Raw genomic sequence first — 57,671 nt, forward strand, 5'->3', positions numbered from 1 at the left:
CAATCGGTAAATTCAATCCTGCTATTTTGCATTTTGCCAAAAGACTTTGATACTTTTCTAAACCCAAAATCGGACTTAAGTTTTGTTTGGTTTTGGTAAAACGAAATGGTCCTAAACCGATATAATTCACTTTGGCTTCATGCAAAAAAGCGAGGTCTTCAAAAGTATTAGAAGTCCCACCAATGATAAAATTTTCGCCTAAAATGGCTCTCGCTTCAATTGGGGAAGCATCAGTTTTACCCAAATGCACGCCATCAGCTTGAATCTCTTTGGCAATTTGTACATTGTCATTAATAATCAAAGTTGCTCCGAAAGTCTTACAAATTGCTTGTGTTTTCAAAGCTGTTTGTTTCCAAGTATCCAAATCTTGATTTTTTACTCGGAGTTGTACCCAGTCTGCACCACCTTCGCAAGCCAAACGGGCTTGTTCCCAATGCGGAATGTGGGCTAAATCTTGTGTGATATAATGTAATTTTGAAATCTTCATGATTGAAAATGGTAAGCCAATAAATTGGGATTACTCTTTAAAATTTGATTCATGTACTGCTTGGCATTCTCGCAAGCTTGATGAATAGAAAGAGATTTTGCCAGATTAGCCGTGATTGCCGAAGAAAGTACACAGCCCGAACCATGTTTTTCTCCATCTGGAATTCTCTCGGATTTGAAGTAAAATTTTTGATTTTCGACTAATAAAATGTCTTCACAGTACGCATTTTCTGAATGTCCGCCTTTTAAATAGACCTGACAAAATTCACTGAGTTTCAATGCTTTTTCCTCATCCGAAAATTCACCTTGTATTAATTGTCTTACCTCTGGCAAATTGGGCGTGATGAGGTAAATCTTTTTCAAGATTTTTTCTAATAAAACCACGTTGATTTCTGAATGAAAATCAAAACCTGCACTGGCTTTTAGAATCGGATCCCAAATGATTTTCAGCTTTGGATTCCAGCTTAAAAGTGTGTTGATGATTTCGTCTAAAGTTTGTAAAGATTGTATTAAACCAATTTTTACAAAATCAATGGAGTACTTATCAAAAAGTAATTTTGCTTGATGAATAATTTGCTCGTTATCGAGCCAATTTACTCCTTCAAAATAGCTTTCGTCTTGAAAAGTAATGGCAGAACAAACACCAAAACCGTAGGTTTCTTGTTGTTCAAAAGTTTTTATATCTGCTAAAATGCCTGCCCCAGCACTTGGGTCGAAGCCTGCAATACTTAATACAAAAGCTCTTTTATTCATGTTGTTTTTCTTCTTGAAAATACTTTTCCCAAACCGAACCCATCAACACATAGCCCTGAAAACCAATACTTTGCAATAAATCTTCATTTTCCTCACGAATGCCCCCTAATGCAAAAACAGGAATTTCACTTTTCCGAACTTGAAAGAAAAACCGCAATTCATCCATTGTAAAAGCTCCGATATAATCTGTTTTAGAGATACTTTTTAAAATAGGACTCAAAAAAACATAATCAGCTTTGAAAGCTAAATTCTCAATGGCATTCAAAGTATGTAAAGAAAAACTAACGCTAAGTCCTCTGTTTCTGAGTAGTTTCACCATGTTTTCCATCACAAATTCATCCATATTTTGTCGGATTTTTTCGGTTATATGAATGCCTCTGAGATTATACTTTTTTATCAATTCATGATGTGAATGCAGTACAATTTTTTTATAAAATTTTGGAGAAATACTTTTTAAAAAGCTCTCATACTCTTTCAAGGATTTATCAGGTTTTCTAAGGTGAAAAATCAAAGAATCTTCCATTAATAATTGTTCAATAATGGCAATTTCTCCTTCAAAATCAGTAGGGTTAGATAAAATTACTTTTTGCATATATACTTTATTTATTTAGTGATTGAGTTGTTAATTAGTGAGTTAGTGAATTGTGAATTAGTGATTTAATAACCGTTAGTTATAAGTTCAGTAAATTTAGTTAAAGAAAATAACTCACTAACTCACAATTCACTCATTCACAACTCACTCAATCACAATTAAACATACACCTCCGCACCGTTTTCAACGAATACTTTTGCTCTTTCAGCCATGCCTTTTGCCAATGCTTCTTGTTCTTCTACTCCCATGTTTTCGGCATAATCACGTACTTCTTGTGTGATTTTCATCGAACAGAAATTGGGGCCGCACATCGAACAAAAGTGAGCAATTTTTGCTCCTTCGGCTGGTAAAGTTTCATCGTGATACTCACGTGCGGTGTCTGGGTCGAGCGATAAATTGAATTGGTCTTCCCAACGAAATTCAAAGCGAGCTTTACTCAAAGCATTGTCTCGAATCTGAGCTCCGTAATGTCCTTTGGCAAGGTCGGCAGCGTGTGCCGCAATTTTATAAGTAATAACGCCCGTCTTTACATCTTCCTTGTTTGGCAAACCTAAATGTTCTTTTGGCGTAACATAACAAAGCATCGCACAACCAAACCAACCAATCATCGCCGCACCAATGCCAGAAGTAATATGGTCGTAAGCTGGTGCAATGTCAGTTGTCAATGGGCCAAGTGTGTAAAAAGGTGCTTCATGACATTCTTTCAATTGCTTGTCCATATTTTCCTTAATCAGGTGCATTGGCACGTGACCCGGCCCTTCAATAATGGTTTGTACATCATGTTTCCAAGCGATTTTGGTCAATTCGCCTAAAGTTTCCAACTCAGCAAATTGAGCAGCATCGTTGGCATCGGCAATACTTCCCGGACGGAGTCCATCGCCCAAAGAAAAAGCGACATCATAGGCTTTCATAATTTCGCAGATTTCTTCAAAATGCGTATAGAGAAAATTCTCTTTATGATGTGCCAAACACCATTTTGCCATGATACTGCCCCCACGAGACACAATGCCCGTTACTCTTTTTGCCGTCATCGGCACATATCTCAACAATACGCCAGCATGAATCGTGAAGTAATCAACACCTTGTTCGGCTTGCTCGATGAGTGTATCTCTAAAAATTTCCCAAGTTAAATCTTCGGCTTTCCCTCCTACTTTTTCTAAGGCTTGATAAATCGGTACTGTACCAATGGGTACGGGAGAATTTCGGATAATCCACTCACGGGTTTCGTGAATATTTTTGCCAGTTGATAAATCCATGATGGTATCAGCTCCCCAACGACAAGCCCAAACGGTTTTTTCTACTTCTTCTTCGATGTTCGACGAAACCGCTGAATTACCAATATTAGCATTTACTTTCACTAAAAAATTACGCCCAATAATCATCGGTTCACTTTCTGGATGATTGATATTACTGGGAATGACAGCCCTGCCCATCGCTACTTCTGAACGTACAAACTCGGGCGTTATTAAGCCTTTTGGTGTATTTGCTCCAAAACTATGTCCTTCGTGCTGATGTCCGATACTTTTCAAAGCATCAATTTTCTGGTTTTCACGAATGGCGATATACTCCATTTCTGGCGTAATGATGCCTTTTTTGGCATAATGTAATTGCGAAACATTTTGCCCTGCTTTGGCTCTCAAAGGCTTTTTCAGATGTTCAAAACGTAAATAATCCAAAGCTGGATTTGCCAAACGTTCACGACCGTAATTGGATGTAATTGAATCTAATTCTTCCACATCCCCACGATTTACAATCCACGACTGACGTAATCTGGGCAAGCCTTTTCTTACATCAATGTCAATGTTGGGGTCTGTAAAAGGCCCGCTGGTATCGTAAACCGTTACGGGTGCATTTTTAGACATTACTTTTCCATTCACCAAAGTATCCGACAAAGTGATTTCACGCATGGCTACCTTAATATCATGAATTTGTCCTTGTACATATACTTTTTTGGATGCAGGAAATGCTGCTCGACTGATGGTTTCAGTCTGAGGCGTTTTTTCAGTTTTCTTTGTGTTTTTCATTAGTTTTTTCTGAAACCTCAACCGCCTTGTGTAGCTCGAATCAACATTAATCTATCATTATTTTGAAGAACAGTTTCAGCCCAAAGTACACGAGGAATCACTTCTTCGTTGATGGCAACGGCAAGTCCACGCATATCGGTAATCTGCTGAATTTCAAATATTTTGATTAATGTAGGAGTATCTGAAAACTCCAAAATTTCGTCATTTACAAAGACAGTCATCGGTTTTATGTTAAGATTTAAAAACAAATGAACCTTAGAGAAGACCTAAAAAATGAAGTAATTTGATGAGGGAATGATTGGCTCTGAAAGCACAAAATAAAGCCCACGCTTAGTTGTACACCTAAACAGGAATCTATTTTTCGCAATAGTAAACAGCCCAAAATTGATGGACGTTTCCTTAAAAAGCACAATCAAGAAAAGCAGTGATTTTAAAAACGATATAAAATCGTATCTGAAATGAAATTTCTGCCTTACTTTTTCCTACGCAGCAATTACGCCGTTCAGGTTTTGAGGGTATAATCTCAGCCCGTTGTATTAAGGCACCCCTAAAGTTTGACACAAATGTAAATGATAAAATCAGTTAATTCCAAATGAACTGCCAATAACTTATTAGAAAATCTATGTTGACGTAAAACGTTCAACGTATTTTTTCTTCAAATGCTTTCTGCCAATTTCAATTTTCTAAAGCTAAAATGAATAAAATGTTAAACGCATTTCGATATAATACTATTCAGACTTGGAATATTTAAAGAAATCATAGACAAGTATTCATTTATCTTTAGTTCGTATATTTTTATTGTTTTTTCGAGATAAATTCTGTAATTTTTAGTACTTAACCAAGTAGTTGTGTAATACTATTATTACACATTTTTAATAATCCTTCAAAATCCAATTTTATAAAATGTCTAAAATTTATCGTGAAATCACTCCACTTACTGCCAATGATTGTTTCATGGTTTTTGCCAGAAATAAAAACAAATTTGATTTCCCACTACATTATCATGAAGAGTATGAACTAAACTTTATTGAAAATGCCGAAGGTGCTAAACGAGTAATAGGCGACAGCGTCGAGTTCATTGCCAATGAAGAATTGGTTTTGGTTGGTTCAAATATTCCTCACGGATGGTTTTCCAAAGAAACTGAAACCGACAGTATTCACGAAATTACGATTCAGTTTCATCGAGATTTATTTGATGAAAAATTTCTGAAAAGAAATCAAATGAACCGACTGAGAACGATGCTTGAACGTTCAGCCCGTGGATTGGTATTTTCGCAAGAAACCATCCAAAAAATAAAACCTCAACTTATTAAACTCACTCAAACAAATGATTTCAATTCTGTCATTGAATTATTATCCATTTTACACCATTTGTCTGTCTCAAAAGATAGCAAAATGCTCACTTCTCCGTCATTTACCAATGGTAATTCTCAATCTGATACCCGACGAATCGAAAAAGTATTGGAGTACATGAGAAAAAATTATCAGCAAGACCTTTCTCTCGAAGATATTTCAAAAGTATTAAGTATGACAGTAGTTAGTTTCAGCAGGTTTATCAAAAAAATGACTGGAAAAACTTTTGTAGATAGCTTGAATGAAATTCGTTTAGACCACGCCACTCGCCTATTGGTCGATTCTAATTTATCTATCGCTGATATTTCGTCTCGCTGTGGTTATAACAATCTTTCATACTTCAACAGGATTTTTAAAAAGAAGCATAATTGTACGCCCAAAGAGTATAGAGATAACTACTCAAGTATCAGAACTTTCGTCTAAGTATCAAGAAATGTCAATCGTTCTAAAAGATATTTTTTTCAAAAAAGCAGCATTTATTCATAAAAAATATTAATATTAAACAATTATTTCTCTAAATTGTATAATTTTGTAGCAATCACAAGAGAAAAATTAATACAATCAACCTAATTGTTAAATCATAAAAACAACATTCTTACTTTGAAAAAAATATTACCTTCATTAGTTAAAGCCCTCAAAAAACATCAAACTTCGGGCAAATCATTAAGAGCTATCATTGGATTTGATGGTTATGTCAATACGATTCAAAAAATCATTAAAAGTAAAAATAATGGTAAAATTAGCTTCTACAATTCTATCAGTGAAGTAGCCGAACAGCTTATGAATTTGGCTGGAGAAAATGCCAATATTGAGCTTCGTCACTTAGAAACAAAACTCGGAGGTATCGCTCCTACTTTAGCTAATTCATTAGCTGCTTTGAATATCAAAAGTGTTTGCGTAGGCACGATGGGCTATCCAGATTTGAACAGTGCTTTTGAAGAAATGCACCCAAACTGCGAATTAGTGACGATAGCCGCACCCGCCAAAACAAACACCTTAGAATTTGCGGATGGAAAATTGATTTTTTCAGAAGAAAGTACTTTTCAGCAACTTACTTGGTCGTACATTGCGGCATTAGCTGGCATTGATAATATTGGGAGATGGATTTATGAAAGCCATTTGGTAGCTTTTGCCAATTGGGCAAATATCATTCACAGTACTGATATTTGGAGAGGGATTCTCAACGACATCGTGATGAATCTTGCTCCTTCGAGCAACCATAAACCTGTGCATTATTTTACGGCTTCAAAAAGTAAAATTTCTGATGATGAAGATGAAGGTTTTGGCATGAGATACAAAAATTTCTTTTTCGATTTTGCTAACTTACTCAAACACAGCAACGAAGAAATTCTTGAAGCTTTAGAAGTCGTTAAAGAGTACACTCCTTATGGCAAAGTAAGTTTGAGTTTAACCGAAAAAGATGCCATTCACCTCTATGGACTTTTGGGCGGTGAATATGCAGACGAGCGTGAACTTACCGATATTGCTAAATGGATTTATGACAATACACACATTCATCAAATTGTAGTGAGTGGCAAACATAGTGCGGTGGTAGCTTTGAAAAATCGTGAGGTACTTTTGAAAGGAAGTAGTTCGATTCAAGAAAGAGTATCAACTGGTGGTTTTGAACACCTCAATGCAGGTTTTTGTTTGGGTTTACTCTTAGATTTGACCGTAGAACAAACAACGGCTTTGGCTTTAGCAAACTATGAATTGTATTTAATCAACGGTGCAAGTCCAGAATTTGAAGACCTCATTCAACATCTGATTGAATGGGAAAAAGAATTTCACTGATAAGTAGTGATTGGTATTTTATGTATCTGATAATCAAAATTTTACATAAATAAAAACGCCGTCAAAATGGTCTTCATTACTTATACAAATCAAAAAAAGCCAGAGAATTCTGGCTTTTTTTGATTTGTAAATACTTTACTTTAAGCATTTACTGAATTATTTCATGTTGTGATACACGTTCTGAACGTCGTCATCTTCTTCCAAACGGTCGATAAGTTTTTCAACATCAGCCATTTGTTCTTCGGTAAGTTCTTTGGTATCGTTTGGAATTCTTTCAAAGTCAGCTCCTAATAATTCAAAACCTTTTTCTTCTAAGAATTTTTGAATTGCACCAAAAGCAGTAAACTCACCGTAAATGTTGATTTGGTTTGTTTCTAAATCCAAGAAGATTTCGTCTGCACCATAATCAATCAATTCTAATTCTAATTCTTCAACATCAATATTGGCTGTTTTAGCGATTTTGAACACACATTTACGTTCAAAGATAAAATCCAACATGCCTGTTGTACCAACACTTCCACCACATTTAGTAAAGTGACTTCTGATATTGGCAATCGAGCGATTGGTATTATCGGTAGTACATTCCACTAAAATCGCTACTCCGTGTGCGGCATATCCTTCGTAAACAATTTCTTTATAGTCTTCTTGCTCTTTTGAAGACGCTTTTTTGATAGCACGTTCAACATTATCTTTTGGCATGTTTACTGCCTTGGCATTCTGGATAATGGCACGTAAGCGTGAATTTGAATGAGGGTCTGGACCGCCCGCTTTTACTGCTATGACAATATCTTTACCAATTTTGGTAAATGTTTTTGCCATTTGTCCCCATCGCTTAAACTTTCTTGCTTTACGAAATTCAAATGCTCTTCCCATTTCTATTGTTAATTGTTTGGCTAATTTCTTTTTGAGGTTGCAAAGTTAGGAATTATTGTGTTTTTAAGCAATGAAGTTTCATTTTGTCATTACACAAAAAAAGCTCATGGAATCCATGAGCTTTACTGAATGTTAAAGTATATTTTTTTCTACCAACCGTCGTCAGCTTTAGGTTTTACGTTAGCTGATGATTTTTTGACCGCTTTTGGTGCTGAAGTTGTAGGAGTACTTGCCACTGATGCCCCCGAACCTTTGAGTTGTCCGTTCAAATCTGTACGGCTGAATACTCTGCTAACGATTTTCCAGTCGTTACCAAATTTCAACATACTCAATAAATCAACGTATTTGAATTCACCAAAACGAAGTTCAACCGTTGCTAAAGCCGAAATACCGATATAAGAATACGAAATCAATTTTGTTGAACCTCCGTTACTCTGAATACCCCCAGCTGGCATAGTTGAGATAAATTTTGCCACTGGTATATCTTGCAAAGTACCAGTATTGGTATTTACACTTCTTAGCAGAGCCGTTGGATGAAAAGCAAGGTTCAAACGGGCTGCATCTCCATTCAAAACGCCATCAAGATAATTGTTGATACAAACTTTGATTGCTTCATCTTCTGTTTGAGCTTTTACCGAGAAAGTCAGACTAAGAATAAAACAAGATAAACTGAGAAGTATTCTTGAAATTTTCATGTGTTTAATTTATTTGTCTTAATAAAGTAAATGACTCAATTATTTGTGTTAAAATACTGAATAACTGCATTTTATATCCATCACCCAACACGCATCATTCGTCATTTTCAATTAGAAGGTTTTATCCTTCTAAAATTAGTTTTTTTTTATGATTTAACGATGAATTCTTTGTTTTTATTATCGAATTTAACACGCTTACTCAGTCTCAAGCTCTTCTGGCAAACCTTCGCCACTCATAAAATACCATGCTCTTTCTGGATATAAAATCGACTGTGCCACTTTTACTCTTGCCAAAGCATGATTTGATACATTTTGTAAAATAATTATCGACGAATTATCACGATTGTTGTGCATATAATAATTCTTGAAACCATGCCACCAACCTGTGTGAAATGTTAGCCATGAACCATCGTCTAATAGTTGTAATCGCCAACCATAGCCATAATTTTTGGTAATTAAATTTTTGAATGAGTGTGCTGGACGGAATGCCTCTTCGAGGGTTGACATTTTCACTAATTTTTCGTTATTCAAAGCCATATCCCATTTGTACAAATCTTCAACGGTTGAATAAATACCTTTATCACCCACAACACCATCAAGATGGTCGAAGGGTACTTGCCAAAAACCTCTACGACGTGGCGTGTAGCCAACAGCCGCCGAAGCAACTAATTCTGGTTTATTAGGGTCATACACAAAACTTCTTGACATTCCTGCTGGGGCAAAAAGGTGTTTTTGAGCATAATCTCTGAAAGACATTCCCGAAAGTTTTTCTACAATATAAGCCAGTAAAGCATAGTTTGAATTATTATAATTAAACCTGCTATTCGGATTATAATTGATGCCGGGTTTGTAGCGAGCAAACAAATCTACAATTTGCCCGTTGGTCATGGCTACTTTTTTATCAATAATTCTATCCAAGCAATATACATAATTCGGAATTCCAGACGAATGCGTAAGTAAACTTTTGATAGTGATACTTGGGTCGTAGGGGAAATTCGGAATGTATTTATACACTGGGTCGTCGTAGTTAATCAGACCTTTCTCATGCAATTGCATAATCGCAACAGCCGTAAACTGTTTTGATACCGAAGCCAACTGAAATTGTGTTTGTGTAGTATTGGTATCTTTCTTACTAAAGCTTGCAAAACCAAATGCTTTTTTGTAAATCACTTTGCCGTACTGCGATACCAGCACAGCACCATTAAAACCATTCAGTTTATGAAGTTTTTTAAAAAAAGTATCTAATTTAACCGCCTTTCTGCTGGCAACTTTAGGGTCAAAAAGTTTAGCAATGCTATCATTTCTTGAAGCCACTTTGGTCGATATTTCTTCTCCGAGTTTTTTGGGTTGGTGCGAACAAGCCAAAATCACAAAGCCTGAAAAGAAACAACTCAGTACAATTTGTTTTGTAAATTTCAAAAGTATCACGTTTTATAAAAGGATTATATAATAAAAAGAGTGGTCGATTCTGATGGCAATTTACTGCTTGAATTTGAAATTTGCCAATCTCATCTTTAAATTGGATTGTATTTTTAACATTTTTTCAATCAATTCGCTCAATGTCAAAAAAGTATAAAATTCAACATAAAAATTTAGGTACTTCGCCCGGTACACTGCAATACATTGGCAAAAATGTTTCTTTTGATACCAAAATTTCATGGACATCCTACAATTTTGACGATTATCACATCAATAAAATTTCAAATTTATTTGAACATACTTTTGATTTACAGCCCAATAAAACGCATTGGCTCAACGTGGACGGTATTCACGAACCCAAGCTTATAGCTACCATCGGTAATTTGTTCAATCTTCACCCATTGATGTTGGAGGATGTTTTGAATACACATCAAAAACCAAAGTTAGAATACTACAACGACGAAAAGCTGTTTATTACTATCAAAATGATTAATTACAATGCTCAAACTCGTGAGGCTGAACTCGAACATTTGAGCTTTGTGCTGGGCGATTGTTTTGTGATTTCCTTCCAAGAAGAAAGAACCTCAGACATTTTTGAACCAATTTTGGAACGAATAAAAGCTTCGGCTGGCAAAACTCGTAAAAACGGAGCAGACTATTTGTTGTATGCTTTACTTGATTTGGTGGTGGATAATTACTTTAGTGTTATCGAGAAATTTTCTGAAAACCTCGAAATACTCGAAGAAAATATTATTCAAAACCCTACGCCTACTTCCTTAAACGAATTGTACAGTTTGAAACGTGAACTTACGCTTATCCGAAAAGCGATTTTTCCACTCAGAGATTTACTAAGAGATATACTTCGTGATGAAAGTTCGCTAATCTCGCCAAATACCAACCTTTATCTTCGTGATGTACTCGACCACATCATGCAAGTACTCGAAACCGTAGATTCTTATCGTGAACTCAGTGCTTCCTTAATGGATTTGTACCTTTCGCAAGTAAGTAATCGTATGAATAACGTCATGAAAGTACTTACTGTTATATCGGTTATCTTTATTCCGCTCACTTTTGTGGCAGGCATTTATGGCATGAATTTCGACAATATGCCAGAACTTCATTGGCGATACGGTTATTATGTCGTGTGGATTATTATGATTACATTAGTAATTGTGATGTTACTTTGGTTTAAACGCAAAAACTGGCTTTGAATTGAAAAAAAAGTTTTTAGAGCAAAATACTTATTATTAAAACCAATATTTGAGTAAAAATATCATTTTTCTGAAAAATGAATTTAATTTAAAACCACTAATTCAAAATTTTACATTTTTTTAGAGACAAGTACTTCAACTATGATGCACAACTTGTAAAAGTGCAATAAAAAAATAGTTTATTTCAATAAAATATTTTTTTCAGTAATTGAAGTTTCAAAATGGGGTCATTTTTTCAAAAAAAATGATTTTTTCAGAAAAATAGATTTAAAAATACTACTTGAGACCAATAAAAATGATAAAAAAGCCCAAAACAGCCTTTGTAGAAACTTTTGGCAATAATTCTATACGAAGCTAACCACTTGGTTTTTAACGAGTTTTGTATAAAATTTGCATAGTATTGTACATCAATACATTTTCAAATCAGACAAGAATCGTTTAAATAATATTGAGTATGGGAGCTTTATTGAGTTCTATTTTATTAATCTCAGGTGTACACGGAGTGTACGAAGGAGTACCACCAGTAGTAATGGCTGGATTTATTATCGTATCAGGAGCATTGATTTTCTTAGGTGTTTTTATAAGTCAGAAGCGTCGTCATTGGTTTCAGCGTTCGGTACTTACCAACGGCGAAGTAGTTGAAGTAAGCAAACGTTATGAACGTAGCGACAAACTTGGTCAAAGTCCTATTTTCTTCCCAGTTGTTTCTTTCAATGTAAATGGAAGACAATTCAAGATTGAGGCAGACAAAGGAATGTCGATGTTGAGCCAAGTTGGACAAACGATGAAAGTAAGATACAATCCAGAAAACCCTTACGATTCAGCTTTGGGCGAAAGAAATATTCCTGGAATCAATCCAAATGTATTTTACATTTTAGGAATTGTTCTTTTAGCAGTAAGTACAATGTTAATGTTTAAATAGTCAAATTTTTTTTTTAGAAATATCCAAAAGCAATAAAAAAGGCATGAATTATAAAGTTCATGCCTTTTTTATTGCTTTTTTTTGCAAAGTTTTGCTTATAATATTTCTACATTCTTATTTTTGAAGCCTGCCAAAAGACTGTCGGAAGGATGAAGACTGGTAATAAGATAGTCTAATCTTGAAAAATCGCAGACTTTATAATTTTCTTCTCGGTTGATTTTTTCTTCAATTACGCAAGTCACAATCTTTCTGGAAATACTCATCATTTTTTGTTTCAGCAATGATTCTTCATAATGACGAATAGCCAAGCCCAATTCGGGATTGATGCTATTTGTTCCCATAAAATACAAATCTGCGTGAATGTGTTCTAAATCTTGAACGGTTTTAGAGCCGATGGTAATTTGGTAGCGTTTATAAAAAGAACCGCCAAGTAAAATAATATCCACTTTTGGGTGTTCTGCCAATGCCGTTGCCAAGTGTGGATTGTTAGTCACCACCGTAAGTTCCATATTTTTAGGGATTTGTTCGGCAATGTAAAAATTCGTTGTGCCGCCATCCATCAAAATAATTTTATGATTTTCAATCAGCTTCAAGGCTTTTTTGGCAATGGTAACAAATTCTGTATTGACAATTCCTAAGCCTTTACTCGCTTTGATGGACAAATAAGAGTGTGCGATAGCTCCGCCGTGTACTTTTTTCAGAAGGCCTCTATCTTCTAATTCTATGATGTCTCTTCTCACAGAATCGTAAGAAACATTTAGCATTTGTCCTAAATCCACCAAGGTAACTTTTTTGTCAGTACCCAGTTTTTCTAATATTATTTGTTGTCGTTCTTCTTTGAGCATACACTTGAAAGGTCATTATGGTTATAATAAAATTGATACTGCAAATATTTGCAAAAAAATTTGCATAATTAAATAAAGTTTGCATAAATTTGTACAAGCATTATTAACCATTTTTATCTTTTTTATAAACAAACAAATATTGAACATTATTTTTTAATCATATAGTAGCGTAAAATTGAGTTTGATTAAAATTGTGTTTTGAAAGGTTGAAAATTAAAGGGTGCAGGACGGAGTTTCTTGCACTTTTTTTTCTTTTTTTTAGAGCTGATAAAAAACTCTTTTTACTCTCTCGCTGACACTTGTAAGTATTTCATAAGGAATTGTATTAATCTTTTTAGCCAATTCAATGATTGTCAATTCCTTATTAAATACAATTACTTCCTCTCCTTCTTGTACGTGTGGCACATCGGTAACATCTACCATCGTCATATCCATACACACATTTCCCACTACTTTACATCTTGTACCATTTATCAATACTTCGCCTACGCCTCGGCTGAAACGTCTATCAAAACCATCTGCATAACCAATGGCAATCGTTGCCGTTTTTGTATCTCTGCTCAAAGCTCCTTTTCTACCATAACCTACTGTATCAGAAGACTTTATATGTTTAATTTGAGAAATTACCGTTTTCAAAGTACCCACCATTTGTAAATTTACTTGGTCCTCTTCTTGTGCAGCTACACCATATAAACCAATGCCCAAACGAACCATATCAAGACGAGCTTCTGGAAAGCGAGCTATACCTGCTGAATTCGCCAAATGGCGTGAAGGTACATAGCCTAAAGCTTCTGAAATCTGATTTGCCATCTCAGTAAAAATACTTACCTGATGCAAAGTGAAATCATCATAAACAGATTCGTCGGCGGCAGCTAAATGACTAAAAATGGTTGAAACCCATAAATTAGGATTTGACTGTAAGTAATCCAACAAAGTTGGTAAATCGTCTTGCTCAAAACCCAAACGGTGCATACCCGTATCTATTTTCAAATGAATCTTTGAACTAAGATTACGATTATCAATATACTCCGAAAATTCTTTTAGCATCCGTAAACTATAAATTTCTGGTTCGAGCGAATAAGCCAGTAATTGCTCAAAATCGTTTGGTGAGGGATTCATCACCATAATTGGCAAATAAACGCCGTTTTGTCTGAGAGCTACGCCTTCGTCGGTATAGGCAACAGCGAGGTAATCTACGCCATGAAATTGAAGTAAATTGGCTACTTCTGTACTGCCTGCCCCATAAGCAAAAGCTTTTACCATCACCATCATTTTTACTTGCTGACCAATCTTGTCACGGTAGTAATTGAGGTTATTGGTAATGGCATCTAAATTGATTTCTAAAATCGTTCCATGTGTTTTTTGCACCAAACGATTTACGATTTGCTCAAAACCGTACTTTCTTGCCCCTTTTATTAAAATACTTGAATTGTGTAATTGTTTCGGCATAGAGCTTTCTAAAAACTCTTGTGTGTTTTTAAAGAACTTTACTTCTGCCGAAGGTTTTACTGAGCTTGCACTAAAGTAAGCTTTGTTTCTTGAAATTACATCGCCAATACCTATGAAAAGCGATAGTTGTCGCTCACGCACCAAATGAGCAATTTGTTTATACAACTCCTTTTCGGGTATTCCTGTTTCTAATAAATCACTTAAAATAAGTACTTTTTGTGGTCTTTGTTTTTGCTGACCTAAAAAATTAAGAGCAATCGTTAAACCTGCTAAATCATTATTATAAGTATCGTCAATCAAGTAATTTCCATTGATTCCCTGCTTCATTTCCAGACGCATCGAAACAGGACGAAGTGTTTGTAAACGAGCTTGTATATCGGTAGAATTATATCCTAAATGCCACAAAGTAAGAATACAGTGAATGGCATTTTCGATAGAGGCTTCGTCGGTGAATGGAATATCAAAAGTAGTTGGAAATCTTTCCGTTTCAGGCGATACATTTTGAAGAGCCAATGAAACTTTTGTATTATCAATTTCCACTTCCCAGTCTGCTCGAATAGCCGTTTCGGCTACTCTTCCCCAACTGATAATTTTACATTCAGGATTAATCGCTCTTAATTCTTCTTCTACAATTTCGTCGATTTCAGTATAATCGGCACAGTAAATAAAAGTTTTAGCATTTTTAAAAAGCTTAATTTTCTCTCTTATTTTTTGTGTATTATCCTTAAAAAACTCGTTGTGAGCCGTACCAATATTGGTAAAAATACCAATAGTAGGCTGTACTACTCTTTCTAAATTTTCCATTTCGTTGGGCTTAGAAACCCCAACTTCAAAAATACCAAGATTATGACTTTCATTGATTTGCCAAACAGAAAGTGGCACACCAATCTGTGAATTATAACTTTTTGGGCTTTTAACTACCTTGAAACGGTTACTTAACAATTGTGCAAGCCATTCTTTCACGATTGTTTTACCATTACTTCCGGTTACGCTAATGACTGGCAAAGTAAAAAGTTCACGATGGCTTTTCGCTACTTCTTGCATGGCAAGAATACTGTTTTCCACTTTCCAGACTTTTGCGTCTTGAAAATGACTTAATACTTTTTGAATTTTACTACTCAAAGCATTTTCTTCTACCACAAATTCCCGAACACCTTTACGATAAAGGTCTTCCAAAAACTGGTGTCCATCATGATGTAAACCTTTGATAGCAAAGAAAATAGAGCGTTGTGGAGAGGATAGCTGGCGGCTATCATTCAATAGATATTGAGCAGTTGTATGGATGGGTAATGTCTGAAAATCCACGATTGTTTTTATTAAGAATTTCTTCAAAGATAGACACAAAAAAGGCGATACAAAAATGGTATCGCCTTCATCATTTTTTATTTATTGTAAGCTATTGAAGAGCCGCTACACCTGGTAATACTTTACCTTCCATGTATTCTAATAAAGCTCCACCGCCTGTTGAAACATAAGAAACTCGGTCGCCATAACCTGCGTTATTTACTGCCGAAGCTGAGTCGCCACCACCGATTAACGAGAACGCACCGTTTTCTTCAGTAGCTTTTACTACTGCATCAGCGATAGCGTTTGTTCCTTTGGCAAATGTTGGGAATTCAAATACGCCCATTGGGCCGTTCCACAATACAGTTTTAGATACTTCGATAATTTTCTTGAAGTTTTCAACTGTTTCAGGACCGATGTCTAAACCTTCCCAACCATCTGGAATTTCGCCTTGTGCAGCGATTAAAGTATTCGCATCATTCGAGAACTTGTCAGCACATAAATTATCAACTGGCATATAAACATTTACACCTTTTTCAGCCGCTTTTACTAAAATTTCTTTTGCTAATTCTACTTTATCTGGTTCGCAGATTGATTTACCAATTTTTCCGCCTTGTGCCAAAACGAAAGTGTAAGTCATTCCACCACCAATAATCAAGTTATCAACTTTATCTAATAAACGCTCGATGATTAAGATTTTATCAGATACTTTTGAACCACCCATGATTGCTGTAAACGGACGGTCTGAATGTTCTAATACTCTTTGTGCGTTTTCGATTTCTGCTTGCATTACAAAGCCACAAATTCTGTCTTCAAAGAATTGACCGATTACAGCCGTAGAAGAGTGAGCACGGTGAGCCGTTCCGAATGCGTCATTTACCCAAACATCTCCTAATTTTGAAAGTTTCTCCGCAAACTCGACATTTCCTTTTTCTTCTTCTTTGTAAAAACGAAGGTTTTCTAATAATAAAATTTCTCCGCCTTGTAATGTAGATGCCAAATCAAGAGCTGACTGACCAATACAATCATCAGCAAATTTCACTGGACGGCCAAATACTACTGAAAGTGGATTCACAAGGTGTTTTAATGAATACTTCTCAGTTGGACCATCTTTCGGACGACCTAAGTGAGACATTAAAACCACTGAACCACCATCATTCAAAATTTTAGTGATAGTAGGAATTGTAGCTTTGATACGAGTATCATCAGTAATCTCATAACGTTCGTTAAGAGGCACGTTGAAGTCCACTCGAATTAAGGCACGTTTGCCAGCAAAATTGTAAGAATTGACAGTTTTCATGGATAATTAAATTATGTAATTTATGTTTATAGCAAAATAATATTCCGATAATACTAACAATTGCAAAATATTAAACGCTTTGGTTTGTTTTTTGGCAATTTGTATTTTTCTCTTGAAAAATCCTACAAAAAGAAATTTCTTGATTTTGATTTCATCAAGCAAATATACATTTTTCATACTCATTCACGAAAAAAGTCAATGAATTGAGTATTTTTTCTTATAAAATCTCTTAAATTTTATGTTTTTTATTTTAATCTTAATATTCTCCGCCTGCACCACCGCCACCGCTTGTTCCTCCGCCAAATCTAAAGGTTTTTTCATCGGTGTCCAGTTTGGTCTGAATAATTTCCGACAAAAGAATACTTTCAAGACTGATACCATCTCGCTCGCTTTCTGGATTGTAAGTAAAACCAAACTTGGGCGTTTTTAGATAATAAATCAAACCTGCACAAACCACTATCAATAAAGTACCGCTGATAATCAGAGCGATTTCGGTAGGTAAAAAACCGAAGTAATGGCGATAAGTAAAAACTGAAAAAGCCGCACATAATAAACCCATGAATAAGAGTAATCTGTCTTTCTTTTTCAATCCGCCCACAACATACAAAATGGGAATCATCACACTGAAAAAATAGAAAAGCGGTGCAAAAGCTATTTGCGTAGAACCTGTGTAAATCTTATTAACCAAAGCGTTGCCTTCACGCACGATAAAGTAATTTCCTCCTAAATAGAAAGTAGTCAGCGATAGTGTTTTTAGAATATCCAGCACATTAGCATAATAAAGTACATCTTTTCTTTTTCTAAGTTTTTCCGATAATCTGTAAATCCCAAAAGAAAACAGCATAATGATAAAAGGCAAAAGAGTTTTCCCTGCTGAAAATGAAAGCGAAGCATCAAAAACAATTGTCAAGGAAATTATATAAGTCCCGCAAACCGTAAGGGAATCGGCATAACGAACAATGGCTATGAGAAAAACTGGTAAAATCAATAATAAAGCAAGCCAAGTAGGCAAATGTTGAGCATCAAAAGCAGTAAGAATTGCCGTTGAAAAAGAAGCGATTCCATAATACAATAAGGCGTTGTCTGTACCCGCATAAAACATTTTTTGATACTTGATAAAATGCTCAAGCACAGCCACCAATCCCACACCAAAAGCAAAAGAAAGGATTGAAAGCGTTAAAGTTGGACTTTGCTGAATGGCTTTCTCGAAAATCAACCAAAGAATAGCAATCGAAAAAGTACAAACCAAAGACATAAACAAAAACAGAGCAATCCGTAGAAAAAAATTGGGCTGATAATAATCCAAAGGAAATTCTTTTTTAATGGCATCTAATTGTGTTTGGGGCAATAATCCTTTTTCAAACCAATTTTCGGCTTTTTCTTGTAAAAAAGTATGCTCAATATCTTTTTGTTGATAGGCTTTCATGTACTTATTTTTTGATTTTAAGAATATGTTTCAATTTGGTCAACAAGGTTATAACTCCAATGCCAGAACCGATAAAGTAATAGGCGGTAATCCAAAAAGTAATGTCATTCATTGGCATAATATCAAAAAACACCTTTGTAAAGACGATATAAGCGAACAAAACGCCCATTAAAAAAAACAAGTAGGATTGTTTCTTTTGAGCATAAAATATTAATCCATAACTAATTAGCCATACTACAAAAGCATAAAAGTAGGGAATTGTACTATTAAAAACGCCTGTCAAAGCGGCTATCAAAGCCAAGTTACTTCCCATCAAAAGATAACTAAATGCAAAGTGTTTCTTGAGATTTTTGTATTCTGAAAGCAAAGCAATCGCCGATAGGAATAAACCCAAAGCAATTGCTGTAAGGATAAATTGTGAAGTAGTGAAATCATTTTTACTAAAAGCCGAAAATGGAGCAATAGAAACCCCAACCCACGAAGCCAAAGCCGTAATTGCCATAGAAAGTACACCACGATGGTCGAAAAAATAGGCACAGAAAAAGAATAACACCGCAGGAATAAAAGTAACGAGTCCGTATTTTTCTCCAAAAAATTGATACTGATATTGTAAATATCCTTCTAAAGTAAGGAAACTCAAGCAAGCCAACAAAAGCGAAAAGTCTGATAAGGTATTGGTATTTTTTACTTCTAACCAAGAAAACGCACTTCTTTTCCAAAACGCCAAAGTAAAAGAAATAAGTACCAAAAACGAAATCGCAGCGACAATAACACTGTGTGCCAAAGAATCAATATTTTGGTAAATCACCACACCCAAACCACTACTCAATAAAAGAATGCCTAAATACAAAAGCAAACGTAGTTCGTAGTGTAGGGAAAAGAGTTTTGTGTTTTCGTAACTCTCAATAACATATTTTGTATTCTCCTCAATATGTTTTTTTTCTTCAAGCTTATTCAGAATATCTGATATATCCATAATTAGTGGTTTCTAAAATATATATTTTCACTTACCTTCATTTAAAATTTTGAAATGACTCTATATTCACAATTCCGTTTCCTGATAGGTATTTCGCTATTGTACTTGAGCTAAGTAATCTCTTTTTCAAGAATACTAATCACTCTTTTTCTATTTTATTGTCTTTGTCTCATTATGGTCTTTCTAACGAACTTTAAAAATTACACACTCAACAGGTGTAAGAATATAATTTCGTCAATTTAATGAATTATTATCTTTATGCTAATTAAAAGACTTATTTTAACTCTAACATTTGTATATATTTCAGAATTGAGCTTTTCACAAAAATGTGGTATCGTTTCAGATAATCACACAAAAGCTGGTATCGCTTATGCTACAATTTCACACATTAATAAATCCAGTGGTTCAATTTCTGATGCAAAAGGTCAATTCTGTATTCAAACCCAGTTGTCAAACAGTAATACTGATAGCATTATTGTTTCAGCTTTAGGTTATGAACAAAGACTACTTTCTTTAAATGATTTTTTGAAATCTGATACCGTATTTCTTCGTGAAAAGAATGTCCTTTTAGAAGAAGTAAGGGTAAAATCAAGAAAAAATAAAACGATTGACTATGGTACTTTTCATAAAAGATGGATTTTGTATCAAGCTTCTTACAATCCAAATTCAAGTACTTTAACAGCCGTCAGGGTCGAAAACTATGATAATATAGAAGGTATCATTACGAATCTCCATTATAGACTAAGTCCAAAAAAATCTGAATTTATTAAAAAATATAGGCTAAGATGTAGGCTATTTAAAAATGGTGAAGATAATAAACCTTCAGAAGACATTTTGAACGATAACATTATAGTGGAAGCTACACCAGAAGACAAATTTATCAATGTTGACATTACTTCTCATAATGTTTCTTTGCATGATAAATACGTATGGATTGGTATTCAAACGATAGGATATATTGATAAAAATGATGAGTATTTTGCTATTTCAGACTATCAATTTGGAAAATCATTTTATAAAAAGAATGATGCAAAAAAGGTTGAAAAAATCATGTTAATAAGTCCATCATATATGATGTCTAAAGATGGAGTGGCAAAATCAAAACATTTATGGAGTAAATCTTGGTCAGAGATACCCCCTTCAAAATATAATGTACCTCTTTTTGGTATTACTATTTCTTATTAGAAAATTAGGTCAGAAGTCAGCATCCTACTTTGGTAAATTTTACTTTCCTACCTTTGTAATCTAAAATGCTTACAAAGATGGCTTTTGAAAAAATAGAACTTCCTCCAAAATATTATTTAGAATATTTTCAGTACTTGCTGAATTTCGTTCAGAAAAAATATCAGCATATTTTAAACGAAGCTGAACAACAATTCTTAGCGAATTTTGAAGCTTTGAGTGAAGACGAAAAATGCCTTTTTATTCGCTTTGCTAATCGTACTGGTTCTTTTTTCAGAACCGAAAAACTAAAATATGCTGAAATAGAAAATATTCCAGAAGTACTAAAGTCTTTGATGGACAAGGGTTTTGTAGAAGCACTTAGTTCACAACACGCCAAACACGCTTTTGAAGTATTAGATATTTTTAGCAAAACTGAGTTGATAGCTTTGGCAAAAATGCTCAATCTGGAAACTCGTGGAAAGGCTTCTTTGAAAAAAGAAGAAGTATTAGACTGGCTTATGGAAGTAGGCGACTGGGAAGAAGTACTGATTTTATTGAATGAGAATGATTTTTCAGAAATCCACGATTTGCCTCATTCACTTATCAAAGTTAGCTTTGAAGAAGAAGTACAATTGCTAAAATTTCTATTTTTCGGTACTCGTCATGGCGATATGTCGGAGTTTGTGACTCGTGATTTGGGCTATCAATCTTATGAAAAGTACGATGAAGATAAAATGGTGGCATATTTCCAAACTCGCCAAGAGGTTGAAGACAAACTAAAGGTAAGTTTAGCAAGAGAAGATTTTTATTTGATGCAAGAAGCCAAGATTGAGTACCGAGAGATTTTCAACTGGTTTATGGATTGGAGCGAAACGCACGGGAAAGAACTTTCGGAAATTGCGATGCCGACTTACGAACGTTTTACCTTGAAAGTGGCGACTTATTTAGAAAGACAAAAGGCATTAGACGAAGCCCTGACAGTGTTTAGACTGACAGAACAATCGCCTTCAAGAGAACGACAAGTACGGATTTTGGATAAACTCAAAAACAAAGAAGAAGCAAAAGCACTTTGTGAACAGATTTTAGCCGAGCCACAAAATGCCGACGAACATTTTTTTGCGGAAGATTACCTCAATCGCTTGGAGGCACAATTACAAAAAAAGAAATCTAAAAAAGCCATTACACAGCATTTGCATGGTTCAGAATCTATATCCATTGATTTGATTTGGAAACGAAAAGTAGAAATGGGAGTAATTGATTATTATGAACAAAAAGGCAAAAAAGCCACTTTTACCGAAAATTACCTTTGGCGAAGTTTGTTTGGTTTACTTTTTTGGGACATTATTTTTGATACTGATACGCTTTCAATTCATCATCCTTTACAGCGTTCGCCTTCGGATTTATTCAAACCTACTTTCTTTGAAAAACGCAAAGAACGCATGGAAGAACGCTTACAAATCTTAGAAGACTTCGATGCCACAACGGTTTATTTTCATAATATTTTCTTTGAAAAGTATGGCATCACCAATCCATTGGTAGATTGGGACGGCGGACTTTTCCCTTTGATTTTGAAACTTTTAGAAAAATTATCAGCAGAACAAATCGCTGCAATTATGCTGGAAATGGCAAAAAATCTTCGTGAAAACATACGAGGCTTTCCAGATTTATTGATGTGGGACGATGGCGAATATTGCTTTGTAGAAGTAAAGTCTCCGACCGATAGTTTGTCGAATCAGCAACTCTACTGGCAACGCTTTTTCGAGCGAATCAATGTACGAGCAAAGGTACTGCGAGTAGAATGGACGAAGCCCAATTTAGACGAGTTTTTATAATTTCAGACAGAATTTTACCCGACTAAAGGCTAAATTTTGCACTTTTCCAATAAAATTCACGGCTGCTATATATAGAATGACATCATTTTAGATTATTCAAAGAATGTGTATTTAACATTTGGATAATTAAAATTTAATCTCTAAATTCATAATAAGAAAACGCTCAAGAGATATAAAAATCCTGTTCCGATAATAGGATTTTTATTAAAAAAATGGAGAGTTCTTTGTTTGTGCATATTGTTTTATTTTGTGGTGCTTGGTGTGTTTATTTTGTTTGATGTTTGAATGTTAGAAAGGTTGAGTATAGCATCCACAAGACCCAAAACGATATTTGCAAAGGAAGAACTTCTCCAATGAGCAAAAAGCTCTTGAAGACCGTTTCTTTAAATATTGTTTAACTTTAAACACCGAGTGCGTATGAAATTACAAGTGCATTCAATTCACTTCGATGCTGACATGAAGCTGTTGGAGTTTATCCAGTCTAAACTTAATAAACTGGATACGTTTTATGACCGAATTACTGGTGGTGAGGTATTTCTCAAATTAGATAAAGGAGATACCAAAAAAATCAAAAGTAAAATGTTAGAAGTTAAAATCAATTTGCCGGGGGCTACACTCTTTGTGAAAGAACAAGGAAAAACTTTTGAAGAAGCAATGGACATTGCTATCGAGGCATTAAAAATTCAACTAAAACGATTTAAAGAGAAAATCCAAGACAAGGCCAATCCGACAAGAAATGTACTGGTGTCGATGGCAATGGAAAGTTAATATAATAGTGTTTGTGCAAATTGCAACCAAAGGGAACTTCAATTGAAGTTCCCTTTTTTGTGACCTATTCTTTCAGATAAAAGTATTTTGGTAAAACTGAAACACAAAACAAAAAGGAGAAGCGATTAAGCCTCTCCTTTTTGTTTTGTATCAAATCAAGAATTATAAACCGAATTTTGCTTTTACAGCATCTACGTAGTCTAATTTCTCCCAAGTGAAAAGTTCTACTTCTTTTTCAAAAACAACGCCATCTGGCCCTTTGAAAGACTTCTTAACGATTTCGTTGGTACGTCCCATGTGTCCGTAAGCGGCTGTTTCTGAGTAAATCGGGTTACGTAATTTCAAACGTTGTTCAATCGCATAAGGACGCATATCGAAGATTTCTTCTACTTTACGAGCGATTTCCCCATCTGTTAAATCTACCTTGCTTGTTCCATAAGTATTTACAAAAATACCACAAGGTTCAGCCACACCAATCGCATAAGAAACTTGAACTAATACTTCGTCAGCTAAACCAGCAGCCACTAAGTTTTTCGCCACGTGACGAGTTGCATAAGCAGCCGAACGGTCCACTTTTGAAGGGTCTTTTCCAGAGAAAGCACCTCCACCATGAGCACCTTTTCCGCCATAAGTATCTACAATAATCTTACGACCTGTCAAACCTGTATCTCCGTGTGGGCCACCGATTACAAATTTTCCAGTTGGGTTAATGTGATAAGTAATATCACCATCGAATAAACCTTGTAATGCTGGTTTACATTTCGCTTTTACTCTTGGAATTACGATATTGATTACGTCTTCTTTGATTTTTGCCAACATCGTTTCGTCATCTGCAAATTCATCGTGCTGCGTAGAAACAACGATTGTATCAATTCTTTGAGGAACGTTATCGTCGGAGTACTCAATCGTTACTTGTGATTTTGCATCTGGACGAAGGTAATTAATCAATTCTGGTTCGTTATTACGAATTGCCGACATTTCTTTTAAGATTTGGTGAGCCAAATCCAAAGCCAAAGGCATATAATTATCAGTTTCTTTGGTAGCATAACCAAACATCATTCCTTGGTCACCAGCACCCTGAGCATTCGCTTTTGATTCAAAATCATCATCTGCCACTACTCTATCAACGCCCTGATTAATATCGGCAGATTGGTCGTGAATCGCTGAAATGATTCCACAAGAATTTGCCTCAAACATATATTCAGACTTAGTATATCCGATTTTGCGAATAACATCACGAGCAATACTCTGAACGTCAAGATAAGTATTTGTTTTTACTTCACCTGCCAACACTACTAAACCCGTAGTTACGAGCGTTTCACAAGCTACTTTTGAAGAAGGGTCAAACGCCATAAAGTTATCTATGAGTGCGTCTGAGATTTGGTCTGCAACTTTGTCTGGGTGTCCTTCCGATACCGACTCAGAGGTGAAAAGATATGCCATTATAAATATTTTATATTTTTGTGAATCAATCAAAGCACAAATTTATCACTAATATTTTTATTTGACAATTTGGCTTATAGAATGCTGTGTTTATAGATAAATTATCTAAAAAAAATACCTATTTTAATGACAATATCTTTAAATGTATCAATTCTACTAAAATATTATGCCGAAAAGTACTACAATTTAATAGAGTTTTGAAAGCAAAACGCCCTTTGCCCCCAACATAAACGGAATAGAAGGAACACTCTGCATCAAAGCTATATCTTGCCAAAAGCTGGTATCTTCATCTAAAAACTTCAAGACATCCGCTGGACGATTGTGTTTGAAAAGACTTGTAAAAATTTCATCCGCAGGCATTCGCTTATGCAACATCACATTCAGCAGTACACTATCCAATAGAGCTTTCCAAGTACTTGTGCCAAAATTCCCAAGTGTTTTCAGGTTTTGTGGCTGTTCTAAGTCCTTCACCAATCTTTGCAAAAACCGCTGTGTTCGCTGAAAACTGTATCCGGTAGAAGCCTTTACGTAGCCACCAGCCGTACCGATTCGCATCACTTTGGGCATAGGCGAAATCAGTTGTGGCTCGTCCGACATCGGAATTACGCCTTTTTCAACCTCCTCTATCCGATATGATTCTATCTTTAAAACCTCTCGGATATATTGCTTGAGTTGCACATCGTAGTCCTCATCTTTCAATAAATTATCCGAAAAAATCGTAAACTCAATCAAAGCTTTTGTTTCAGAATGTGGCAATACATACACAAATCTACATTCATTTTGTTGCTCGATTCTAAAATCAAAAAGCGTAGGCTGGGCAGGCTGAAAGCTGGGTTTGTCACTTTCAATCACCCAACCTTTGAAATGTTGCAGCATATTATGGTAATTGGGTTGATTAAATTTCGATACCGAAACACTATCAAACACCCATTGTTCAGCCATAAAAAGCCCTTGATTAGTCTGTACTTCTGCTACATTATTTTCGCTTTTGATTGCCAAAACATCCGCTTGCAAAAAAGTAATATTCGGATTTTGCTTTAATAAAGGAATGACAAATTGATAAAAATCTTCTCCACGAAGCATTTTATAAGCGTATTCCTCAATGGCTAAAAACTGAGCAAAATCTTGATGACCATAAAACCAAAGCCCATTCCACTGTCTATAAATAATTTCTTCAAAAGTACCTCTCCCCTGTTCCCAAAAACACCAAGTATGATCGTTGGCAGATTTTATCTCACGGTCGATAATCAAAATAGATTGATTTTTCAGCGTACTTTGATTGAGATAAAAAGCCAAAGAAAGCCCAGCCATACCGCCACCAGCGATGATATATTGATAAGTATTAGGAAGATTTGCGTGCATAGTTTAGCAAAGAAAACAACAATTTAATCAAATAGCCCGAAAAACAGTCTATCCTATTCAACGCCAAAAGGGAAATCTTGTTTAAAAATTTGTAGCTACGGCTTTTAAGGCTTGGGGCATGAGATATTTTAATCGTAAAGCTTCATCAAATGCTCATCTTGTTTGATGGAACGGGCATAAAGTAAAATGTAAGAGGCATATTGTTAGATACAATGCTCGTAAAGTAAAAATGAATAAGCATAAAGTAAGATAAAATAGGCTCAACGCTAAAGTGAATGAGCATAAAGTAAAATGAAATAGGCTCAACGCTAAAGTGAATGGGCATAAAGTAAGATGAAAAAGGCTTATCACTAAATGCAAGTGGCATATATCAAGATTAATAGGCTTAACGCTAAACTAAATAAGGATAACGCTTGATAGAAGTATTTATGGTTTAGTGTGTTTTTGTTGCATTTCGCATTTTGTATTGTTACAACTTCAACAATACAAAAAAGTGTACTACGCATTTTGTATTGTTGAAAAACAGATTTTCAAGAAAATAAATATGCAACTTACTAAAAATCAGTAAATTAAAAAATTCAAAGAATTGATTTATAGCTTTATTTGTAACAATTGTTTAATTTTAGAAAAAACAGCAAACATTCGTATATTTACGAGTTATGTGCAACCCTAAGAACGACCCTGCGAACTCGAACTGACTGACAGAATTTATTGTCAGTTATTTTTTGGAAAAAGTATTTTAGCATTTGCTTAAATAAGAAAGTTTGTTACCTTTGCTTTATGGAAGACTTAATTTGTATTAGACAACAGGCGGACACTAAACAGATTTATCGCTGTAAGGACAGAGTTTCAGAACTTAATGGCACTTTTGACACTTTATCAAGTGGACTAGAATTGGCGGGCAATAATGTAAGACTAAAAATCTTGTTTTTGCTTTATGAAGAAAATCGACTTTGCGTCTGTGATTTGAGCGACATTTTGGGAATGACAATTTCAGCCATTTCTCAACATTTACGAAAATTGAAAGACCGAAAACTTATCCAATCGGAGAAAGAAGGGCAGACAATTTTTTACTCATTGACAAAGGAATATGAAAAAATGTTAAAACCATTTTTCAAAATACTTAACGACAACAAAATTTTAGAAACAATATGAAAACAGACAACAAACTCATTAATGCAGGACTTTTGACAGCAATTGCTTCGTCTTTGTGTTGCATTACGCCAGTTTTGGCAATTGTTGCAGGTTCAAGCGGACTTGCCTCTACTTTTTCGTGGCTCGACCCTTTTCGTCCCTATCTAATTAGTCTATCAGTTTTGGTTCTTGGCTTTGCTTGGTATCAAAAACTTAAACCTCAACAAAAAATTGACTGTAATTGCGAAACAACTCAAAAAACAAATTTTATGCAAACGAAAACATTTTTAGGCATCGTAACTTTAATGTCGATACTACTTTTATCATTCCCAAATTATGCTCATATCTTTTTTCCGAAGACTGAGAGTAAAGCAATAGTTACCCTAACTTCTGAAATTCAGAATGTAGAATTTACAATAAAAGGAATGACTTGTTCGGGTTGCGAACACCACGTAAAAACAGAAATTAACAAACTAAAAGGCATTGTAGAAGTAGTGGTTTCTTATGCCAAAGGCAACGCCATTGTGAAGTTTGACAGCAATCAAACAAGCATAGAAGAAATTGAAAAAGCCATCAACTCGACAGGCTATAAATCTTTAAAAAGTAAAATAATATCATAATGGACACCATATTAATATCAGAAATCACTTGTCCAAACTGCGGACACAAGAAAACAGAAGAAATGCCAACCAATGCTTGTCAATACTTTTATGAGTGTGAAAATTGTAAGACAACTCTAAAACCTTTGCAGGGCGACTGTTGTGTTTATTGCAGTTATGGAACTGTGCCTTGCCCACCAATTCAGGCACGGACAAATTGCTGTAAATAAATAACTTAACTGACGAAAAGAAGGGCAGCACATAACAGGGGTTTGGCAAAATGGGGGCAGAAGGAAGTAATTGAACATTTGTAATTCTATTAAACTTTTGTACTAAATTTGAGCTGACGTCTTTCAAATTCCCCCACTTCGCCAAGCCCTAATCCGTTAGCGGTCAGGCAAGGACGGCACCAACGTAAAACAATTTGACAAATGAATGGAGCAAATACGACAATATTTTGAACACCCTTGCTGTTCCAAGTTTAAGAACTTGGAATAAAAAATAAAATGCAGTCTCAGACTGCAAAACAAGTAAAACAAATACTACCATGGGTTTTGCCTATAAAATAAACAACCCAAGAGGAACATATTTTATCACCTTTGCCACTGTTCAATGGGTTGATGCTTTCACCAGAAAGCGTTACGTTGATATTGTGTTAGAGAGTATAAGGTATTGTCAAAAAGAAAAAGGGTTAAGGATTCATGCTTAGTGTATTATGTCTAATCATGTCCATTTGATTGCTTCAACGCTTCACCCAAAACCTACTTTATCCGATATTTTGCGAGACCTTAAAAAATTTACTTCTAATAAAATCTTAGAAGCTATTCAAGATGAACAAGAAATAGAATTAGAAAAGGTTGGATGCTATGGTTATTTAAAAGTGCTGGAGAGCGTAATCCTAACAATACATTTTTCCAATTCTGGCGACAAGACAATCATCCAGAGGAGATTTTCTCAGCAAAATTTATGGAAAGTAAATTAGATTATATTCATAATAATCCTGTAAAAGCTGGCTTAGTAGAAGAACCTTGGGAGTATTTACTTTCGTCTGCAAGGGATTATATGACAAATAGAAAAGGATTATTAGAGATTGATTTTGTTTGAAATAGCTCGCAGTCGGAGACTGCATTTTATTGAGCGTTCCAAGTTTTTAAACTTGGAACAGCAATGGACTCTCTAAGAGCAACAACTTTCTTTCGTATAATAATCACAGAAACAAATAACTAAACTAACATGAAAAGAGTAACAGCAATCGGTGGTGTATTCTTTAAGAGTAAAGACCCGAAAAAAATTACAGAATGGTATCAAAAACACCTTGGATTAGACACTAATCCTTATGGTGCTAATTTGAATTAAGGTTTTAGTTCTTTCTTCTTTTGCCCTTTAGCTTTCCTTCACTTTCAATTTAGCACTTCCCTTTTTAGTGATTTTTGTAAAACCGTATTCAATTATTTTAGTCAAATGACTTGGAATTTGATGAACTTGTAATTACTTTGTAATAACAAACAAATACTTATGGAACTTTCAGTAATAAACATTGGGAACTCAAAAGGAATACGTCTTTCTAAGACAATCCTTGAAAAATACAGTATTAACGACAAAGTTGAACTCATTCTGGAAAAGGGCTATATCATTTTGAAACCAATAAGCGAACCAAGAAAAGGTTGGGAAAAGGCATTTAAACAGATGCACGAAAACGGTGATGACCAACTTTTAATGGATGATGTTTTTGAAGATGAAAATTTTGAAGAATGGAACAAGTAAATCAATATGACATCGTACTGGTGAATCTTGACCCCACATTGGGTAGTGAGATGAAAAAAACAAGACCTTGTGTGGTATTATCACCCAATGAAATGAATAAATATTTGCAAACAATTGTAGTTGTACCAATGACAAGTAGCTCTAAACTATATCCAACACGAATTGAAATTAAACATAACTTGACCAAAGGCTGGATTGCAATTGACCAAATACGAACAATAGAAAGAGTAAGAATTATAAAACGTTTTGCAACTTTAACAGACAAAGAGATTGAAGAAGTAAAAACAATTATGCAAAAAACCTTCGTAGATTAATGAAATTACCGAAATCTAACTATCTTTTGCCGTTGCTTGTATTATCATTATCAAATACAATTAGTTTTTATACTCTCTAAAACACACTCATAATTATTTCAATCATCAATCAAATGTTAATATTTTCAAGCCTACTTATCGTATTCGCCTCATTAGCTTCTCTGGTAATAACAGTTGTGGCAATTTTTCAGATTCTTAGTAATGATTTCAAGGGTTCTAAAGTATTATGGATAGTTATCTCAATGATTGGCATTATTGGGCCTATTTTGTATCTAACAGAAGGCAGAAAACGAATTATCAAAAAAGAGTACCAGAATATAAGCACTGAGCAAACTTTTGCATTCAAAAAGTACTATTTTGAATTAATTGTAAACTTGAATATTTATATTAAAGTAGCGTTCATGTTGGCTATTACGCTGATTGTACTTGGCTACCTATTGATAAGCTTTGACATCTATTTTTTCTGGGAAAGTAAATCTATTGGCTATCAACTGCTATTTGTTTTAATCGCTATTTTTTTCCGAAAAGACATAATAGCAAGAAAAAAAATCAATGCTAAAACATCATGGAGTTATGTAGGATTTTGGATTATTACCTTTAACCTATTTATAAAATTGATATTGATAATAGTTTTAACGAATAGCGAAGCATACGAAGTAAGCAAAAAACACCTAAGTAATGATACAACATTGATTAAAGAAATTGGCGAAATTAAAGGCTATTCTATTCTTCCCGATGGAGGACTTTCAGTCAGCAGCGACTCAATCGGCTCCAGTGGCACGGCTACAATTAATCTAATCATTAAGGGTACAAAAAAATATAAAGAAGCTACGTTGTCTTTAGAAAAAACACAATCAACAGATTGGTTGGTAATTGGCATTGAGTAAAATGTATATTTACGCTTTTATTTAATGATTATGATGTACAACTTAGTTGTAAAGGTTATATCGAATTGCTTCAAAAATAGAGACAGCAATATCAAAACTCATTTCCAACAGCTGATTATCTTATCTTTAACTAAAACATTTTCAATCTACAAACTCAAAATTTCGCCAACGTGTTTCTGTATATTTTTACACATTTGGGTTACTGGTAAATCGTTGTTATCTACACCAAACGGGTTTTCTATTTCTTCTGCTATTAATTCCAAACTGGCTAAAACATAAAATACAAATACAACAATCGGGACGGCGATATATCCTAAACTAAATACATATCCAAAGGGAAGTGTCATTACATAAAAGAAAATAAATTTTTTAATAAACACAGAATACGAGAAAGGAATGGGTGTGTTTTTGATTCGTTCGCAAGCTCCGCATACTTCTGTTAGGGTTTTAAACTCTTCATTGAGCAAAAGTAATTGCGTGCCTGTAATGGTCTTATTTTCATAAAGTTGGTTCAATCGTGCAAATATTAGTTTAGCGATATGGTTAGGTTTATGCACATCATGTTCGACTGCGATGGTTGAAGCAAATACTTCGCTATTGTTCTGATGTCCACGGAGATGTCTTTTCAAAGCAAAGGCATATTCTACAAGCATATCATTAAAAAATTGACGATGTTTTGTATCCGAAGAAGACAACAAAGCATTGATTTTCATGGCAAAATTTCTTGAGTTGTTGGTAAGTGTTCCCCACATTCTTCTGCCTTCCCACCAACGGTCATAAGCGGTGTTAGTCCTAAAAACCAAGAGTAACGAAATCACAAAACCCAACATTCCATGTAAAATAGTAATGTTCTTGAGGTGACTATTCTCGCCTAATTTGAATACTTCAAGTTCTAAAAAAGCAATCAAAGCTACGTAAACAGACAAACTAATGAGCATGGGTGTAAGTTGTCTGACAGTATCGCCACGGTGAATTCTAAAGATAAAAGTAAACCATTCTTTAGGATTATAATTAATCATTTTTGTAGGGTTATGAATGAATTGATGATTGTATGTGCTTAACAAATATACAAAATAGCCCCTATTTTGAAAAAAGAATGATTAAAAACAGAATACTCTATAAAACCAATAGTTTAAAATTCTTTATCGCTTTATATTTGTCGAGTACATTTTTTAAGTACATTTATTTTCATTTTCAAACTAAACCCTCAATATTCAATGAAAAAATTCATTGCTCTTGCCTTATTGCTTCTGCCTCTGGGTATTCAAGCACAACAAGCTAAACCGAATGTTCAAGTAAAAGGAACACTCAAGAATATTAAAGATACTATTTCGATAGTATATGCCAACTACGCCTCCAATGGTAAAAGAGTCTTAGACAGTGCCAACGTAGTAAATGGACAATATTCTTTTAATATCAAAATTAGCGAACCTGTGCGAGCTCAGTTGACGGCCCGCAATGTAGCAAATAAAAAAGCTAAAGTTATTGCAAGAAATGTAGCCAGTGTTTTCTTAGAACCGGGCATTATCACCGTTGCCAGTGTGGATTCATTTACCAATGTTAGCGTTAAAGGTTCTAAAGCTCATTCGGAATTTGTGAAATTACAGGCAGCTTTAAAACCTTATGACGATAAATTGGAAGTACTTTACCAACAATATTCGGCTCAGGTAAAGAATAAAAACAAAGAAGCATTAGATAAAATAGAAAACGCTATTGATTCATTGGATGCCCTACAAAGAGAAGAAGTATATGGGGCTTATGTAAAGCAAAATCCCAATTCACCGATTGCCCTTTATGCTTTAAAAAATTATACTGGCTACGAAGTGATTGCCTCAAAAGTTGAACCTTTCTTTGACTTACTCCCTGCGGCTATCAAAAACTCAACAGCAGGGATTGAATTTAAAGCTAAAATAGAAACAGCCAAACTAACTGATATTGGTAGAGAAGCTTTAGATTTCACCCAAAATGATACCTTGGGAGTACCCGTAAAACTTTCGTCACTTCGTGGAAAATACTTATTGGTAGATTTTTGGGCAAGTTGGTGTGGGCCTTGTAGAAGAGAAAATCCAAACGTAGTACAAGTATTTAACCAATTCAAAGACAAAGGTTTTCATATTATTGGCGTTTCGTTGGACCAACCAAATGCGAAAGAAAAATGGATGAAAGCCATCCACGATGATAAACTTACTTGGACGCACGTTTCTGATTTACAATTTTGGAATAATGAAGTTGCCAAACTGTACGGTATTCAGTCGATTCCGCAGAATTTACTGTTAGACCCAGACGGAAAAATCATTGCAAAAAATCTAAGAGGTGAAGCCTTGGGTAAAAAATTAGAGGCAATTTTTAGTAAGGAAGCAAAAGAAAATGCTCCTAAAGTCAATAAATAAATTGATTAAAGTATTCACATTCCACAAGTTCTAAGCAAAACATAAACTTATGTCAGAATTTAAAAAGTATCGAAGAAAACAAATTGCTGAATTGAGACCATTCGTAGAAGGGGAAATTTTACCTGAAAAAGTATCTATTTCTAAAGCTGACCGAGACGGAGGAAGTCCCAAAATTGGAGATATGATTGCTCGTAATCCCATTAATCACGATGACCAATGGTTGGTAGCCAAACAATATTTTGAAGATAATTTCGAGCTTTTTGAATAAACTGTTCTTTGCTCTAAATTCCATAAAAAAACACCTCATCGGTCAACTGATGAGGTGTTTTTTATGGAATCAAAATCTTAGTAACGATAATGTTCAGCCTTGAATGGGCCTTCTACTGTTACGCCGATATATTCTGCTTGTTCAGCTTCTAAAGTTTCTAATTTTACACCGATATGTGCCAAGTGCAAACGAGCTACTTTTTCATCCAAATGTTTAGGAAGGATGTATAGTTTTTTCTCGTACTTGTCAGTATTTGTCCATAATTCTAACTGTGCCAAAGTTTGGTTACAGAAAGAGTTAGACATTACAAACGATGGGTGACCCATAGCACAACCTAAGTTTACTAAACGACCTTCTGCCAAAATGATTACTTCTTTGCCGTCGATGTTGTACAAATCTACTTGTGGTTTGATTTGCTCTTTTGTATGACCATAAGCACCGTTCAACCAAGCCATGTCGATTTCGTTATCGAAGTGACCGATGTTACAAACGATAGCTTTGTCTTTCATAGATTTGAAGTGACGCTCACGAATGATACGTAAGTTACCAGTAGCTGTAACAAAGATATTCGCACGAGTAGCAGCTTCATCCATTGTTACTACTTCAAAACCGTCCATCGCTGCTTGTAAAGCACAAATTGGGTCTATTTCAGTAACTAATACACGGCAACCTGCACCACGTAAAGACTCAGCAGAACCTTTTCCTACATCGCCATAACCTGCTACAACCGCTACTTTACCAGCCAACATTAAGTCAGTAGCACGACGGATTGCATCTACTAATGACTCTTTACAACCGTATTTGTTATCGAATTTAGATTTAGTAACAGAATCGTTTACGTTGATAGCTGGTAAATATAAAGTACCATTTTTCAAACGCTCGTACAAACGGTGAACACCCGTAGTAGTTTCTTCTGATAAACCTTTGATACCGTCGATTAACTCTGGATAGTTATCAAAAACCATATTTGTTAAATCGCCACCATCATCCAAAATCATGTTCAAAGGCTGACGGTCTTCGCCGAAGAAAAGCGTTTGTTCAATACACCAGTTGAATTCTTCTTCGTTCATGCCTTTCCAAGCATAAACAGGAATACCAGCAGCAGCAATCGCAGCGGCAGCGTGGTCTTGTGTAGAGAAAATATTACAAGATGACCAAGTAACGTCTGCCCCTAAAGCAGTTAATGTTTCAATCAATACAGCCGTTTGGATAGTCATGTGCAAACATCCTGCGATTCTTGCCCCTTTCAAAGGCTGAGATTCACCATATTCTGCACGAAGTGCCATCAAACCTGGCATTTCTGCTTCGGCCAAACGTATTTCTTTACGACCCCATTCTGCCAAAGCGATGTCTTTTACTTTGTAAGGTACGTACTGTTGTGTTCCAGTTGACATTTATTTTTTATGTTTTAAATTTCAAAATTCTTAGAATAACACAAAATTAACACCTTTCTGCTTGATTGTAAAAATGATTCAGCATAAGTTTTGCGATTTATCTGTCTATTCTGAAAAAATAGATATTTTATCTTAATAAGCATATTTATAAGAAATATTATCTATTAATTCTGCATCTGTTAGTAGAACAGCACGAAGTATTCAAGAGATTTTTCCTGCTTCTTTTAGCATTTTCTATCTATTTTTTCATTTTTATCATTTGTAAATAGGGAAAATATTATTTTAATTGTCATTGATTTGAAACGCTAAAAATTAATTTTATGAACAAGAAATTTTTAAACCTCCTCATCTTTACTTCTATCGCCAATATCGGTTTTGCACAGCAAGTTTCTTCTGATTCTATTTTTACAAAAGAAGGACTTATTTTAGCAGACGTAAAAGAAGTAACCCCTGAAGTAGTTAAATTTAGTTATCCTGCCGAAACAGTGATGAACTCTATTTACAGAAACACCATTGAAAAAATCGTGTTTAAGTCTGGCAGAGTACAGATTTTCAAAGAATCGCTGGCATTAGGCGAAATCAACAGTGCCTTCGATTTTGAAAAAGTAAGTATCACACACGTTGAATCTGAAATCAAAGGATTGTATAAACTGGATGAAGTATTTTCTAAAGCCGTAGGAACAACTACGCTTTCAAACATTACTGCGGTGAAAGAAAGAGCTTTTAGAAAATTAAAAATACAAGCGGCTTTGCTCGGAGGAAACGTAGTGTTTATGATAGACCAGAATACAGTCGGGAATCAGTACGGTGGCTATTATCAATCAGGAAAAGCTACTGAAACAATCTTGACGGGAATTGTATATTCAAACAGTATTCCTAAAACAGAAGATGTAATGGCTTTGCTGAATAAACAAAAGACTTTCAAAGTATTCTCAAGCTATTATGCAGGCAATAATAGTACAGATGTTGAAGGAAGTTCATTTATACCTGATACTTTTACGGCTGAAAATTTTTATACTGAAAACGGTTTCGTTTACATCAACGGGCAAACAGAAGGCAACAAGAATACGGTATTTAAAGTGGTTTCATTCAAAAACAACCAAATGATTTTGTACTGGAAAGACAAAAAGAACGCTTATAATTTGACTTTGGAACTGGAATAATAAAAAAAGGCTGGAATTTCTTCCAGCCTTTTTTTATTTTACTTCAAAACCTCCTGCTCCAATTTTAAAACCTTCTGCATACATTTCGATTGCGTAATTGCCCGGTCGGAAAGGAATGCCTCTGTGATAAATAAAATCATAATGAAGATTTTCGTTATCAAAATTGATTTCTCTACGAATGGTAAAACCAATGTCTTGTCCATTCATGCTGATTGTCCCCGAACCCATATCTGTATCAAAAAGCGTTGAGCCGTCGGGGTCAAGTATTCTGATAAATACCGTTTTTTTCCCTTTTTCGGTCAGTTCATTTTTTACTAATTGTACCGAAAGTTTAATTTTTTCTAATTTACGAGCCTTATAACGGTCATCCTCAAATTCTTTTCCATTATAAGTAACACCAATTACTTTCAAAGATTCTACTCTCAAAGCAGCGGCTTTGGTTACTTTTTCTTTTAATACTCTGTTTTGTGAAGCTACTTCGGCACTTCTGGCACGAATTTCATCAACACTTCTCGACAAACCCATTTTTTCAGATTTGAGATTTGAGTTTTCGGAAGATAATTGTTCGTTTTCTTCACGAAGTTTTACCAATTCAGCTTCTTTCGAGCGAAGAATTGTTTCGTAGCCTTTGATTTTTTCATTGAAATTTTCTTTGATTGTCGCAATTTCCAATGAGTAATTTTTAGTAAGCTCTACTTTGTCTTGTTCCAAAGCGGCTTTTGCTCTTTGTAATTCACCAATATCACCGCCTAACTGATTCACCTCCGCAATCTGCTGGTCTAACTGAAAAGTAATCGAGTCTAATTTGATACGAGTATTAGCCAATTCCATTACTTTCGCATTAATAACCTCTTCTTGATTCGCCATTGTTTCTTTTGACTCAAACAGCATATAAGCCAAACAAAAGGCAATCAGTATTACCAAAGCTAAGGCAGCTTTTAATATACTATTACTATTGATGGGTTTATTCTCAGGACTTTGCGGTAAAATATTATTCATATAAATCGAATTATTTATGATGATATTCAGTAGGAATACTCAAAGATAATATAAGTATTTTACAATTTTTGAGTATTCCTACGGATTGTCTTTTATTCTTATTATACGGTCGATAATTGTCACGAAACTATTTTTCGACAACTTTGGTACTTCCTAAAAAAGGCAAAACACTTTCCAGACTCATTCCTCTTGAGCCTTTTACCAAAATATGCGTGTTACTTACGGGATAATCTTGCAACCAATTATGTAAACCAAACTTATCTGGGAAATAATGAACTTTCATTACTGGTAATTCTTTCACAGCACTTTCCATCAGTTTTCCAGCTAAAAGGATATAATCGAATTTACAGTTTGCCAATAATTTCCCGATAGCCTCATGTTCGGCTTCGGCTTCATCGCCCAATTCAAACATATCGCCCAAAATCACCATTTTTTTATCTACTTTCAATTCGTTGAAATAAGTAATGGCTGCCGACATCGAAGACGGATTGGCATTGTAGGCATCCATCAATACCATATTTGTCCCTCTTTTCACAAACTGCGAACGATTGTTGTTCGGCACGTAATCGGCAACGGCTTTACAAGCAGCCGTAAGGTCGATACCAAAGTATTGTCCGATTCGGATTGCCGCACAAATATTTTGGAAATTATACACTCCCGTAAGGTGAGACGAGTATAAATTTCCAGCGGTATCTTCAAACGTAACAAATGGACTTTTAGACACCATACTTACGACAGTTTTGTAATTTGGGTTTGCGTCTGTCGTATAAATAATCGTTTCTTTGAACTGACGGTTTTCGGTCATCGCAAGTGTTGGCGTAGAAGCAACATTTACAAAAACAGTTTGATGGTTTTCAGAAAGCCAATCAAATAATTCGCCCTTACCTTTTACTACTCCTTCTACCCCACCAAAACCTTCTAAATGTGCCTTACCAATATTGGTGATAAAACCGTGCGTAGGTTCGGCTATTTCAACCAATTCTTTAATATCTCCTTGTTTGTTTGCTCCCATTTCGATAATGGCAATTTCAACTTTTTCATCAATAGCCAAAATAGTCAACGGCACGCCAATATGATTATTCAAATTGCCCACTGTGGCATAAGTACGGTACTTTTTAGACAATACCGCATTGATTAATTCTTTGGTAGTAGTTTTTCCATTTGAACCCGTGAGACCTATAAAAGGAATATTCAATTGCTTTCTATGGTAATTTGCCAAAGCTTGAAGGGCTTTTAGTCCGTCTTCAACCAATAAATACTGTTGGTTTTTCACATAGCTGGCGTCGTCAACTACGGCATATTTAGCTCCTTTTTCAAGAGCTTGTTCGGCGAAAGCGTTGGCATCAAAATTGGGGCCTTTCAAGGCAAAAAAGATGGAGTTTGCTTCAATTTTACGGGTATCCGTAGAAACCCCAGTACATTCTTTATACTTTTGATATAATTCAGTAAGCGAAATCATAGTTTTGTTCGTTTAATAATAAATATGTTTATATAAAATGGTTTTCTGATTTTTCGGCAATATTACATGAAAAAATTAATTTTACTTTTAATACTCCTAAATCTTGGGAAAAGCTTTGGTCAAAGTTTTACCTTCAAAATAGATAATTCAATCAATTTTATTCAAAATGGACAGAGCCTTCGCAATACTTTTGCTGGAGGTTTGAACGCTCCGCAGTTTTCAACTTGCAAGCTCAATGCCGACGAAGTTGAAGACTTAGTCATTTTCGACCGCACGGCTCAAAAAATATTTACCTTTATAGCAAAACAAGATAATTCGGGTAAATACTCATGGCAATACGCCCCAGAGTACGAAACTGCCTTTCCGAGTATTCAAAACTGGATGCTTTTGGTAGATTATGACAAAGACGGCAAAAAAGATATTTTCGCTTATACTTCTTCGGGCATAAAGGTTTATCGTAATGTTTCAACTACTTCTATTGCTTGGGAATTGGTAGCCGACCCCATTTATACCACGGGATATTCGGGTAAAGTAAACCTTTATATTGCTACAACCGACTTGCCTGCCATTACCGATATTGATAATGACGGAGATTTGGACATTGTTGTTTTCGATTCTTCTGGAAATTTTTTACTTTTTCATAAAAACTTTAGTCAAGAAAACTACAAAGACGCTACACACTTGGAATTTAAACGCATTGGCGACTGTTGGGGAAATCTTTTCAAAGAGTATTTTGATGATGCCCGTTTCGACCAAGACTGTGGAAGTAATACCCCAGTTGGAAATTCAACTGCCAATGGACAAAAAGTTACGCACGCAGGTAATTCTATTTTGGTGATAGACTTGGATGGCGACGGACTTAAAGATGCACTTTATGGTTATATCGGTGCTACTAATATCGCAGCCTTGAGTAATGGCGGTACACTTGATAGAACTTCATTCAAAAAAGCAGATTATAATTTCCCGAACCAACATCCCATCAACTTTGAGGTTTTTCCTGCGGTGTATTATGAAGATGTCGATTTCGACGGTATCAAAGATTTAATTGCTGCCCCAAATGGCTATGACAATGCTTTACAAACCGTGAATTTTCAGGAATCGGCATGGTTTTATAAAAATACGGGCAAGAATGATTTTCCCAAGTTTGAATTTCAACAAACAAATTTCCTACAAAATAGCATGATAGATTTAGGTGAAAATGCTTCGCCAGTTTTTGTGGATATTGATGGCGACGGCGACAAAGATTTGTTGGTCGGAAATGCTGGAAATATTACTTCAACGGGCTATCGTGCCAATATTTCGCTGTATGAAAACAAGGGAAATAAAAATTTTGAACTAAAGACAAATGATTTTTTAGAAATTGCAAAAGCCCAACAATTGTACGAAATCAAACCTTTTGTGACGGATATGAACGGCGACGGAGTAGATGATTTTGGTTTTACGGCAAATTCACCCAAAGGTATGACGATACAGTACCTTCCGAACAAAGCCGCCAAAAATGCTGCCTTCGCACTGAATCTTTCAGAGGCTGTTACTTTACCAAAAATCAGCAATTTGAGTAATGGCGACTCGCCACTATTTTTTGATTTGGACAATGATGGTAAAAAAGACTTACTCATTGGCAAAGGAAGCGGACGAATAGAATTTCAGAAAAACACAGGGACAAACCAAGCTCCAGTTTATACTTTAGCCAAAGAAGAATTAGGCGGGGTTACGTCAGATTATCTTTCGGGCAATTTATCGCTGAGTGTTGCCGACCTCAATGGCGATGGCAAAATGGAATTAATAGCCGCTACTCGTGGTGGATATTTCAGAATTTATAAAAATATTCTCGAACAAAATTTCAATCAATTCGTAGAAGACAACTCAGGTATTTGGAATGAAACCTTGGGCAAGTACGCCAGTTTTTCATTGGGCGGAATGCTATCAATTGCCATTGCTGACATTGATGACGATTTAGTACCCGATATGATGGTTGGTACAAATACGGGTGGTTTAAGATTTCTGAAAGGCACAACACCATTTACCGTAACAGCCACCGAAGACGAGCGAAATAGTATTGTTTACCCAAATCCAACTACGCATTTTATTCATATTAAAAATAATTATCCAGCCGAATACCAGCTAATCGACATTACTGGTAAAATTATTGCTTCACAAAAAGGGTTGAACACCAACCAAGAAATTGTATTTGACTTATCCAACCAAAACGAGGGTACTTACTTTGTACGGATTCTGGCTGAGGGCAAAGCCCAAAGAACAGAAAAAGTACTTTTGAAAAAGTAAAATCAGGAGGAAAAAAAATAAAAAAAGGGGAATTATAGTGGTTTTGACTAACATTTTTAATTTTTTTCTAAAAAAACACCTCAAAATTGCGAACTTTGGAATAATACAGTTTCTTAGTGAAAGGCGGTGCGTTGAAATTTGAGCAAAAGAAACAATCCTGAAACCTCAATCATCAATGCCTTAGCCTGCCAAGCCAAGAACCAACCCTAAATTATGGCAAGAAATATTCCTAAAAATCCTGAACGTACTAACAAAGAACGAAAGCCTTCTTCACAGTTTTCGTTTGACTTTAATATAAAAAAATTTAGTAAGAGTAGTCAGTTTCACTTTATTTTGGGGCTTCTATTAATGTTTTTGGGGGTATTTATGCTTTTCTCTTTTACGTCATACCTTTTCACAGGCGACGAAGACCAGAGCGAAGTAGAAACCTTACAAATTGCAGGAGATGCTATCAAAAAAAAAGCTCAGAATCCATTTGGGCTGTATGGTGCAAAACTGGCTCACTTATTACTTTTTAGACTTTTCGGTATCTCTGCTTTTTTATTAATTCCTATTTTAGTTATTTCTGGCTTTAAGTTATCTTTCAAAAGAGAACTTATACCGCTCGAAAAACTTACTTGGCAGTCTATTTTTTATATGCTCTGGCTAAGTTTGTTTTTTGGCTTCTTCATTTTTATGCTCGAAGCAGAAGAAAACTGGAGTAGCTTATGCGGCGGAGTAGGCTATTATTTGAACGAATACATGTACGACATCATTGGTTGGGCATCTATTTTAGTCATTTTTTTTATCCTGACCGTGTTTGTGGTTTACTATTACGAAGTAGATACTTCTACCTTGTTTGCTCCTTCGCCAAAAGAACCCGAAATATTTGAGGAAGACGAAGATGAAGCACCCGAAGAGAATATTGCCAATGCTAAAAACATCAAAAGAGTCCGTGAAAATCTTGAATTATTGGCATTGGAAAATGAAGATGACGATGTGGTTGTACAGCGTGAAGATAATTCTGACGAAGCCAATATTCGTCCCTACCTTCCCCCTATCGTAGAAACGCCAATACCTGTACCCAATGCTAAAGCAAGTACAGCCAAAGGCCCCGTTGCTCTTACGATTGAAAATGTAGAAGATATTCCTGAAAGTATTGACGAAATTGAAGACGAAACACTTTTGTTGGACATCAACGAAGACGCCAACGATGAAGTTTTGAAAAAGTTTGGGCTGTACGACCCAATGCTTGATTTGCCTCATTATAAATACCCAACACTCGATTTAATGAAAGAGTATGACATGGGTAAACCTAATGTTTCGCAAGAAGAATTAAAAGCCAATTCTGATAAAATTGTTGACACTTTGGCCAACTACGGAATCGGTATTGCTTCCATCAAAGCTACGATTGGACCAACGGTTACGCTTTATGAAATTATTCCAGATGCAGGTGTAAGGATTTCTAAAATCAAAAACTTAGAAGACGATATTGCTCTTTCTTTGGCAGCTTTGGGGATTCGTATCATCGCTCCTATTCCCGGAAAAGGTACGATTGGTATTGAAGTACCAAACAAAAACCGTGAAATGGTACCTGTAAAAATGGTAATTGGTTGCGAGAAATTCCAGAAATCAAATGCTGATTTACCTATCGTTTTAGGAAAAACCATTAGCAATGATATTTTCGTAACTGACCTCGCCAAAATGCCACACCTATTGATGGCTGGGGCGACAGGACAAGGAAAGTCGGTTGGGTTGAACATGATTCTTACTTCTTTATTGTATAAAAAACATCCTTCACAACTAAAATTTGTGTTGGTTGACCCGAAAAAAGTAGAATTAACGCTTTTCAATAAAATAGAAAGGCATTTCTTAGCAATGTTGCCTAATGCCGCCGAAGCCATTATTACTGATACAAAAAAAGTGGTTCATACCTTGAATTCGCTTTGTATCGAAATGGATAATCGCTATAATTTATTGAAAGATGCAGGTTGTAGAAACCTCAAAGAGTACAATGCCAAATTTGTCAACAGAAGGCTGAATCCAGACAAAGGGCATTACTTTATGCCATATATTGTTTTAATCATCGACGAATTAGCGGATTTGATGATGACGGCAGGAAAGGACGTAGAACAGCCCATTGCCAGACTTGCCCAGTTGGCCCGTGCCATTGGTATTCACTTGGTTGTAGCTACACAACGCCCTTCGGTGAACGTGATTACGGGTACTATCAAAGCCAATTTCCCTGCTCGTCTTTCGTTTAAAGTTACTTCAAAAATTGACTCAAGAACGATTTTAGATACAGGCGGTGCTGAACAATTGGTTGGTATGGGTGATATGTTGCTTTCGATGGGTTCGGATATTATTCGTTTGCAATGTGCTTTTGTAGATACGCCAGAAGTGGAGGATGTTTGCGAATTTATTGGTAATCAACAAGGCTATGATTCGGCTTATATGTTGCCAGAATTTGAAGGCGATGGCGAAGGCGGAAGTGAGAAAAGTGATTTCGACCCTGCCTCAAGAGACCAGTTTTTTGATGAAGCCGCTCGCTTGATTGTGACGCATCAACAAGGCTCTACTTCATTGATTCAAAGAAGATTGAAATTAGGTTATAACCGTGCAGGAAGACTGATCGACCAATTGGAAGCCGCTGGCATCGTAGGGGCTTTTGAAGGTTCAAAGGCTCGTGAAGTATTGATTAAAGATATGGAAACGTTGGAGAGACATTTGAAAAGTTTATAAAACTAATTGATTGGTAATTAGAGATTGGTGATTAGTTTTTGAATTATTAATCTACTTTCAATAAAAAAGCTGTCCTAAAAAGACAGCTTTTTTATTGTGTACTCATTGAAATTCAAGTAACGTATTCTAAATTAAACAAATGATAAACAAATACTTAAAATTCTAATCACCAATCTCTAATCACTGCTGAAAAACAATTCGTTTTTTGCCATTCGTTGAAAATACTTCTACTTTCTTAGCTTTGGCGGGAATCCAAAAATCATTTCCAGATTGTGATAAATAAGTATTGCCAAAACTTACTTCGTCTTTTTGTATTTTGCCATTTTGGAAAACAGTACGAATCATAAAATCAGAAGGCTGAATGGCTACCGATTTTGCTTTTTGATTCCATTGATATACTTTCAAAGAAGCTCCATTTTGTGAATTGAACAATAAAAGTTGATTATCTTTTCCTCGTACTTTCACCAAAGCTTTGCTGTCGCCATCAAAACAAATTCCAGACTGAGTAATGGAAATTTCTTGAAACTGTCCTTTGCCATTGCCTGCAAATAAAATTCCTTTAGAAGCATCCAAACGTCCAATGCTGATTTCGTTGCCGTAGTCGTTGCCCGAAAGAAGTAAATCAAGGTTGCCGTCTTGGTTGAAATCTTGCACCAACATCGCATTATTAGTAGAAAACTGTGCTTGGAGTGGCAAAGCTGTCATTTTAAAATTACCATTTCCAAGATTTTCAAGATAGCTTGTACTCATCCAATTTGCCTTTAGAATATTTCCTTTAGCCATTTCTTCGGGCAATAGTACTTCGTGAATAGTCGCTTTGGCAAATTTTGCGTACTTATCAAAACGTTTTTTGGTTTGGATAAACTGTTTGGCAAGGTCGTCACGAGTATTGTAGGGATATTCCTGTCGTCTTCCTAAAGAATCTTTCAGATAAATAGTAGGAATTGCATCAAAACTACCATCGCCGTTGAAATCACCAAAATATACACTTACGGGTGTTTCGTTGCTGGCTCTGTGCAAAGTGTTTTGACCTAAATTTCCTGCTACATAATCCATATCGCCATCTTTGTCAAAATCCCCTGCGGCAAGGCTATTCCACCAACCTATTTGAGAAGCCAAACCTGTATTTTCAACCGTACTGAATTTTCCCTTCGTATTTTTCAAAAAGGTAATGGGCATCCACTCGCCTGCTAAAATCAAATCTTGCCAACCATCGTTGTCAAAATCAGACCAAAGGGCATCGCAAACCAAGCCAATATTTTGTAAAGCCGGAGCTACTGAAGCTGTCACGTTGGTAAATTTCAAGAGTGGAGCTTCGTTTCGGAGTATGTAGCTGCTAACGGGCTTTGGATATGCCGAAGGCTCTACTCTTGAACCAATAAATAAATCTAAATCGCCATCATGGTCGAAATCACTGGCTTTTACACAAGAACCACTTTTCAAGAAAGTTGGTAATATTTCGGGCATTTCTTTGAAATTCCCCTTGCCATCATTGATATAAATATGGTCTTGATAAGCCTTATCGCCCACAGGTAATTCATTACTTCCACTGACGGTATATAAATCTAAATCGCCATCATTTTCTATATCGAACAGTAATGTTCCAACGTCTTCGGAGGTTTTTTCTAAAGCATTTTTTTCTGCTAATAATTCTTTTACCTGAAACTTTCCAGAAGCATTTTGCAATAAAAATTTTCCTTTTCTACGTGATGAACTTCCTACGAAAACATCTTCTAAACCATCGCCATTGACATCCCCCACGGCTAAACTTGGGCCTTGTTGCGAAAATTTATGTGGAATCAATTTCTGAATATTAAAATCTATAAAATCTTCTTCCTCGTGTCGGAATGGAATATTTAAGGTTTCAGAAATATCTGTAAACAGCGGAGGTTCAGAAACAAGTACTTCTTTTTCAATAATTTTAGCTTTGCTTTCCTGTAATTCCAGCACTTGGTTGGTAGCAACATTTTTCAGAATCTCTACTTTACCCGATGGCCAAACTACTTTTACTTGTTCTACCATTTTGTTTGTGCCTAAACCAAAATGAGCCACAGGTTCAACCGACGACAAGTATCCACGATAAGGCGTATTTTCATACACTTGTTTTTCACAATGATGATACTGGACTTCTATCCAAGCTCCCAAACCTGCCACATTTTGTTTTTCACCTTTCAGTTTAATTCGCAGATAATGGCTTTTTTCTGGCATTTGTTGAATGGCATTATTGCGATAAACCGATGCCGAATCGTTGATATTGTTCACGACATAATCTAAATCGCCATCATTATCCAAGTCGGCATAAGCTGCTCCATTTGAAAAACTTGGCTCTAAAATTCCCCATTTGGTCGTAACGTCCTCAAAGCCAATTTTACCCGTATTTTTAAAAGCAAAGTTTTTGATTTTTACCGACGGAATATAATCCATCAAAAGCATTGGAGCGGCAAAATTTCCTACTTCCGAACGATAAACCATAAAATCTTGGTCGGTAATATCCTGCGGAAAACCATTTGTAATTATGATGTCTCGAAAACCATCGTTGTCAAAATCAGTCACCATAGGTGTCCAACTCCAATCGGTTTCGGCTACTCCTGCCAAAAGTCCGATTTCACTAAAAGTTGGTTGTTTGGTTTTTGGGTCAAATCCACGATTGAGTTGAAGCGTATTTCTGGGATATTGATAATCGTAACCGTACTTGTCGTTGTTTTGATATGCCTGATAATTATTCGCCAAAGTCATCATTTTTTTACGATAATTATCCGCAGGCATCATATCTACCGCCACAATATCTACTAAACCGTCATTATTAATGTCCTCCACGTCATTTCCCATAGCAGAATGAGAAGTATGTTTGAAGTAATCATGTGCTTGGTCGATAAAACCTGTGTGTTTTCCGTTTTTGTGCTGATTGATATAAAGTAAGTCGTTGGTCAAATAATCGTTGGTCACGTAAATATCTTTCCAGCCATCTTGGTTGATGTCGGTAATATTTACACCTAATCCAAAACCTTCTATCAATATTCCTTCTTGAGCAGAAACGTCTGTATAATATGGATGTTTCTTTGTTGCATCCCAGTCGTTTCTGTACAATTTATCTGAAATCCCCGACGAACCATCTTTATTTTTGTAATGATACATATTTGGGAAACGAGTATTCGACATTTCATTGACCAACACGTAAAGGTCTAAATCGCCATCATTATCATAGTCGAAAAAGGCGGCATTGGTTGAATGCGTTGTGTCGGCAATGCCGTACTCTTGTGCCATTTCTTTAAAAGTAGGCACGCCATTTTTATCAATTCCTTGATTGACATACAATAAGTTGGCACGCTCGGCAGCTACTTTTTTCACCGTTGCACAAACGTAAATGTCTAATAAATTATCATTATTGATGTCCACCACCGCTACACCCGAACACCACTTCCCTTTTCCATCTACCTGTGCTTTTTGTGTAACATCTTCAAATTTTAGTTGGTTTGAGGTTGAATCTTTTCTGTTTAAATACAAACGATTGGCTACTTGGTTGCCTGTAAAATATACATCTACCAAATTATCATTATTAAAATCGCCCAATGCTACACCGCCGCCATTATTGATATATTCAAAAGTGAGAATATTCATGGTATCATTTTCAGTAATTCTATTTGAAAACTGAATGGCTGTTTCTTCGGTAGAGAGACTGGTAAAAAGTGTATTTTGCTCTTCGCCACTACACGAGATTTCGAGACCAAACATACAAAAGCATGAAAGGTGAAGTAAAAATCTACGAAATGGAAAATTTAAAAAAGTAGTTGTTTGCTTCATTTTCAATCGGTTTATTATAAAAAATAGAGATGGTACAAAATACCATCTCTGTAAAATTATTAACCATTTTTCAATTATTAACCTAATTTATTTATAAGCAGGGTCTTGAGTCAAAGTAGGCTTACCATCTTTTTCAGAACGGTCGATTGCCTCTTGAGGAATTGGGAAGAATTCGTGCTTGCCTTTTACAAATACTCCACCTTTTTTGTACACACGTTTGGTACTTTCTACGGCATTGTATTTATTTAAAGTTTCAGCGGCAATTCCCCATCTTACGAGGTCAAAGAATCTGTGACCTTCCATCGCAAATTCCAAACGAGTTTCAAAACGAACTGCTTTTCTTGCTGTTGCTGCGTCTGTCCAAGGCGTTGAATATGGCTTGATTACATAATTCGCCGCTGGCACTGGATTTCCTTTTGAGTCTGTTACCAAAGTATAAGCATCACGAGTTGACCCTTGAATAGCTTTTTGTACAAAACCTGCTGGATTAGCAGCACGCTCTCTGATTTGGTTTACCAAAGTTCTTGCTCTTTCTAAGTTGCCAAGTTCTACTTCACATTCAGCCAACCAAAGTAAAATCATACTATAACGCATAATACGGTAGTTGTTACTTGTTAAGTTTGCCCAACCGTTTACACCAGTAAATGCTTTTGAAGGAATGTGTTTTTTCGGAGAATATGGGCCTGCATAAGTTTGGTCACGGATAAAGTCACGGTTATGGATTTTGTAGTCGATAAACAAAATACCACGACGACCTACTGTGTGGTCCAAACGAGGGTCTAAAGCACCATCATAAGGAGTATATGGGTCATCCAAACCTACACCTTGGTCGTTTTTCACGTCAGAATCATTGAAACTATCCAATAAAGGCAAACCATTAGCATCTGTTTTATAAGCATTCACTAAGTTTTGTGAAGGCTGATAGAAACCGCAACATCCCCAAGGTGAAGTATATGGGTGAGCCAAACCTACACCAGCGTTGGCAGCGTCACCACTTGCACTTGACGAAGCGTACTGAATTTCAAAAATTGATTCAGCATTGTTACGAGTACTGGCATCGTGGTTATCTCTGAAATTATCTACCAATTTGAATTTTCCACTTGCTACAATTTGGTCTAAAATTGCTTTAGCAGCTTGTAATTTAGCTGTATTAGCAGCACCCGTAGAAATATTCCAACCTTGATACATATAAGCTTTTGCTAAAAATGCCATTGCAGCCCATTTAGTAGGACGACCCACTTGCGACTGAGTGTTAGGTAAAACATCCATAGCCGCTTTGAAATCAGCTTCGATATTTGGCCAAACATCCTTATCGTTTGGTACTTTAGTACTTTCCAAATCATCTAATTTGTAAGTATTCTCGTCGATATAAGGAATTGTTTTCCACATTTTTTTAGCTTCAAAATGGAACAAACCTCTCAAGAAACGAGCCTCAGCGATGATTTGCTTTCTTCTGTCGTCACTAATGTCAGTTACATTTTTCAAGGTATTCAACACATCGTTTGAACGAGCCACACCTTTGAACAAACCTCTCCACTTATTTTTAATGTGGTTACTTGTAGGTTGAAAGTCCCATTTTTCGATAAATGATTGCTCTGGTTGGTCACCCGCATCAGTTCCTTTGTAGGCATCATCAGAAGCAATTCCACCAAAAACCCAGCTTTGAATATCATTATTCCAAGCATCCTGACCGTCTAATCCTTGGCCATCAATCATGGCATAAGCACCCACCAAAATACCTTCAACCCCTTTGGCTGTTTGTAAGGCAGATGGGCTATATTGTCCTTGTGGCTCACGAGTAAGGAATTCGTCACTACAAGCCGTAGCAACACCAAAAACCAAACCAGCCGACAAGCAAAATTTTATAATATTGTTAATTTTCATATTTTCTATGTTTATTATAAAAACAAACTATTTTTTGTAATAAAGAGTGATTTTAAATTTTGTGATAGATTAACCTATCATGGGCTTAAAATCCGAGGTTTACTCCAAGAATGAAAGTTCTTGAAACTGGCATATATCCACCATCAAAACCTAAAGTATTATCACTACCTGTTTGAATTTCTGGGTTCAAACCTGAATACTTCGTAAAAGTGGCAAGGTTTTGTGCTTGGATATAAATTTGAGCGTTATCCAAACCTACTTTGCTACCAATGTTTCTTGGTAAGTTGTAAGTCAACTGTACGTTTTTGATACGGAAGTATGAACCATCTTCAATAAAATAGCTTGATGGACGGCTACTGATTTGGTCGTTGGCATCCATGATTGGCACAGTACCCGACTTGTTGGTTGGTTGCCAAGCATCATACAAAGCACGTTTTGAACGGTTTCCTTGGAAAGTGTTGAAGTCAGAGAAGTAACGAGTATAGTTAAATACATCATTTCCTTGAGTACCGTTAGCAAAGATGGTTAAGTCGAATGCTTTGTAACCGATATTGATGTTCAAACCATAAGTAAAATCAGGGTGTGGATTTCCGATGATTGTACGGTCGTCATCAGTGATTTTTCCGTCACCGTTTATATCTTCAATTTTGAATTTACCAGCTTTGTTGTAGTCTCCGTAAGCAGGCCAAGCTTTCGCTTCTTCGTCAGACTGGAAAATACCCAATACTTTATACCCATAGAAAGAAGAAATAGGCAAGCCCGCTTGTGTAAGTGTAACAGCAGGTACACGTGAGCCATAACCGAAGTAACGAGTATTCGGGCTAGCATCTAATTTATCTACTACGTTACGGTAAGTAGAGAAGTTTGCACCGATGCTGTAACGAATATCGCCTACATTACTCTTGTAATTCAAACCAATATCAACCCCTTTGTTAGTCATTTCGCCTACGTTGAAAGCAGGAGCAGTAGCATCACCAGCGGTAAAAGTAATCGGTGTGGTGAATAACATATCAGAAGTTTTTCTGTTCCAAATGTCTAATTCAAAAGTTAGTTTGTTATTGAAAAGTGCTGCATCAAAACCTACGTTTGTTGAAGTTGTAGATTCCCATTTTGCGTTCGGGTTACCAAAAGCACTGGCATCATAACCGATAGTTGGTGTTGTTTGATTTCCATCAATTGGATAACCAGCATGGTAAATATCAGAACGATAAGTAGTATAAGCGTTGTATTTACCGATTTTTTGGTTACCAGTTTTACCCCATCCATAACGTAGTTTTAAGTCACTGATGAATGGCAATTGGTCTTTGATGAATTTCTCTTCTGATAAACGCCATCCTAAGCTGACCGCTGGGAAGAAAGCGTTACGAGAAGCTGATAAGAAACGAGAAGAAGCGTCATTTCTAACAATCAATTGTACCAAGTATTTGCTTCCGTAAGCATAGTTTAATTTACCAAATTGTGAAGACAAAGTATAGTCATTACCTACGCTACCATAGTTTGATACTTTTGTAGGGTCTCCTAAATCAAGATAACTGATGATTGGATTTACTTCAAAAGCATAACCATTTCTACTTGCCCCAAAATACTCCCCAAATTGCTTGATTGATTCAAGACCTACGTAAGCATCAAATTTATGAACGTCTTTGATAGTAGTGCTGTACGATAAAGTATTTTGCCAAACCCACTGATAGTCATAGCTTGTTCTTGAAGTAGAACTGTTGTTGAAGCTACCTTCTACGTATTCAGGGTTTGCACGACCAATTTCTTTTTGGTTTTCAGTAGTTACGTCCACACCGAAACTGGTTTTTGCTTTCAAACTTGGAAGAATGTCGAATTCAGCATAAATATTACCGAAACCTCTCATTCTGTACAAACGGTTATCTTTTTGACGATACAAAGTAGCATAAGGGTTTGAGTTGTTACCCAAGTTTGCACCACGGCTACCTGCAAAATTTCCTGCAATATCATAAATCGGTAATAATGGGTGGTGTTTATATGAACCCGATACCGCATTTTGTTCTTCGTTGTTACTGTATCCACCTTTACGATTATCAATTGAAACCGTGAAGTTTTCACCTACTCTTAATCTCTTTTTAATGGCTGAAAATTCAGTATTGGTACGCAAAGTATAACGGTCGTAACCAATGAATTTCACAACCCCATCTTGACTAAAATAACCTAACGACAAAGCATATCTACTGTTTTCAGTACCGCCAGAAGCCGTAAGTTGATAGTTTTTGATTGGAGCTGACTGCGTTAATTCTCCCCACCAATAAGTATCTGCTGATTTTGTAATCGCATAAATATTATCAGGAGTCAATGAATAAAGTTTTGGGTCAACAGCTGGAGTTCCTGCTTTTCCTGCACTTGGGAAAACGTAATCAGGGATTGTTACTTCACCATTTGAGCCAAAAGTATATTGACCATGTGAAGGTGTCTTACCAGCATATTTATCCGCTAAGTATAAGTATTGTCCAAGCTCTTTTGCGTTTAATGATTCTACGTTATTTGATACTTTTTGTGTTCCTTGATAGGCAGAAAAAGTAATTTTAGGAGCTCCTGTTTTACCTTTTTTGGTGGTAATAATTACTACACCATTTGCCGCTCTTGAACCATAAATTGATGCTGATGAAGCGTCTTTCAAAATTTGAATTGTTTCAATATCATTCGGGTTTAAGTTACCTTGGTTTTCGGTAGGCACACCGTCGATAATGAATAATGGGTCGTTGTTACCAATTGTACCAAACCCACGAATACGAACTGTGGCGTTACCACCAGGCGTTGCGTCATTCACAATAGAAAGACCCGAAGCACGACCTTGCAATTGTTGGGCGAAAGTAGTAGCAGGTACTGATTGTAAGTCTTTTGCATTAACAGTTGTAACAGCACCAGTAATATCTCTTTTCGACTGAGTACCATAACCCGTTACAACTACTTCTGTCAAATTCGATACATCTTCAACTAATCTTACATTAATATTTGTTTGATTTCCAACTTTAATTTCTTGAGCCTGAAAACCTACTGATGAAATTTGCAAAACATCATTGGCACTTTTCACTACTATCGAGAAGTCGCCAGTTGCTCCCGTAGCAATACCTGTTTTAGTCCCTTTTACGATAACTGATGCTCCGGGCAAAGCCTGACCGTCTGCTGCTGAAGTTACTTTCCCTGTAATTTTTCTTTCTTGTGCCTTTACAAAATGACTCAACGACAAAAGAGCCAACACTGTAAATACACTGGTTACACTTTTTAGTAATTTGTTTTTCATAGTTTTGATTGTGATAAATTGTGAATTGGATGAATAATTTTGAGTGTTTGTTGAATAGCTTACCTCCTTTCTTTGGTATTAGATTAAACGTTTAGGCAAAAAATTAAAAAATATAATTTTTCAAAGTGAGCAAAATCGGAATTATATTACTTAAAACTTTACTCCGAATTTATTGTATCAAAATAATACAATAATATATCGCTATATCAAAAAAATATTTTTGTAAAACTGCTCATTAAATCTGAAAAAACAAGAATTTACACATATTTTATTGTATTAATTCTATAAAAAATACCCTATAAGGCAAGACAGCAAAATTACTTATCTTAAAAATTTACCTTTAAAATCAAAAAAAATAAAAATTATCAAAATTTGTACTTTTCTAATAAAATGACACAAATATCAAAATATTAATTGCACTTTCATTATTGAATCATTTTGGTACAATAGACTTACGTTTCAATTTTGTAAGCAGGAATACTTATATGGGAATGAATACTTATCAGGTCAGAAAATTATCCTTTATGGAAGAAGAAAGATTTTTTTGAAGAAACAATTGGTTGAAGACAACTACTCTTTCATTTTACGTTGAAGAAATTTTGAAGAATATGATACACCAGTCGTACCCAGAAGTATCTCTACCAAATCTGATGGGGCTTTAATAAGTAGCGAGAAGATTTCAAAAAAAAATTGAGTCGAATAAAAATTAGTTTTAGAAGAAAAGTGCAGGTGACAGCCTCAAAAGACTATCACCCGCATAAAAATCAATAAGCATTTGCTAATTCAAGCTTGGCAAAAAAGTCTTCAAACATCAAGAATGTATCCAAATGTGTGTAAACTCGGATAGCTCTTCCTTTATGATTGTACTCATAAGCCCCAGCTTGGTTAATTTTAGGAGCTAATTTCACCACATAATCACTTGAAGATGGGTCAGCTTCAAAAGACGATTGCAAGGCTGTCAATAAAACTAAAGGACTATCCCCTAAAATATAAGTTTCGCCGATATTCAAAAAAGGCTGAATTTTGGTCATCAGCGATTCTAAAGTACTCACCAAATAATTACCCGTTTTTCCTTTAGGTTTTACTTTCAGCAACAGTTGAGAATACGAAACCATGCACTGACGATATACATTTCGAGGAATTTGCCATAGCATAATTTTTGACTGATTAAAAATCGCTCTTCCAGCCGCAATATCAATATTCAAATTATATTCTGGGTTTGAATAATTTGGCGGAGGCACAGCCAAATCGTTGTATTCTGGGCCGCCAATCCATACCAAGGTAATTTTATTGGCAATTTCAGGATTTGTTAGTACTGCCGAAGCGATTTCGGTTAAACCTGCTCCACAGAGTACATACAAAGGAAGTTTGGTATCTGTCCGTAAAGCCTCTTTAATAATAAAATTCACGGCTTCACTTTTTACAGGAGTGCTATCGTTGGGCATTGCCGTATTAGAACCAATCAGTACAGGAATAGTCTTTTTGATATTCATAGTCTGCATCAATTCCTTTACTTTTTTAGCAGCATTTTCTGCCTGCATTTTAGAAGGGTCAAAGCCATCTGTAACACTCAGATGCGAGCCAATGATACCTCTAATTTCAACGGAAGGAGAAAGCAAAAGATGAGCCATTTGAAAAAGTCCGTCGGGGTCACCACTAAAATCATTATCAACGATAACCCTCATACGAGGCACAATCACATTCGGAGGCGTAAGGCTCTGAGCCAAAACAGCAAAAGGTTCTATCAATAGAACCAATAAACAAACAAGGGAGAGTTTTTTGAGCATTGTTTTTACCATTTATCTTTATACGAAACTCAAATTTACATTGCATTTCGCATAAAGATAAAATGATAAAAACTTTCAAGGGGAAAATGGCAATATCTATATTATTAAAGTGATGATTTAAACGATTTCAACTATTGAGAGTGAAATCTAATAAGACAAAAAAGCGGTCGAAATTAATTTCTCGACCGCTTTTCATGACTGATAAATTTACTTGTTTTAGAATTTCAAAGTAGCTGGTAAATACTTCGCAAATAATTCTTCGTAATAGGGTTTCAATTCCTTTACATTCGGAGGCGTTGGTACTTTTGAATACAAATCGTAAGGGTTGAATTTGTTTACCCATTCAAACATTTCATGGTCGTGTGCGTCCATCAAATGGTCGTAAGCATGCTCTCTGTGTTGCGAATAGAAAGAGTGATAACGAATCATGTACAAGGCTGGTTCTGGCAAGTAATCTTTCATTATCTGATACAAGTACTCATCATGTCCCCACGACATATCAACGTTTCTTAAACCACAATTTGGTTCATAAACACCATATTTTGTATTGTATCTTTCATCTTTTGAATCTGGGTTTGCTTCAAAAAACTCTGGATAAACAATTTTATCTGAATGCTGACATCCCACTGGGAAAGTATCGCCTACTACTGCCCATTGTGGCTCGCCGAAAAGACATAATACTTTTCCTAAATCGTGTAAAAAGCCTGTTAAAACAAACCAATCTGGATGACCGTCAGCTCTGATTGCCTCTGAAGTTTGTAATAAATGTTGTAATTGGTCTAAATCTGTATCTGGGTCTGAATCATCAACAAGTGTGTTCAAGAAATTACAAGCATCCCAAATTGGCATTTCTTTTTTGTCGAATTTCAAAAACTCAGCTTGTTTTTGCTTCACAAAATCATAAGTCTGATAAGTATGATTAAGACGATAAAATTCTTTTACAGTCTCTCTCTTTGGGTCATCATAATTACGGTACTCTTCCTTTGATTTGGCAGGTTTTTCTGCTTCTGGGTAACGTACCAAAATATCATCTTCCCATTCTTCTATGCTTGCTAAAGGAGCAATTTCTGCTTGCGTAAAGTTCATGATTCTTTGTTGTTGTTTAGGTAATGAATGATTCGTACAACAAAGAAATATTGTATTTTCTGATAAAAAAATACAAATCTTATGCAAACGTTTGAAAAAATGATTTTCAATTGAAATTATTTCTTTTTGTTGGCTTTAGGCGATAAGCCGTAGGCAATAGGCAAAATGTTTTTTTAGATAAAGATTTTGAAAATTTACTCAAAGCTCATGGCTTTAAACTATAAGCCGTAGGTAATAGGCTAAATGTTTTTTTAGGTAAATATTTTGAAGATTTTGAAGATTTGCTCATAGCTAATGGCTCATAGCTCACAGCCTAAATTTAAGACAAAGTAGAACTTCTAATAATCAGTTCTGGAGGCAAAACAATGGTTTCGTTTTGTTTGGTTTGCAGGTTCAAATTATTCAGAAACAGCCGTGCGGCTTCTTCGCCAATTAATTTCCCAAAACGATTCACCGTTGAAAGACTCGGAAACATATAAGCTGAAAATGGTGAATTATCAAAACCAATAATGGCTACTTGTTGCGGTATCGAAAAACCTAAATCTCGAATTACTTGCATCGCTGCCGAAGCTACTACATCATTGACTGCAAAAACGCCATCAGGCGGATTTTCCAATGACATTAAGCGGTGCATGGGCATAATGGCACTTTCTGCTTTAAAATTGGTGGTAATGATTAGGTTTTCATCAAAGGCAATCTGATGTTTTGCCAAACAATCTTTGTAGCCTTTGAAACGCTTTTCTGAAACCGTCAAACCATTGGGGCCTTTTAGATGAGCAATTCTTTTGAAACCTCTTAAAATCAAATGTTCCGTAGCCGTAAAAGCTCCCCAATAATCATCAACGATGATACTATTGGTAGGTACGCCATCAAATTCTCTATCAATAAAAATCAGGGGAATATTACGATGTAGAATATTTTCTAAATGCTGATAATGTCCAGAATCGTAGGTTTCCTGAGAAACGGATAAGAATATACCTTCCACTCGGTTCGCCATTAATTTTTCTACGTACTCTTTTTCAAGGGTGTAACTTTCGTTTGTCACACAGATTGTCATCATGTAGCCATTTGCTTGTAAAATATTTTGCAAGCCTTCAATCATGGCTGTTTCGTGAAACTGATTGAGACTTGGCACTACCACACCCAAAGTATTAGATTTTTGATTCAATAAACTCAGCGAAACAGAATTACGTTGATAGCCCACTTTCTGGGCATACTCTTGAATATTTCGCCTTGTGTCTTCATTTATCAAAGGATGATTATTCAATGCTCTTGAAACCGTCGAAGGCGAACATTTGAATTTTCGAGCTATATCTTTGATGGTGACGGGAGTATGCTGATTCATTATTAAAGACGTTAGGATTGTTAGTAAAGCTCATTGCTCACAGCTCATAGCTTTAACCTTAAAAGTAGATGATTGCGATAAATAAAGCAACGCTTGTTTTATTTCATTGATAAAACCTCCACAAATGAAGTCTATTTTTAAAAGCTTGATTCTGTGTAATCTACTCTTAATATCAAAATTGATAAGCGTACAATTCGAATTATTGAAATGAATTCTAATACTCGCCAGACCCGTAAAAAGAAGTTACAGCCCAGCTTTTTTATCTGTCTTTAGCGAAGCTATTTTTAAGAAACTTAATTATTAAAAATCAGTAAATAAACCATTACAAAGCCTTTCTCTCATGCTGTAAAAACCATTTTTCCAATATTTAACTAATATTATCCATGCAAAAACTCGCTTCAGCTTTTATCTTTTTATTTTTGATTGGACTCACAAAAGTCTTCGGTCAAGAAGTACCAAAGGAATTAGAAAATATTATTTCTCCGCAGGTCAATCCAGACCAAACAGTTACGTTTCGTTTTTTTGCTCCGAAAGCCGATAGCGTTCAAATTAGTTCCGACTTTCTTCCTCCGATAAAAGTAATGAGTCGTTTTGGTTTAGTAGATGGCCCGGGGAAAATAGCTTTGACAAAAGATAAAAATGGACTTTGGACTTACACTTCAAAAGCTCTTGCATCTGAATTATACAGTTATTCTTTTTTGGTAGATGGTATCAAAACAAACGACCCTAATAGTCCTTATGCTTTGCGAAATGGGGCTTCATTGACCAATATTTTTATCATTGGAAATGGCATTGCCGATTTATATAAAACCACCGATGTAGCTCATGGTACTTTGGTACACAGTTGGTATCCGTCATCAGGCTTAAAAACAAATCGTAGAATCAGTATTTACACACCAGCAGGTTACGAGCAATCGACAGATAAGTATCCAGTTTTATATTTACTTCATGGTGCTGGGGGCGATGAAGAATCATGGGCGGCTCATGGACGTGCTATTCAAATATTGGATAATTTAATAGCCCAAGGCAAAGCCAAACCGATGATTGTAGTAATGCCCAATGGCAATGTAGCACAAGATGCTGGTTATGGCTACGGACGTGATGGTTTCTACAAACCAGAATTTTTATTGCCAAGGTCAATGAATGGAGAA

46 protein-coding genes and 1 riboswitch (2 of these 47 only partly in view) are annotated in these 57,671 nt (G+C 35.6%); of the genes, 21 read left to right on the forward strand and 25 right to left on the reverse strand.

Features of this window, described 5'->3' with window-relative positions:
• The 5 genes from VB248_RS09505 to thiS all read right to left on the reverse strand — a co-directional run.
• Positions 1–487, reverse strand: the 5' portion of a protein-coding gene (locus tag VB248_RS09505; RefSeq protein ID WP_323296533.1) for a thiamine phosphate synthase. The gene continues 167 nt to the left of window position 1, outside the view; the window shows 487 of its 654 coding nt (coding positions 1–487); the start codon lies at positions 485–487; its stop codon lies off the left edge, out of view.
• Positions 484–1,239 carry a hydroxymethylpyrimidine/phosphomethylpyrimidine kinase gene (locus tag VB248_RS09510; RefSeq protein ID WP_323296534.1) on the reverse strand — a complete coding sequence of 252 codons (756 nt, stop codon included), beginning with the start codon at positions 1,237–1,239 and terminating at the stop codon, positions 484–486. The genes VB248_RS09505 and VB248_RS09510 overlap by 4 nt, the downstream gene beginning before the upstream one ends.
• Positions 1,232–1,831 (reverse strand): thiamine phosphate synthase, encoded by a 600-nt coding sequence (locus VB248_RS09515; protein ID WP_323296535.1) that lies wholly within the window; start codon positions 1,829–1,831, stop codon positions 1,232–1,234. The genes VB248_RS09510 and VB248_RS09515 overlap by 8 nt, the downstream gene beginning before the upstream one ends.
• Positions 1,832–1,989: 158 nt before the next feature.
• Positions 1,990–3,855 carry a phosphomethylpyrimidine synthase ThiC gene (gene thiC, locus VB248_RS09520; RefSeq protein ID WP_323296536.1) on the reverse strand — a complete coding sequence of 622 codons (1,866 nt, stop codon included), beginning with the start codon at positions 3,853–3,855 and terminating at the stop codon, positions 1,990–1,992.
• Positions 3,856–3,872: 17 nt separating this feature from the next.
• Positions 3,873–4,076, reverse strand: coding sequence for a sulfur carrier protein ThiS (thiS, locus tag VB248_RS09525; protein WP_323296537.1), 204 nt, complete (start codon positions 4,074–4,076; stop codon positions 3,873–3,875).
• A 241-nt stretch (positions 4,077–4,317) separates the two neighbouring features.
• Positions 4,318–4,414: riboswitch (TPP riboswitch) on the reverse strand.
• Positions 4,415–4,758: 344 nt separating this feature from the next.
• Here thiS and VB248_RS09530 point away from each other — a divergent pair.
• Positions 4,759–5,631, forward strand: coding sequence for an AraC family transcriptional regulator (locus VB248_RS09530; protein WP_323296538.1), 873 nt, complete (start codon positions 4,759–4,761; stop codon positions 5,629–5,631).
• A gap of 177 nt (positions 5,632–5,808) precedes the next feature.
• On the forward strand, positions 5,809–7,002 hold the full coding sequence (locus tag VB248_RS09535; protein ID WP_323296539.1) for a hypothetical protein: 1,194 nt from the start codon (positions 5,809–5,811) through the stop codon (positions 7,000–7,002).
• Between the two features lie 156 nt (positions 7,003–7,158).
• On the opposite strand, the gene VB248_RS09540 is transcribed toward VB248_RS09535, so the two are convergent.
• The 3 genes from VB248_RS09540 to VB248_RS09550 all read right to left on the reverse strand — a co-directional run bounded on the left by VB248_RS09540 (position 7,159) and on the right by VB248_RS09550 (position 9,989).
• Complete coding sequence (locus VB248_RS09540; RefSeq protein ID WP_323296540.1) at positions 7,159–7,875, reverse strand: YebC/PmpR family DNA-binding transcriptional regulator; 717 nt, start codon at positions 7,873–7,875, stop codon at positions 7,159–7,161.
• 149 nt (positions 7,876–8,024) lie between these two features.
• A complete protein-coding gene (locus VB248_RS09545; protein ID WP_323296541.1) occupies positions 8,025–8,570 on the reverse strand; it encodes a nuclear transport factor 2 family protein in 546 nt (181 codons plus the stop codon).
• Positions 8,571–8,765: 195 nt separating this feature from the next.
• A complete protein-coding gene (locus VB248_RS09550) occupies positions 8,766–9,989 on the reverse strand; it encodes a serine hydrolase domain-containing protein (RefSeq protein WP_323296542.1) in 1,224 nt (407 codons plus the stop codon).
• Between the two features lie 140 nt (positions 9,990–10,129).
• Between VB248_RS09550 and corA the strand changes: the two genes are divergently transcribed.
• Both corA and VB248_RS09560 read left to right on the forward strand, forming a co-directional pair.
• Complete coding sequence (gene corA / locus VB248_RS09555; protein WP_323296543.1) at positions 10,130–11,200, forward strand: magnesium/cobalt transporter CorA; 1,071 nt, start codon at positions 10,130–10,132, stop codon at positions 11,198–11,200.
• Between the two features lie 454 nt (positions 11,201–11,654).
• Positions 11,655–12,122 (forward strand): DUF3592 domain-containing protein, encoded by a 468-nt coding sequence (locus VB248_RS09560; RefSeq protein WP_323296544.1) that lies wholly within the window; start codon positions 11,655–11,657, stop codon positions 12,120–12,122.
• A 95-nt stretch (positions 12,123–12,217) separates the two neighbouring features.
• On the opposite strand, the gene VB248_RS09565 is transcribed toward VB248_RS09560, so the two are convergent.
• From VB248_RS09565 to VB248_RS09585, 5 genes are all read right to left on the reverse strand, one after another.
• Positions 12,218–12,967 carry a DeoR/GlpR family DNA-binding transcription regulator gene (locus VB248_RS09565; RefSeq protein ID WP_323296545.1) on the reverse strand — a complete coding sequence of 250 codons (750 nt, stop codon included), beginning with the start codon at positions 12,965–12,967 and terminating at the stop codon, positions 12,218–12,220.
• 258 nt (positions 12,968–13,225) lie between these two features.
• Entirely contained in the window at positions 13,226–15,721 is a 2,496-nt protein-coding gene (locus VB248_RS09570) for a bifunctional UDP-N-acetylmuramoyl-tripeptide:D-alanyl-D-alanine ligase/alanine racemase (protein ID WP_323296546.1), read from the reverse strand.
• A gap of 91 nt (positions 15,722–15,812) precedes the next feature.
• The gene (locus tag VB248_RS09575) at positions 15,813–17,000 is read right to left on the reverse strand and encodes a phosphoglycerate kinase (protein WP_323296547.1); all 1,188 of its coding nucleotides are present in this window, start codon (positions 16,998–17,000) and stop codon (positions 15,813–15,815) included.
• A gap of 256 nt (positions 17,001–17,256) precedes the next feature.
• Positions 17,257–18,426, reverse strand: coding sequence for a hypothetical protein (locus VB248_RS09580; protein ID WP_323296548.1), 1,170 nt, complete (start codon positions 18,424–18,426; stop codon positions 17,257–17,259).
• Between the two features lie 4 nt (positions 18,427–18,430).
• A complete protein-coding gene (locus VB248_RS09585) occupies positions 18,431–19,402 on the reverse strand; it encodes a DUF2157 domain-containing protein (protein ID WP_323296549.1) in 972 nt (323 codons plus the stop codon).
• A gap of 258 nt (positions 19,403–19,660) precedes the next feature.
• On the opposite strand from VB248_RS09585, the gene VB248_RS09590 reads away from it, so the two are divergent.
• The 3 genes from VB248_RS09590 (at position 19,661) to VB248_RS09600 (ending at position 23,166) form a co-directional block, all read left to right on the forward strand.
• Positions 19,661–20,587 carry a carboxypeptidase-like regulatory domain-containing protein gene (locus VB248_RS09590; protein ID WP_323296550.1) on the forward strand — a complete coding sequence of 309 codons (927 nt, stop codon included), beginning with the start codon at positions 19,661–19,663 and terminating at the stop codon, positions 20,585–20,587.
• A 77-nt stretch (positions 20,588–20,664) separates the two neighbouring features.
• Positions 20,665–22,398, forward strand: coding sequence for a VRR-NUC domain-containing protein (locus tag VB248_RS09595; protein ID WP_323296551.1), 1,734 nt, complete (start codon positions 20,665–20,667; stop codon positions 22,396–22,398).
• A 417-nt stretch (positions 22,399–22,815) separates the two neighbouring features.
• Positions 22,816–23,166, forward strand: coding sequence for an HPF/RaiA family ribosome-associated protein (locus tag VB248_RS09600; RefSeq protein WP_323296552.1), 351 nt, complete (start codon positions 22,816–22,818; stop codon positions 23,164–23,166).
• Positions 23,167–23,328: 162 nt separating this feature from the next.
• Here VB248_RS09600 and metK read toward each other — a convergent pair whose 3' ends face one another.
• Positions 23,329–24,609 carry a methionine adenosyltransferase gene (gene metK, locus VB248_RS09605; RefSeq protein ID WP_323296553.1) on the reverse strand — a complete coding sequence of 427 codons (1,281 nt, stop codon included), beginning with the start codon at positions 24,607–24,609 and terminating at the stop codon, positions 23,329–23,331.
• A gap of 186 nt (positions 24,610–24,795) precedes the next feature.
• Entirely contained in the window at positions 24,796–25,971 is a 1,176-nt protein-coding gene (locus VB248_RS09610) for a lycopene cyclase family protein (protein WP_323296554.1), read from the reverse strand.
• Between the two features lie 780 nt (positions 25,972–26,751).
• On the opposite strand from VB248_RS09610, the gene VB248_RS09615 reads away from it, so the two are divergent.
• The 8 genes from VB248_RS09615 (at position 26,752) to VB248_RS09650 (ending at position 30,669) form a co-directional block, all read left to right on the forward strand.
• Positions 26,752–27,126 carry an ArsR/SmtB family transcription factor gene (locus VB248_RS09615; RefSeq protein ID WP_323296555.1) on the forward strand — a complete coding sequence of 125 codons (375 nt, stop codon included), beginning with the start codon at positions 26,752–26,754 and terminating at the stop codon, positions 27,124–27,126.
• Positions 27,123–27,725, forward strand: a complete 603-nt coding sequence (gene merTP / locus VB248_RS09620) for a mercuric transport protein MerTP (RefSeq protein WP_323296556.1) — start codon at positions 27,123–27,125, stop codon at positions 27,723–27,725. Before VB248_RS09615 ends, merTP begins: the two co-directional genes overlap by 4 nt.
• Complete coding sequence (locus tag VB248_RS09625; protein ID WP_323296557.1) at positions 27,725–27,934, forward strand: GDCCVxC domain-containing (seleno)protein; 210 nt, start codon at positions 27,725–27,727, stop codon at positions 27,932–27,934. Before merTP ends, VB248_RS09625 begins: the two co-directional genes overlap by 1 nt.
• A 631-nt stretch (positions 27,935–28,565) precedes the next feature.
• Positions 28,566–28,808, forward strand: coding sequence for a hypothetical protein (locus VB248_RS09630; protein ID WP_323296558.1), 243 nt, complete (start codon positions 28,566–28,568; stop codon positions 28,806–28,808).
• 129 nt (positions 28,809–28,937) lie between these two features.
• Complete coding sequence (locus VB248_RS09635; protein ID WP_323296559.1) at positions 28,938–29,060, forward strand: hypothetical protein; 123 nt, start codon at positions 28,938–28,940, stop codon at positions 29,058–29,060.
• 159 nt (positions 29,061–29,219) lie between these two features.
• Positions 29,220–29,468 (forward strand): AbrB/MazE/SpoVT family DNA-binding domain-containing protein, encoded by a 249-nt coding sequence (locus VB248_RS09640; protein WP_323296560.1) that lies wholly within the window; start codon positions 29,220–29,222, stop codon positions 29,466–29,468.
• Positions 29,456–29,782: a type II toxin-antitoxin system PemK/MazF family toxin gene (locus VB248_RS09645; RefSeq protein WP_323296561.1), complete on the forward strand. Its 327-nt coding sequence runs from the start codon at positions 29,456–29,458 to the stop codon at positions 29,780–29,782. Before VB248_RS09640 ends, VB248_RS09645 begins: the two co-directional genes overlap by 13 nt.
• A 113-nt stretch (positions 29,783–29,895) precedes the next feature.
• Positions 29,896–30,669: a PLDc N-terminal domain-containing protein gene (locus VB248_RS09650; RefSeq protein WP_323296562.1), complete on the forward strand. Its 774-nt coding sequence runs from the start codon at positions 29,896–29,898 to the stop codon at positions 30,667–30,669.
• Positions 30,670–30,815: 146 nt separating this feature from the next.
• Here the strand turns inward: VB248_RS09650 and VB248_RS09655 are convergent, their stop codons facing one another.
• On the reverse strand, positions 30,816–31,688 hold the full coding sequence (locus tag VB248_RS09655) for a bestrophin family protein (RefSeq protein WP_323296563.1): 873 nt from the start codon (positions 31,686–31,688) through the stop codon (positions 30,816–30,818).
• 198 nt (positions 31,689–31,886) lie between these two features.
• On the opposite strand from VB248_RS09655, the gene VB248_RS09660 reads away from it, so the two are divergent.
• Positions 31,887–33,059, forward strand: a complete 1,173-nt coding sequence (locus tag VB248_RS09660) for a TlpA disulfide reductase family protein (protein WP_323296564.1) — start codon at positions 31,887–31,889, stop codon at positions 33,057–33,059.
• Positions 33,060–33,108: 49 nt separating this feature from the next.
• Positions 33,109–33,327: a hypothetical protein gene (locus VB248_RS09665; RefSeq protein ID WP_323296565.1), complete on the forward strand. Its 219-nt coding sequence runs from the start codon at positions 33,109–33,111 to the stop codon at positions 33,325–33,327.
• 77 nt (positions 33,328–33,404) lie between these two features.
• Here the strand turns inward: VB248_RS09665 and ahcY are convergent, their stop codons facing one another.
• A complete protein-coding gene (ahcY, locus tag VB248_RS09670) occupies positions 33,405–34,721 on the reverse strand; it encodes an adenosylhomocysteinase (protein ID WP_323296566.1) in 1,317 nt (438 codons plus the stop codon).
• A 320-nt stretch (positions 34,722–35,041) separates the two neighbouring features.
• Between ahcY and VB248_RS09675 the strand changes: the two genes are divergently transcribed.
• Positions 35,042–35,884, forward strand: a complete 843-nt coding sequence (locus tag VB248_RS09675; RefSeq protein ID WP_323296567.1) for a hypothetical protein — start codon at positions 35,042–35,044, stop codon at positions 35,882–35,884.
• Between the two features lie 33 nt (positions 35,885–35,917).
• Here VB248_RS09675 and VB248_RS09680 read toward each other — a convergent pair whose 3' ends face one another.
• Entirely contained in the window at positions 35,918–36,883 is a 966-nt protein-coding gene (locus VB248_RS09680; RefSeq protein WP_323296568.1) for a hypothetical protein, read from the reverse strand.
• 127 nt (positions 36,884–37,010) lie between these two features.
• Positions 37,011–38,342 carry a UDP-N-acetylmuramoyl-tripeptide--D-alanyl-D-alanine ligase gene (locus VB248_RS09685; protein WP_323296569.1) on the reverse strand — a complete coding sequence of 444 codons (1,332 nt, stop codon included), beginning with the start codon at positions 38,340–38,342 and terminating at the stop codon, positions 37,011–37,013.
• Positions 38,343–38,408: 66 nt separating this feature from the next.
• Between VB248_RS09685 and VB248_RS09690 the strand changes: the two genes are divergently transcribed.
• Both VB248_RS09690 and VB248_RS09695 read left to right on the forward strand, forming a co-directional pair.
• Complete coding sequence (locus VB248_RS09690) at positions 38,409–40,628, forward strand: FG-GAP-like repeat-containing protein (RefSeq protein ID WP_323296570.1); 2,220 nt, start codon at positions 38,409–38,411, stop codon at positions 40,626–40,628.
• A 213-nt stretch (positions 40,629–40,841) separates the two neighbouring features.
• Positions 40,842–43,349, forward strand: coding sequence for an FtsK/SpoIIIE family DNA translocase (locus VB248_RS09695; RefSeq protein ID WP_323296571.1), 2,508 nt, complete (start codon positions 40,842–40,844; stop codon positions 43,347–43,349).
• A 180-nt stretch (positions 43,350–43,529) separates the two neighbouring features.
• Here VB248_RS09695 and VB248_RS09700 read toward each other — a convergent pair whose 3' ends face one another.
• The 6 genes from VB248_RS09700 to VB248_RS09725 form a co-directional block, all read right to left on the reverse strand.
• The gene (locus VB248_RS09700; protein WP_323296572.1) at positions 43,530–47,150 is read right to left on the reverse strand and encodes a VCBS repeat-containing protein; all 3,621 of its coding nucleotides are present in this window, start codon (positions 47,148–47,150) and stop codon (positions 43,530–43,532) included.
• Between the two features lie 87 nt (positions 47,151–47,237).
• Entirely contained in the window at positions 47,238–49,034 is a 1,797-nt protein-coding gene (locus VB248_RS09705; RefSeq protein WP_323296573.1) for a RagB/SusD family nutrient uptake outer membrane protein, read from the reverse strand.
• 85 nt (positions 49,035–49,119) lie between these two features.
• Positions 49,120–52,302: a SusC/RagA family TonB-linked outer membrane protein gene (locus VB248_RS09710; RefSeq protein ID WP_323296574.1), complete on the reverse strand. Its 3,183-nt coding sequence runs from the start codon at positions 52,300–52,302 to the stop codon at positions 49,120–49,122.
• A 764-nt stretch (positions 52,303–53,066) separates the two neighbouring features.
• A complete protein-coding gene (locus VB248_RS09715; protein WP_323296575.1) occupies positions 53,067–54,089 on the reverse strand; it encodes a nucleoside hydrolase in 1,023 nt (340 codons plus the stop codon).
• A 216-nt stretch (positions 54,090–54,305) separates the two neighbouring features.
• Positions 54,306–55,175 carry an inositol oxygenase family protein gene (locus tag VB248_RS09720; protein ID WP_323296576.1) on the reverse strand — a complete coding sequence of 290 codons (870 nt, stop codon included), beginning with the start codon at positions 55,173–55,175 and terminating at the stop codon, positions 54,306–54,308.
• Positions 55,176–55,494: 319 nt separating this feature from the next.
• The gene (locus VB248_RS09725; RefSeq protein WP_323296577.1) at positions 55,495–56,520 is read right to left on the reverse strand and encodes a LacI family DNA-binding transcriptional regulator; all 1,026 of its coding nucleotides are present in this window, start codon (positions 56,518–56,520) and stop codon (positions 55,495–55,497) included.
• Between the two features lie 383 nt (positions 56,521–56,903).
• Here VB248_RS09725 and VB248_RS09730 point away from each other — a divergent pair, with 383 nt between their 5' ends.
• Positions 56,904–57,671 carry the 5' portion of an esterase gene (locus tag VB248_RS09730; protein ID WP_323296578.1) on the forward strand. The gene runs 429 nt beyond the window's last position, so 768 of the gene's 1,197 nt are visible here — the first part of the coding sequence; it begins with the start codon at positions 56,904–56,906; its stop codon lies beyond the right edge, outside the window.

This window comes from Arcicella rigui, assembly GCF_034929435.1.
GTDB lineage: Bacteria > Bacteroidota > Bacteroidia > Cytophagales > Spirosomataceae > Arcicella > Arcicella rigui.

Bases quoted from the DNA above. Each gene is read 5' to 3' on its own strand.
- VB248_RS09510 (WP_323296534.1), bottom strand. From the start codon at position 1,239: ATGAATAAAAGAGCTTTTGTATTAAGTATTGCAGGCTTCGACCCAAGT.
- VB248_RS09515 (WP_323296535.1), bottom strand. From the start codon at position 1,831: ATGCAAAAAGTAATTTTATCTAACCCTACTGATTTTGAAGGAGAAATT.
- thiC (WP_323296536.1), bottom strand. From the start codon at position 3,855: ATGAAAAACACAAAGAAAACTGAAAAAACGCCTCAGACTGAAACCATC.
- thiS (WP_323296537.1), bottom strand. From the start codon at position 4,076: ATGACTGTCTTTGTAAATGACGAAATTTTGGAGTTTTCAGATACTCCT.
- VB248_RS09530 (WP_323296538.1), top strand. From the start codon at position 4,759: ATGTCTAAAATTTATCGTGAAATCACTCCACTTACTGCCAATGATTGT.
- VB248_RS09540 (WP_323296540.1), bottom strand. From the start codon at position 7,875: ATGGGAAGAGCATTTGAATTTCGTAAAGCAAGAAAGTTTAAGCGATGG.
- VB248_RS09545 (WP_323296541.1), bottom strand. From the start codon at position 8,570: ATGAAAATTTCAAGAATACTTCTCAGTTTATCTTGTTTTATTCTTAGT.
- corA (WP_323296543.1), top strand. From the start codon at position 10,130: ATGTCAAAAAAGTATAAAATTCAACATAAAAATTTAGGTACTTCGCCC.
- VB248_RS09560 (WP_323296544.1), top strand. From the start codon at position 11,655: ATGGGAGCTTTATTGAGTTCTATTTTATTAATCTCAGGTGTACACGGA.
- VB248_RS09565 (WP_323296545.1), bottom strand. From the start codon at position 12,967: ATGCTCAAAGAAGAACGACAACAAATAATATTAGAAAAACTGGGTACT.
- VB248_RS09575 (WP_323296547.1), bottom strand. From the start codon at position 17,000: ATGAAAACTGTCAATTCTTACAATTTTGCTGGCAAACGTGCCTTAATT.
- VB248_RS09580 (WP_323296548.1), bottom strand. From the start codon at position 18,426: ATGAAAGCCTATCAACAAAAAGATATTGAGCATACTTTTTTACAAGAA.
- VB248_RS09585 (WP_323296549.1), bottom strand. From the start codon at position 19,402: ATGGATATATCAGATATTCTGAATAAGCTTGAAGAAAAAAAACATATT.
- VB248_RS09590 (WP_323296550.1), top strand. From the start codon at position 19,661: ATGCTAATTAAAAGACTTATTTTAACTCTAACATTTGTATATATTTCA.
- VB248_RS09595 (WP_323296551.1), top strand. From the start codon at position 20,665: ATGGCTTTTGAAAAAATAGAACTTCCTCCAAAATATTATTTAGAATAT.
- VB248_RS09600 (WP_323296552.1), top strand. From the start codon at position 22,816: ATGAAATTACAAGTGCATTCAATTCACTTCGATGCTGACATGAAGCTG.
- metK (WP_323296553.1), bottom strand. From the start codon at position 24,609: ATGGCATATCTTTTCACCTCTGAGTCGGTATCGGAAGGACACCCAGAC.
- VB248_RS09610 (WP_323296554.1), bottom strand. From the start codon at position 25,971: ATGCACGCAAATCTTCCTAATACTTATCAATATATCATCGCTGGTGGC.
- VB248_RS09615 (WP_323296555.1), top strand. From the start codon at position 26,752: ATGGAAGACTTAATTTGTATTAGACAACAGGCGGACACTAAACAGATT.
- merTP (WP_323296556.1), top strand. From the start codon at position 27,123: ATGAAAACAGACAACAAACTCATTAATGCAGGACTTTTGACAGCAATT.
- VB248_RS09625 (WP_323296557.1), top strand. From the start codon at position 27,725: ATGGACACCATATTAATATCAGAAATCACTTGTCCAAACTGCGGACAC.
- VB248_RS09630 (WP_323296558.1), top strand. From the start codon at position 28,566: ATGCTATGGTTATTTAAAAGTGCTGGAGAGCGTAATCCTAACAATACA.
- VB248_RS09635 (WP_323296559.1), top strand. From the start codon at position 28,938: ATGAAAAGAGTAACAGCAATCGGTGGTGTATTCTTTAAGAGTAAAGAC.
- VB248_RS09640 (WP_323296560.1), top strand. From the start codon at position 29,220: ATGGAACTTTCAGTAATAAACATTGGGAACTCAAAAGGAATACGTCTT.
- VB248_RS09645 (WP_323296561.1), top strand. From the start codon at position 29,456: ATGGAACAAGTAAATCAATATGACATCGTACTGGTGAATCTTGACCCC.
- VB248_RS09650 (WP_323296562.1), top strand. From the start codon at position 29,896: ATGTTAATATTTTCAAGCCTACTTATCGTATTCGCCTCATTAGCTTCT.
- VB248_RS09655 (WP_323296563.1), bottom strand. From the start codon at position 31,688: ATGATTAATTATAATCCTAAAGAATGGTTTACTTTTATCTTTAGAATT.
- VB248_RS09660 (WP_323296564.1), top strand. From the start codon at position 31,887: ATGAAAAAATTCATTGCTCTTGCCTTATTGCTTCTGCCTCTGGGTATT.
- VB248_RS09665 (WP_323296565.1), top strand. From the start codon at position 33,109: ATGTCAGAATTTAAAAAGTATCGAAGAAAACAAATTGCTGAATTGAGA.
- ahcY (WP_323296566.1), bottom strand. From the start codon at position 34,721: ATGTCAACTGGAACACAACAGTACGTACCTTACAAAGTAAAAGACATC.
- VB248_RS09675 (WP_323296567.1), top strand. From the start codon at position 35,042: ATGAACAAGAAATTTTTAAACCTCCTCATCTTTACTTCTATCGCCAAT.
- VB248_RS09680 (WP_323296568.1), bottom strand. From the start codon at position 36,883: ATGAATAATATTTTACCGCAAAGTCCTGAGAATAAACCCATCAATAGT.
- VB248_RS09685 (WP_323296569.1), bottom strand. From the start codon at position 38,342: ATGATTTCGCTTACTGAATTATATCAAAAGTATAAAGAATGTACTGGG.
- VB248_RS09690 (WP_323296570.1), top strand. From the start codon at position 38,409: ATGAAAAAATTAATTTTACTTTTAATACTCCTAAATCTTGGGAAAAGC.
- VB248_RS09695 (WP_323296571.1), top strand. From the start codon at position 40,842: ATGGCAAGAAATATTCCTAAAAATCCTGAACGTACTAACAAAGAACGA.
- VB248_RS09700 (WP_323296572.1), bottom strand. From the start codon at position 47,150: ATGAAGCAAACAACTACTTTTTTAAATTTTCCATTTCGTAGATTTTTA.
- VB248_RS09705 (WP_323296573.1), bottom strand. From the start codon at position 49,034: ATGAAAATTAACAATATTATAAAATTTTGCTTGTCGGCTGGTTTGGTT.
- VB248_RS09710 (WP_323296574.1), bottom strand. From the start codon at position 52,302: ATGAAAAACAAATTACTAAAAAGTGTAACCAGTGTATTTACAGTGTTG.
- VB248_RS09715 (WP_323296575.1), bottom strand. From the start codon at position 54,089: ATGCTCAAAAAACTCTCCCTTGTTTGTTTATTGGTTCTATTGATAGAA.
- VB248_RS09720 (WP_323296576.1), bottom strand. From the start codon at position 55,175: ATGAACTTTACGCAAGCAGAAATTGCTCCTTTAGCAAGCATAGAAGAA.
- VB248_RS09725 (WP_323296577.1), bottom strand. From the start codon at position 56,520: ATGAATCAGCATACTCCCGTCACCATCAAAGATATAGCTCGAAAATTC.